The following is a 55,940-nucleotide window of genomic DNA, read 5'->3' as shown; positions in this document are numbered from 1 at the left end:
GGTCTCGCCGGGGAGAGCACGATATAAGCTGTAAAACCATTGCGCAGGGAAGGCCGGACTGCTTCCGCTGAACCTGTATGCTCGTGTGCGTTTTTTTGTTTGCTACTTTTGCACGCGGGACCGCGGGTGCAGCGCGCACCCGGTCTTCCCTGCGCCCTCTCTTTTGAGGGCGAACGAATTTAGCAAAACTCGGGCGAATGCCGTCGCGAGAATGCCGAAGTGCGTCAGTCTCTCACCACGTCGTCCCGGCCTTGCGCCGGGACCCATACGCCGTGTGTTCTCGTTTCGGCAGTGAAGTGGACGCCTTCTCCTACAACCGAGGCCAGGGGTTATGGGTCCCGGCGCAAGGCCGGGACGACGAAAACTGAAAGGCTGCGGCCACTGGATTGCTTCCGCCTTCGCTCCTTGAGCTACTGCGGACAAGTCGCTAACGCTCGCAATGACGCGCTTGAATGATTGGCTGTTTGAAATTTGAATAAGGAGATCCGTGCGAGCGCTACCCGCGCGTACTCAGCGCAACGCCGGCCACCGGCCGCCCCGAGAGCGGTGCATTGGCGGTTTGCCTGGCCAATTCGTTGATCAACCGGTCGGCGTCCGCCGCCATGTTATCCGGCGCCTGGACCACCAGCCGCTCCAGCGCCCAATGGTAGGACGAGATGCGCCGCTCCAGGCCTTGCTGCACCCATTGCACGATCAGGGAATTCTCCTGCATGCGGGCGGTGGCGTCGGCGCGCTCGCGCGGCGACAATTCGGACACATGCGCCAGGCTGGCGTTGCGTTTGCGATCGAGATCGAGCACGCGGCCCGCGGTGGAGAAGAACGGCTCGAACCGTGTGATGTCGTCGCGCACGTCGTCGATCAGTTGCGAGTAACGCGATGCATCCGAACGGTGCGGCTCATCGATCAGCATGCGCCCATAGGCGGAGCGATCGAAGGCCGGCGCGCCCTGTCGCCATGGCGAGGCCAGCGGCTTGTAATCGCCGAACACGCTCTTCCATGCGGGGCGCGAACGCGGCGGTTCGACCAGGGGATAAGCGAGATCGCGAAGCTGGCGCTCCTCGTCGGTCAACTGGAATTGCGACGGATGCAGGCCGACGCTTCCCGTCACCTCGGCTCCCATCCAGCGATGCATGTCGTCGTTGCGAAAATCCTCGCGGGTGCGGCCGAAATCGCCGCCGCTGCAACCGCCGAGCACAAGGCTCACGAGAACGAGCGCCAGCCCCGATGATGAAATCGAAACCCGCCGTCCTGTCCGGATCGGAAAACACGTCTCCGGCATTGTTGGATGTCCTGATATCAGCGGCGACGGCGGCGACGACCGGGGGCTGTTCCCTCTTCCGGTCCGCGACCGCCGCTGGTCTCGTCGGATTGGCGTTCGATGCGGACGACAGGAAGGATCACGACGGTGCCCATATTTTCGCGCGGACCGCCATCGATGGTTGAGCCCGGGCGGCGCAACGCCGCATCCGCCGGAAATTCAATGATGGTGCCCATTATCAAGCTCTCTCTGGTCGCCGCGCTAGCGTGGTTTGGCCGGCGATTGGCGGTCATTAAGAACAGGACGTGGTTAATGGCTTCTTAATTTGCTGTGGCACGCCGGCATCACATGGCGGGGCGTTGCACGAAAACCCGCGGAAAACAGCTGCAATGTTTCACGGATTGTTTTCCTTAACGCACCATTAAAGCAACCGGCCTAGGCTAATGCGAGCATCACTCAGTCGCGTACACAAGACATGACCGCACCTCCGCTTTTCCCGGGCTTCGACGGGTTGATGACGCTGTCCCGCAGGGAAGGCGTCGACATTCGCCCGACCTTGCTGAGGGTGTTGACCGATCTCTACGTTCAGGCCCGCTCGCATAGCGAGGAGGAGGCGCGGCAGTTCGTCGAGCTGACCTCGCGCCTGATCGATCAGGTCGATGACGCGACGCGCGCGGCGGTTCGGGCGCGGCTGGCGATCTATCCGGCGACGCCGCGCGAAATCCTCAATAAGCTCGGATTGAAACCGTCCAATCCCGATCTGCGCGTACCGGTCGCCGCCGCGATTCCAGTGCCACCGCCGGCTCCCGCTCCGCCGATCAAGGCGCCGACCGACGCCGAATTGCGGATGGCATCGAACCTGTCGATGCAACCGCAAGACGCCGCCGAGATCAGCGAGATGTTCTTCCGTGCCAGCGCCAGCGAACGCGCGCTGATCCTGCACAACCTTCCGGAGACGCCGCTGCGGGCTTCGGCGCGGATTCCCGGCGCACGCGCCAAGCGCGCGATCGAGACACTGGAGATGGCGGCATTCGCGGCCGACACCGAAAATTTCGAGCTCGAGCTCGGCGAAGCCTTGATATTGCCGTCGCGGGTTGCAGCGCAGGTGGTCGGCGATCCCGGCGGCGAAGCGCTGGCGTGCGCCATGCGCGCGCTCGATATGCCGAGCGCGGTATTCCAGCGCGTCCTGATGTTCCTCAATCCCGAATTCGGATCATCCGTGAACCACGTCTACCGGCTGTCGCGGCTGTACGACAGGCTGAGCGAACGATCCGCACTTATCATGCTGGCGGCATGGCGCGGCTCGACGATGGCGGTGACGAGGGCGAAGTATCGGCCCGCGCTTTACGATGACGAGCGCCACCGCGCCCGCTCGGCGGCCGCGCAAACCCGGCCCGCCGTGCAACCCGGCTCAGGCCTCATGCCACGAACCGGCTCGAAGAATTCGGGCGGCTAAAACTCGCCGATCACGACGTCACGCTTTGGCCAGATCGAGAAAATGCCGCCCGGCGCGGTCCTCGGTCTCGACGATCCAGGCGTCCGGGTCGAAACGCAGTTCCTTGACCAGCCGCTCCTCGACCGACGACTCGAGCTGCGGTTGCGGCGATGCCGGCACGAAGATGCGCTCGACCGGCCGGCTCTCATCGTAGACCGTCTGCGGCGCCGGGCTGTACAGCATGGCGTTGCCGTCGAGGGTTGCGACCTTGACGAACACCGCGCCGGCTTCCTCCGCGCCGCGCTTGCGCACGGCGCCGAATATCCCCTCGGTCTGGCAGCGGCGCAGATACGCGGCCACCCATATGGCAGATTTCAATCGCATGGCGCGGACGATAGGCCAGCGCCAAACTCGACGCCAGCGCGGAATGCCGAAAGCCTGCGTCGAATTGCCGGCGGCCGGTTACGCCGCCGCCGCCATGCCGCGGGGATTCAGGATGTATTCCTTGAGGACATTGTCGCTGGCGTCGACCTCGACCAGCGAGACGTCATAGCTCCAGAGATCGGCAAGATGCTGCAGCACACGCCTCGCATCGGCCTCGTTCAGCCGTTGCCCCTTCACCACCGTGTGACGCAACATCAGGCGGCGATCGCCGGCCAGATCGACATCGACGACCTCGATGTTGGGATCGATGAAGCCGACGTCATATTGCTTGGACAGCTCGCGGCGAATGCGACGGAAGCCGCGTTCGTCGTGGATGGCGTCGACCTTGATGCCTTCGGTGATCTCGGGGTTGTCATGCAGATGGAACATCCGCATGTGCCGCATCAGCCGCGGGCTGAGGAACTGGCTGATGAAGCTCTCGTCGCGGTAGTTGGCCCAGATATCCCGCAGCACGGCCATCGCGTCGCCTTTACCCGCAATCTCCGGAAACCACTCGCGGTCCTCGGCGTCCGGATCGGTGACGATGCGCTCGATGTCCTGCATCATCGCGAACCCAAGCGCATAGGGATTGAAACCCGAAAAGCGCCGATCGTCGAAGTCGGGCTGGAACACCACATTGGTGTGCGACGACAGGAATTCCAGAAAATTGCCGTCGGTGATCCGGCCCTGTTCGTGCAGGCGGTTCATGATGCGGTAATGCACGTAGGTCGCGGTGCCCTCGTTCATCACCTTGGTCTGGCTCTGCGGATAGAAATACTGCGCGATGTGGCGCACGATCCGCAGCAATTCGCGCTGCCAGGGTTTCAGGCGAGGTGCTGCCTTCTCCAGGAAGTACAGCAGGTTCTCCTGCGGCAGACCGAGCAATTTGCGCCGCATCTCCGTGTTCAGCGAGGCCTGGCTCTTGACCGGCCCGGTCGGAACCGTTCGCCACAGATCATTGAACGCGCTCTCTTCGTGCTGACGGCGCTCACCGGCACGCTTCTCCTCGACGCGCAGATCGAGCTTCTTCTTGCCGGGATAGCGATCGATGCCATGCGACATCAAGGCATGGGCCGCATCGAGCGTCTGCTCGACCGCGAGCCTGCCATGCCGTTCCTCGCATTGCGCGACATAGCCCTTGGCGAAATCCAGGTAGTCCAGAATGCCTTCGGCATCCGTCCACTGCTTGAACAGATAGTTGTTCTTGAAAAAATGATTGTGACCGAACGCGGCATGCGCGATCACCAGCGTCTGCATCGTCGCGGTATTTTCCTCCATCAGATAGGAAATACACGGCGAAGAGTTGATCACGATCTCATAGGCGAGCCCCATGAAGCCCTTGCGGTAGGATGCCTCCTGGTGGGCGAAATGCTTGCCGAACGACCAGTGCTTGTAGAACAAGGGCATGCCGACCGAGGAATAGGCGTCCAGCATCTGCTCGGCGGTGATGACCTCGATCTGGTTGGGATAGACATCGAGCCCCAGTTCGGATCGCGCAATCTCCTCGCAGGCGTCGTGGACACGCTGCAATGTCCGGAAGTCCCAATCCGCTCCCTCGAACAGCCGCTCGGTTGTTTCGCTCATGGCGCGGCCCTCTCCTGCTTTCCGCGGCGGTGAAACAGCTCATGAAACACCGGGAAGATTTCGCTGCGGTCGCTGACCTTGCGCATCGACAAGGGCGCGCCCTCGGCGCGCAAGCGCTGATACAGCGACCACAGCGACGAATCGGACAGATCGAAGGTGTGGCCACCGCTTTCGCCGACCTCGAGATAGGCAAAAAATTGACTGACCGGCAGGATCATCTCGGTCAGCAGCCGGGCCGCCACCTCGCCATCGGAACTGGAATTATCGCCGTCGGACGCCTGGGCCGCGTAGATGTTCCAGTCAGCCGGACGAAACCGCGACCTGACGATGTCGTGCATCGCCTGCAGCGCGCTCGATACCAGCGTGCCACCCGATGCCGGCCCGTGGAAGAAGGTATCTTCGTCCACCTCTTCGGCGCGGTCGGTATGACGAATGAAGACGATCTCGACGTGGCGGTAGCGCCGCTTCAGGAACACGTAGAGCAGCATATAGAATCTTTTGGCCAGATCCTTCATGTGCTCGGTCATCGAGCCCGACACATCCATCAGGCAGAACATCACGGCCTGCGCGACCGGTTTCGGCGTGGTCTCGAAGCGGCGGTAGCGGATATCGATCGGATCGATGAACGGGATCCGGCGAATCTTTGCCTTCAGCGCGTCGATCTCCGCCATCAACTCGGCGCGGCGGCCTTCATCGGCGTGGGCTGCTTCCTCCTCGAGCTCGGCAATCTGTTCCGGCCGCGGCCGGCGCAGCGCAACCCGCCGTGCCATTGCAAGGCGCACCGTGCGGCCAACCGAAATATTGGCTGGCGAGCCGGAGGTCGCGTAGCCGGCGCGACGAATCCCCTCGCCTTCCGCCTGGGCCAGCTTTCGCTTGGCAAGATCAGGCAACTCCAGATCATCGAGGAACAAATCGACGAACTCGTCGCGGCTCAACACGAACCGGAACGCATCCTCGCTGTCGCCCTCACCGGGATCGGAGGCTTTTCCGCGGCCTTCCCCCGACCGCGGCAGCATGTCGCCTTCGACGAACTTCTTGTTGCCCGGAAGCACCATGTCGCGGGTGCCGCCCTCGCGGCGAAAGCGCGGCTCATTCATGCCGTCGAGCGGAATGCTGATCTCGCCTCCTTCCAGGACATCCTTGATGTCGCGGTCCTGGGAGGACTTTTTGACGGCGCCCTGCACAAGTGCCTTGGCTCTGCGCAAGAAACGCTGGCGGTTCTCGAGACTCTTGCTGCCTGGATTCAGGCGCCGATCGACGATGTGCATGGCTGTTTTGTGTTTCCCGCCTCAACCGGCTTGTTTCACCCGCATGTACCATTCGACGAGTCGGCGAACCTGACGCTCGGTGTAGCCGCGCTCCACCATGCGCTCGACGAACTCGCCGTGCTTCTTCTCGGTCTCGCCGTCCTTTTTCGAGCCGAACGAGATGACCGGGAGCAGGTCTTCCACTTGAGAGAATATACGCTTTTCGATCACCTCGCGGATTTTTTCGTAGCTCGTCCACCCCGGATTCTTGCCGCCATTCTGCGCGCGCGAGCGCAAGGAGAATTTGACGACCTCGTTACGGAAATCCTTCGGGTTGGCGATTCCGGCCGGCTTCTCGATCTTGGTCAGTTCCTGGTTGAGAAGTTCGCGGTCGAGCAATTGCCCGGTGTCGGGATCCTTGAAATCCTGATCTTCGATCCAGGCGTCGGCATAATCGACGTAGCGATCGAACAGGTTCTGGCCGTAATCCGAATAGGATTCGAGATAGGCCTTCTGAATCTCGTGGCCAATGAATTCCGCATAGCGCGGCGCAAGCTCGGCCTTGATGAATTCGAGATAGCGTTTCTCGACTTCCTCCGGCAGCTGCTCCCGGCGGATCGACTGTTCGAGCGCGTACATCAGATGCACGGCATCCGCGCCGAGTTCCGATGTATCGTGGTTATAGGTCGCGGCCAGCACCTTGAAAGCAAAGCGGGTCGAAACGCCGTCCATGCCTTCATCGACGCCGGCGGCGTCCTTGTATTCCTGAACGCTGCGGGCCTTGGGATCGGATTCCTTCAGGCTTTCGCCGTCGTAGACTCGCATCTTGGCAAACACCGTCGAGTTCTCATGCTTGCGCAAGCGCGACATCACCGAGAAGCGCGCCAGCGTCTCCAGCGTGGCGGGCGCGCACGGCGCCGACGAAAGCTCCGATCCCGAAATCAGCTTCTCGTAGATCTTCTGCTCCTCGGTGACCCGCAGGCAGTAAGGCACCTTGATGACGCAGATGCGGTCGATGAAGGCCTCGTTGTTCTTGTTGGTCTTGAAGCTCTGCCACTCGGATTCGTTGGAGTGGGCGAGAATGACGCCGGTAAACGGGATGGCGCCGATGTTTTCCGTGCCGATATAGTTGCCTTCCTGCGTTGCCGTCAGCAGCGGATGCAGCATCTTGATCGGCGCCTTGAACATCTCGACGAATTCGAGCACGCCCTGGTTGGCGCGATTGAGGCCGCCCGAATAGCTATAGGCATCGGGATCGTTCTGCGCGAAGGTTTCCAGCTTGCGGATGTCGACCTTGCCGACCAGCGAGGAGATATCCTGATTGTTCTCGTCACCGGGTTCGGTTTTCGCAATCGCAATCTGTCGCAGGCGCGACGGCTGGATCTTGGCAACACGGAATTGCGAGATGTCGCCGCCGAACGCTTCGAGCCGCTTGTAGCACCACGGGCTCATCAGGCCGTTGAGGCGGCGGCGCGGGATGCCGTACTTCTCCTCGATCATCGGCCCCAGCGATTCCGGATCGAACAGGCTCAAGGGACTCTCGAACACCGGGCTGAGCTCGTCGCCGGCCTTCAACACATAGATTGGATGAACTTCCATCAGGGCCTTGAGCCGCTCTGCCAGCGAGGATTTGCCACCGCCGACCGGTCCGAGCAGATAGAGGATCTGCTTGCGCTCTTCGAGGCCCTGCGCCGCATGCCTGAAGAAGCCGACGATGCGTTCGATAGTTTCCTCCATGCCGTGGAAGCCGGCGAAGGCCGGATAGGAGCGCATGGTGCGGTTTAAAAAAATACGGCCAAGGCGTGGGTCCTTGGCCGTGTCAATCATCGTAGGTTCGCCGATCGCAGCCAACAACCGTTCGGCTGCATTGGCATATCTGAGCGGATCGCCTCGACACGATTCCAGATATTCAGCCATCGACATGTCGGTCTGACTTCGAGCCTCGAACGACCGAGCAAACGCGTTGAACAGAGAATCGTTGTACATGATCCCTCTCCACATATGGTTCGCTGCACTACTGGACGCTTCGCAAAGTCCTTCGCCAATCTTGGCGCGCTAGCTGCGATTCACGAATCAGCATCAGCACATACGTGATTGGACACCCGCGAGACTCTTTGGTGCAATGCACAACATAGGCAGCAGCGTGAGTCATAAACAGGCAATTGGTGAATTTTTGGGCGAATACTACCTCCGCCAGCGAAATCGTGATTGATTTCTGAAAGATGTGCCTGGGCCGCCACAGCCGTAAAATTGCGGAACCCGCCGCAAAATGCCGCGGATTACCACGTGACGCGCGCGTCGGACGGGAGCGCTTTAGTCGATCGAATGGCCGATCATCGCGGCGAGTTCGTGCACCATGCGATCCGACATCTGTCCGGTCGCAGGAATTTTACGATCGCGCTCGAACCTCGCGATCGCCGCCTGGGTGTCCGAACCGATGGTGCCGGTCGGTTTCAACTGGCCGTAGCCGTTTTCGGTGAGCGCGCGCTGCACCGCCGCCACGCGGCGCGAACCGCCCGGCGCAAGATTGTCGTTGTGCGATGGAAAAGGGATCGAAGCCGGCGGCCGCGGGATCGATGAAGTCGCGACAGGCGCGGCACTCGTGGCCTTGACCAGATTGGTCAAGGGATCGGCGGCCTTGGTATCCGAGGCTTTCGGCTCAACGGCCTTCGTATCCGAGGCCTTGATATCCGCAGCCTTGGATTCGACGGCGCGCGGCTCTGCTGGAGCCGCCTCCGCCTTTGTCGCCTCCGCCGGACGCGGGCGCGGCAATGGGCTGACAGACGATGGTGCAGGCGCCGGCAGTGTCACAACCGAACCGAACATCGGCGACGGATGGGGCCCCGACTGCAGGAACAGCGCGTTGGCGACGACGGCACCGATCGCGGCAACCGCCAGTGCGCCCGCAACCAGGTCTTTCGGACTGTGAAGCAGAATTCGCAGCACCAGCCCGCGCTCGGTGTCGGCTTCAACCACCATCGCTTTCGCGCCACGGCGGCGGCGCGGTGTGTCGTCATCATCGGCAATACGCTTAGGCACTTTTCTTCACCTGGGAGGGTTGATCCGGCTGTCCCGATCGCAAGCCCGGCGTGAGCGTCGCGATATTGCTCGACGGTTGCGCCGGCGGCGTGAACGCCAGTGGCAGCGCGACCGCGACAGTCGTTCCTTCACCGAGCTTGCTCTGCACGGACATCTCACCGGCATGCAGTCCGACCAGGCTTTTCACGATCGACAGCCCCAGACCGGTGCCTTCGTGGCGACGCTGATAGGTCTTGCCGGCCTGGAAGAACGGACTTCCGACCCGCGCGAGATCGTCGGTGGCGATGCCGACGCCGGTATCGCTGACGCGGAGCACCAGCCGCGATCCCTCGACGGCGGCGGAAACAGTCACTGTACCGCCGCGCTCGGTGAACTTGATGGCGTTGGACACCAGGTTCAGGAGGATCTGCTTGAACGCGCGTGGATCGCCGGTCATGTCGGGCAAATCCTGCGGCGCGCGGGTCACCAGTTCGATGCCATTTTCCCGCGCCTTCAGCGCCAGCAAATTGCAGCAATTGAGCAGCGCCGCGCGCGGCGTAAACGGCTCCGGCGAAATCTCGAAACTGCCGGATTCCATCTTGGACATGTCGAGGATGCCGTTGACCACCGACAGCAGATGCTGGCCCGAATCATTGATCAGCTGGGCATATTCCTTGCGGCGCGCCGCATCGAGCATCAGAGCGTCTTCCTGAACGATCATTTCGGAGAAGCCGATGATGGCATTGAGTGGCGTACGCAGTTCGTGGCTCATGGTGGCGAGGAACCGGCTCTTGGACGCATCGGCCTGCTCGGCCGCGGTGCGTGCCAGATCGAGCGCCTGTTCCTGCACCTTGCGATCGGTGACGTCGCGCATCACGGCCACAACCTCGGCTTCCGACGAAGCGGTGGTTACCGACCCCTGCCCGAGCGGACGGCAGCGCATTTCGACCCAGATGAAATCAACCGAGTTATTCGCCAGCCGCTCGCCGCCACGCGGCGTATCGCGCCTGACGCGAAATTCAACGCTGCGCTCCTCGTCGCCGCGCGCCGCGTCCGACAATGCGGTGAGATAGGCCGGCCGATCGGCGACGTGGACGCGGTCGAACAGGCCGTGCCCGACAAGCCGCGCCACCGGGGCCCCTAACATCGTCTCCGCCGCGGGCGAAATGAACTGTACCGCGCCATTGCGGCTGTGGCGCGAAATCACGTCGCTCATGTTTCGCGCCAGCAGCCGGTAGCGATCCTCTTCGACCGACAGCAGCGACACGCTGGTGCGCGCCAGCGATTCCGCGCTGAATGCCAGGCCCGCGGCATAAAGCGTTCCCGATGCGACGCCGAACGCCATGCATATGCCGCGCAACAGCGTGCTCGAATCCGGCGTCGGCAACATGTCGAACTGGCCGAGCAGGATCAACAGGCCGGCGCATGCCAGCGCCAGCACCGACGCGAACGTCACCACGCGGCGCGATGCCGACAATGCCGCCTCGAGCGGAATAACCACAAGCCAGATCGCAGCAAAGGATTCGATGCCGCCGGTGTTTGCGGCGACCGTCATCACGAGACCCGCCAGCGCCAGCGACGACAGCGCATAGGCGCCTTCGTAACGGCCGGTGCGCGACAGAAACCATGACAGCAGGATGGGAGCGATCAGCCACGCGAACGCCGCGACCTCGATGGCAGTGGGCGCCCCGCGGGTCGCAAGAAAGACCGGGAATGCCGCGAGCGCCGCCAGGCTTCCGAGCAGCCGCGGCGCGATGAAGGCGCGATGGCGCGCGCGCGTCAGCACGTCATAACGCGCCGACGGGTGCAGCAGCGCATCGAGACAATCGCGGATGATATTCAAAACTGTCACGGCTCTCGCGCTTCGGTTGCTCGTCGAACAGACGTTCCGGAACGCCCCCTTTATCGTTGCCCCACCGTGTCAGAGCGACATTAAGCGAACACTAAGGCGCTGCGGCCGGACGGCTGCGAAACGCCAAAGACCGCGGCTTTCCCGGGGTTTTTGCGTTTTCCCCGATGGCTCATTCGATCCGGATGGTGAACGACCGGTTTCCGCGCCGGCGGGCTTATGGTTTCGAAATGGTGGATGCGCCTTGCGCCTCGTTGCGGCCGGTGAAGGCCCGCATCAATCGAAAATTTACGCCGAATCAAATCAGTCGGATTTTTCGCGGTTTTTCGTCGAATTAATCTCAATGCAAACACTTGCGATTTATCGAGCGCTGTTAGTCAAGGAATCGATTGCGCGAGATCAAGCGCATCGAAAGAGTCGGCTAGGGTCGCGAGATGTTTTTTCTGCTCCGCATGGCGTTCTGGCTCGGGCTTGTGCTCGTGCTGCTGCCAAGAGAGAAGACCACTGAATCGGAAAAGCTGCCGCAGATCGGCGCGTCGGAAGCCGTGTCGGCCGCGACCGCCGCGGTGTCGGACATGAGTCAGTTCTGCAAGCGCCAGCCGGCCGCGTGCGAAGTCGGCGGTCAGGCCGCAACCGTGATCGGACAGCGCGCCACCGACGGCGCACGCAAGCTGTACCACGTCATCACCGACAAGAAGGCGCCGGATCACACCGGCTCGATCGGCACGATGGAGACTACCGATCCCGCGCTCGCAGATCAGGCCCCGCGCGACACCTTGACGCCGGACGATCTGACCGCGGAGTGGCAGACGCCGCCGACGCCGTGAGCGGAAACTGCTTTTTCGCGAAGCTAAATATCGCTTTCGATCGCCTGTGATCCTATATAGAGCGCTGACATTGAGCGCGGGACACGATGACGATCGACGAAATCAGAGATAATTTTGCGCTGCTGGACGACTGGGACGACCGCTATCGGTACGTCATCGAGCTCGGCCGCACGCTTCATCCGATGCCGGACGCCGAGCATTCCGCCGCCAACAAGGTGCAGGGCTGCGCCAGCCAGGTCTGGCTCTCCAAGCAGATCGATCGCGGCGGCGCCGGCAAGGCTGTGCTGAAATATCTCGGCGATAGCGACGCCCATATCGTGCGCGGGTTGATCGCGATCCTGTTGACGCTCTATTCCGGCCATACGCCGGAACAGATTCTGGCCACCGACGCGATCGCGGTGTTCAACGAATTCGGATTTCGCGAGCACCTGACGCCGCAGCGCTCCAATGGCCTGCGCGCCATGGTCGAGCGCATTCGCGCCGACGCGCGCGAGGCGCTTGCCGGCGCTTCCTGAGGCGGATCGTGGCGAAGCCACGCCTGTCCCAAGGAGCTTCGCGTTACTTCCGCCGCCGGCGCTGCTGGCCCAATCCCATTTTCTTCGCCAGTTGCGAGCGGGCCACCGCGTAGCTCGGCGCGACCATGGGGTAGTCGGCCGGCAGACCCCATTTGTCCCGGTATTGCTCCGGCGTCATGTTGTAGCGGGTGCGCAGATGGCGCTTCAGCGATTTGAACCGCTTGCCGTCCTCGAGGCACACCAGATAGTCCGGCGTCATCGACTTTTTCACGGACACCGCGGGCTTGGCCGGCTCCATCGGCGTTTCGACGCGGCCCGCCGAGACCCGCTGCAAGGCCGCGTGGATCTGGCTGATCAACGCCGGGATTTCGGAAGCCGGTGTCGGATTGTTGCTGAGATAGGCTGAGACGATAGTAGCGGTCAGGTCGATGAAGCTTTTGCCGGTGGCGTCGTTCATGGCCTGCACCTTTCGACGGTCTCATGCATGTGAATAGACCCGAATATCGAGCAGTATCCCGCTTGTCCAATACGCTCGCGGAATCGTCGACTACTTGCCGAATATGAGCGAATTGTTGCCAAGCTGACAAGAACAACGATGTTTTATTTTTGCCGGGCGGCTCCGTCCGAAGTATAGCCGCCGGCTCAGCCGCGCTGATCGAGATAGGCGCGCAGCTCGTCGATCGAGCCGAACCGCATCATGCCCTCGGGCATTTGCGCCTCGATCGAGCCGTCGGAATACAACGAATAAGCCATGCCATCGACGACCCCCGATTTGAGCATCGTTACCGCCGGTGGGTCCTCGTCTCGCACCGCCGGCGGCGGACGATCAGCGGGACGATCGGTGGGACGATCAGCGGCGGCGCCGGCACTTGCTTCCGCAACCGCTGGCGGCGTGCGGCCGCTGCGCCGAAGGGGCGCCTCGGGTGGCCGCGCGCGTTCCAGCGGCGGCCAGGCCTCTTCGAATGTCGCCGACGGCTCAGCGGCCTTGGCAGGCGCTGGCGCCTCGGCGCGCTCGCGTTCCTTTCGCGACGTCGAGGAAAACAGCAGATTGCGCTTCTGCTTGGCGGCGGGCGCGGCTTCCGCGATCGAGACCGGCAGTGCCGGTGGCGGATCGCCTCGGACGCGGTCCCGCGCCGCGGTCTGCTCGTGCCAGGGCGGTGGCGTGGCCGGCGCGGACGGGTGCTCCGCCGGTTCCACCTCAGCCGGGTGGGCCGCACCCGGCTGGTTGAACAGCAAGCCGTCATTTTCGGCCGCCTCGTCGTGCGGCGCGGGGCCTGCCTCAAGTTGCGGTAACACCATCCGCGGCGTCACCGCGGCGCCAAAAGCAAGCTCCTGTGCGATCGCCCTGAGCTCGCGAATCACCAGCCAGAGGCCAAGCATGATCGCGCCGGTGCAAGCCGTGATGACGCCGGCCAGAATCTCGGTGTTGCCGAAGCTGAATTCCTTGACCGGAATGCCGAAGGCTACTCCCAGCAATCCGGCCAGCAAAAAGCCGATCCCGGCGATCAAAAGCGCAATTAACATCGAACTCACCCCTACTGCGCCAGAATGCCGCGCAGCCGCCGACGACACGATACTGTCATATTGTTTGCACCGCCAACCGGCAATGAAGAGCGAAGTTCCTCCCCAAAACCAGCCTTTCACACCCAAGAAATACCATTCAGACCCTAATTTTCGTCCAACATACGGATCTCGACCAAGCGCTAAGGCCTTGAAATGCTGCGATGCATCAGGGCATTTACGCCACAATTCTCAATTACCCAGAAAGGGAACTGCGCTATATGGATGCCGGGGAATTGAGGCCCAAAAGCGCCAACGCTGGGCCACTGGGGACACCGGGTTACCGATAGCCATGTCATCAATCACGACGTCAACCATCGATACGCCCCAGCGGCGCTCGGTGGAACGAACCTGCGACGACCTTGCCATCGTGGTGCTTGCCGCGGTCGGCTTGATCGCGAGCTTGACGTTTCGCGACTACGGATTGGGCTGGGACGATTATACCCACGCCGAATACGCCGACCTGCTGCTGCGCATGTACGGCTCCGGCTTCAGGGATACCGGCGCGCTGTCGTTCGCCAACCTCTATATGTATGGCGGTGGCTTCGACATGGCGGCCGCCCTGCTGCATCGGGTGATCCCGCTCGAACTGTTCGAGACCCGCCGCCTGCTCGGCGCGGTGGTCGGCCTGATCGGACTTGCGGTGACGTGGCGGCTTGGCCGGCGTGTCGGCGGTCCGCTGGCGGGCCTCGCCGCGCTGCTGCTGCTGGCGCTTTGCCCAACCTATTACGGGCACATGTTCATGAACCCGAAGGATTCGCCGTTCGCCGTTGCGATGGTGATCCTGATGCTGGGCCTCGTGCGTCTCGCCGATGAATATCCCGCGCCCTCGCCCGCCACGATCCTGATTGTCGGCATCGGCGCCGGGCTGTCGCTCGGCTCGCGCGTGCTCGGCGGCCTCGGGCTTGTGTATGCGCTGATCGGTTTCGTGCCGCTGTTCGCCGCTGAGGTGCGCTCGCAGGGCGTGCGGGCCTCGATCCGGCGCTTCGGGCATGTGCTGTATTTGCTGCTGCCGAGCCTGCTGTTCGGCTACCTCATCATGGGCCTGATCTGGCCGTGGTCGGTGATGGAGCTGGCCAATCCTTTCCGGGCCATGACCTACTTCTCCAGCTTCTTCGAGAAGCCGTGGAAGGAAATGTTCGACGGCGCGCTGGTGTCGGTGCCCGACATGCCATGGTCGTATCTGCCGACCTTGTTCGCGCTGCAAATGCCCGAAGTGCTGCTTGCGCTGTTCATCGCCGGCGGCATCGGCGCCCTGATATCGCTGTCGCGCAGCGATGTGACGCCGCGGCGCAAGACCATCCTGCTGATGCTGACGACGGCGGCAACGCTGCCGGTGTTGATCGCGATCCTCAAGCGTCCCGCGCTGTACAACGGCATTCGCCATTTCATCTTCATGATTCCGCCGATGGCGGTGCTCGGCGGCGTCGCGTTCGCCTGGGGCATGAACTGGCTCGGCGAACATCGGCGCCACTGGCAGCCCGCGGCCGTAACCATCTTCGCGTTCGGCCTGATGCTGCCGCTCACCGAAATGATCCGGCTGCACCCCTATCAATACACCCACTTCAACCATATCGCGGGAACCGTTCGCGCCGCCGACGATCTCTACATGCTGGACTATTGGGGCCTGGCGCTGAAACAGGCCTCCGATGGCCTGCGCGATGAACTCAACGAGCGGCAGGAATCGCCGCCGCAGGGACGTAAATGGAAGGTCGCGGTGTGCGGGCCGCAACGTCCCGCCCAGGTCGCGCTCGGACCCGACTTCACGATCGGCTGGGACAGCCATGCCGCCGACTTCGCGATGACGATCGGCGAATTCTACTGCAAGGGCTTGCCGGCGCCCGTGATGGTGGAGATCAAGCGCGACGACGTGGTGTTCGCGCGCGTTTACGATATTCGCGGCAAGAGCATTTCCAGCCTGCTCGCGATTCCGGCGCCCTAGAGCCTTTTCCGTTCCGATGGAATCGGAACGGGGCTCTAGCGCCAACAGCCTGCTGACCATCCTTGATCCCGCAAAACATGACTGCCACGCGGCGGCCGAGACTTGCTGCGAAGCGGTCGCAGGACTAGGCTCGCAAGAGAACATCAACAGCCCATACGGAGCAGCGCTATGTCGCCAGCGGAAGCACGCCTGAAAGAAGTGCCATCGGAAATGACCCCGGCCGAATGGTCGCAGCGGGTCAACCTCGCCGCCTGCTACCGGCTGATCGCGCATTACGGCTGGGACGATCTGGTCGACACCCACATCTCCGCGCGGGTGCCGGGACCGGACCATCACTTCCTGATCAACCCCTACGGCCTGATGTTCGACGAGATCACCGCCTCCAGCCTGGTCAAGGTCGACCTCGACGGCAACCAGCTCACCGAGAGCCAGTACAGCATCAACCCCGCCGGCTTCACCATCCATTCGGCGATCCACGAAGTGCGCGAAGACGCCGGCTGCGTGCTGCATCTGCATACGCCCGACGGCACCGCGGTCGCGAGCTGCCAGGAGGGCTTGCTGCCGATGAATCAGACCGCGCAGCTCGTCACCTACGATCTGGCCTATCACGACTATGAAGGCATCGCGCTCGATCACGACGAACGCCCGCGGCTGCAAAAGGATCTCGGCACCCGGAACCACATGCTGTTGCGCAACCACGGCACACTGACCGTCGGTCGCTCGGTCGCATCCGCCTTCGAACGCATGTTCCATCTGGAGCGCGCCTGTACCATGCAGGTACGCACCCGCATGCTGGGGCCGACCGCCTATCCGGTCGAGCAGGCCGTGATCGACAAGAACACCGCCGTGCTGGCCAACCCCGACCGCCAGGAACTGCGCTCGACCACGCTGGTCTGGCCGGCTTTGCTGCGCAAGGTCGAACGCCTCGACCCCAACTACAAGAATTGAAACTTTCGTCATTCCGGTGTAGGTTGGCCTTCAACGACCTCTGCACTTCGAATCCAAACGCCGCCCAATTTCGGGCGGCGTTTTTGTTTGGGGGCCTCACAACCATCTCAGGTCTTTAACGTTAGCCCTCGGCCACACGCATCATTCAAAAAACACGAGATGATATCATCGTCGAGCAGAGACGATGCTTTACCGTCCAGGGCGACGTCCCGGAAACCATGACCGCGCAGGTAGAGCTGCATCTGCAAGATCGCGCGTTGACCACCAAGCGCAACGATCGAAGATAAATCGGCTTTGGCATCATCAGGCCGCCCCAGGCGGGACAGCACCATCGCCCGTTGGATCAGCATGTCGACGAATTGCCGGGAGCCGACGGGACTGGCCGTTACTTTCGTGCCAACCGGCCCGAGCATTGCGTTCAAATCCGAAAGGGCATCGTCGTATTCGCCGTCTCTGGCCCGCGCCGCTGCTCGAATCTGTCTGGCTTGGGTCCCATCTCGCGCCAAGATCGCCGCGTCGGCATCCCGCCCTGCCTCGGACGTTTGCCCGCGCGCCAGCCGCAACTCCGCCCGAGATAGCAGCGCCGTCGGGTTGTCGGGTTCGGCGGCTATTGCCCGTGTGAGATCTTGCTCTGCCTCGTCTAACCTACCGAGGCGAACCAGGATCGTTGAGCGAATCCAGAGCGCGTCAACGTCGTCTGGCTCGATCGAAACGGCCTTCGTGGCGTCTCGCAGCGCAAGATCATCTTGGCCGGCCAGTATGAATGCTCGCGTTGCAAGCGCATCCGGGTTGGACGGGTTGAGTGCTATGATCGATTCGACATCTCTCAGGGCGTCCGCTAGCTGGCCAGGTAACTTCAATCGCGCCCGCAAAAGAACAGCCGAGCTCGCCTCGGGCGCTTCCGCCACGGCCGCATCAAGCTCCTGGACGGCCTGCTTGGTGCGAAGCAGGCCAATGAGCCCGCGGGCGCGCTCCACACGAGCTTCAACCTTCTGTTTGACCGGAAGAGTGGAATCGACTTCAGGCGGATCGCACTCGCCTTGCGCGTAGCCTTTCGCGCAAGGCGTGCCACCGAAGCTCCGGATGGGTCCGGCGGTGCCAATCCTGTCAAAGGCTGCGGCGGGCCCAAGCAACCAACCCGCAAGCATCGCCGCGGCAAATCTCAGACAGACACGCGAGTTGACTGCGATCATCTCAGTTGCACCGTTTGTCGAGCATGCACGCGCGAAGCGCGTCCGTCAGTTCGGGGGTTAACGAATCAGGAGCGGCTGATCGCCAGTAGCCGAAGCTACGCAACGATCCTACGGTTTGGTCGCGTATGCGGGAATCGACGGTAACCGCCCGCGCAATGTCATCGACCGCCGCATCCGTTTCATCGAAGTCGCGATGCAATCTCGCGCTCATCAGCAATGCATAACCAAAGGACGGATCGAGGGATCCAGCCTGGTCAAACGCCAGCAGAGCGCCCCTCCGCTCATTCTTCCCAAGAAGGACCGATCCCTTTGCGTAATAAGCTTGTGCTGAGTGAGAGCCGAGCCGAATAGCTTCGTCCAAATTGCCCAATGCGTCATCTCCGCGGCCGGGCTGACCAGCCAGAAACGCACCCAAGACCAAGAGCGACAGATCGCATCGGCTGTAGTCGACCGCTGCTCTTACATCGGCTTCAGCAAGATCGCTCCTGCCCATGTCTTCATGAACTAGTGATCTGTTTTTCAAGGCGACGATATGGAAATCCAGCCTGTCACCGTACTCATCCAAATAGCCTTGCAGATTGATGTCTGCTGCCGGCATTGAAACAAGCGCATCGGCGTCTTTGAGCGCGTCTACGAAATCGCGGCGCCCAGCGTACTTCTTGCTTCTGAATAGAAGCGCGTAGGCATCTTTGGGGTCGACCTCCAAAGCCATCGTGTAGAAACGTTCGGCCTGCTCCCGCTGACCGAAATCGTCAAATAGGGAGCCCATGGACCGTAGCGCATGTCCGTTCTTGGGATTGAGGTCGAGGGCTTTCTGAAGAAATGAAACTCCCTCCTCCGTGTCGCCGGCGCGAAGGAAAATATTGGCACGCGAGACGAACAGCTCTTCATTCTCAGGCGTCAGCTTGATCGCGGCATCATAGTCTTCGCGGGCAAGGTCAAGCCGTTTTGTGTTGTGATATCCTTTTCCTCGAATAAAGAGCGCAAATCCGCGATCTTTCGCGCTAGCCGCCTCGTTGCCAATGATCGCCGAACAGGGTTCGATGACGGATTGAGGATCGCGGTGGACCTGATCAAGTGCGCACTGAGCGACGCCAGTTGCGCGTGCATTGGCGGAGGGGAGCGCTACGAGCATCAGGATCATCGCATGGCAAAGTCGACCGTTCATTGCTGCGTCTCACGGGTACGGTTGCGTTGTCACGTTCAAACTACCCAAAATCGATATTTTTAAAGCTAATCTGGTCGTTAAAATTTTAAGCGGCGTCCTTGCGGAACATACGCCTCCGCATTCTCGCGACCCGGAGTATGGCCCGTCATTGCGAGCGTTAGCGAAGCAATCCAGGACGCGAAGGAAGCTGGATTGCTTCGTCGCAAAAGCTCCTCGCAATGACGTTGCTTCACCCACCGCCGTCATACCCGCGAAGGCGGGTATCCAGTACGCCGCGAGTTTCCAGTTCCATCACGGGCGTCGCGGAATACTGGATGCCCGCCTTCGCGGGCATGACAATTGGATACACCTCCGCATTCTCGCGACAGCATTCGCCCGAGGTTTGCAAATCGTTTCGCCCCAAAAAGAAGAGGGCGCAGGGAAGACCGGGTGCGCGCTGCACCCGCGGTCTCATGTGCAAAGGTAGACAAAAAAACGCACATGAGCATACAGGTTCAGCGGAAGCAGTCCGGCCTTCCCTGCGCAATGGTTTTACAGCTTATTTCGTGCTCTCCCCGGTGAGACCAGGGCTTGCTTGTCACCGTCGCCCGCGTGATGCGAACATCCTCGCGAACTTGACACCTACCATCGGGGCGTCAGGACCACACGACTTTGCCGTCCGCTCAAACGCTGTTCGTCAATAGCGTCCTTGCGTCCACCGCATCCCGCACCAACGTCCGTGACGATCGCGAAACGCCCCTCTTCGAGGGCACGGGATAGCGATAGAAGTGAAGGTGATTTGCCTTCGAGATCAAGCTTGACCGCTGCGACACATTGGCACGACGGGCAAATCAGCAAAATGCTGTCAAGTTTTATTTGCAGGCTCGATGGATTCTTCCTGCCGTCGGCCATTGATGAGTAGCCCTTGCTGCAACCGAAACGTCATCCTGAGGAGCGCGTCTTCGCGCGTCTCGAAGAATGGTGTTCGGCGCTGTGCGCGCGGCCATCCTTCGAGGCGCGCAAGAAAGCGCGCGCACCTCAGGATGACGGTGGCATTCGTCGTATTGTCATGGCCGCTTCGTTACACGAAACCAAGCGCGCTGGGCCATGGTCGGCGTTCTAGCAATCGTCCCTTCACTCGCGCCTGGTGAACAATTCGCTCAGCGATGCCACGGTTGGAGGATGTGCCTCCGACCAGTCCTTGCTTTCCGCAAGATCAGTGTAATGTTCAGCCATCCGCACCAATCGATCGCGGATGTTCTGGTCGTTCTCGGACTCGGCTTGCCGCTTGAGCTCATTGGCCTGTTGGATCAAATCAGGGCGTCCTGTCATGTTCCTGTCCTCCATCGATGATTGAGCGCCGACAGGATAATGGGCAGCTCCGTCGTTCGGTTCCCGAACGACGCGTGCCAAATGTATGGAATATGCCTGACGTGATGCATACAACCCGGGCCACGGCCGGGAACAAACCACCATTGGCAAAGCGAGGCGGGTTGTTCTATGCCTTCTTCAGTAAGTCACTTCAGTCATTTTGCCGACCGCGAGGAAGAGCCGCGATGCGAGACGTTCACAGAATAGCGCTGGTCTTGCTGGTGCTCTGCGCTACGGCGGCGGCGAGCATGACGCGGGCTTCGGCTCAACAAGCGACATTCACGGACGCGGAACGAGCTGGACTTGGAGTGTGCCTGGCAAAATGCGCCGACGGCGACAAGGCCTGCAACAATCGATGTATCTCACAATCCCAGACCAAGGGACGCGCGTGGACCGATGATGTGCGCGTTTGCATCAGGGATTGCCGGAGCAAGGTTTCGGGGGGGCCCAGAGCGTCGGCCGACGACATCCTTAGCTGTCTCGCGGGCTGCCACCTCGATCGAATGATCCAATATTGATCGGATGATCCAATAGCGGCGACATCGTTGCCCGCTGTTACACCGGCGCCATTTTCGAGGTTGATTCATTCAACGAAATATTTCGGAAACACATTTCGCGTGCGCTTAACGTGCACGGAAACCCGTTCCTTGAACGGAACCCACCGCCTTGGATTCTGTTGGCTTTAGCCATCACAAAATCCAAGGAGGAAACGATGTACAAGCTCGCAGTTGCAATATTGCTGTTATCTGCACCGGCTTTTGCCCAAGACAATAAAGTCGAGATGCCGCCCACCAATATGAAAAACACAGTCATTCCGAAGTCAGGCGGCGAGCAGACACCGGCGACAACGCCGACGAAGGCCGGGGAAACCACCCCTCCCGATGCCACGGCAACACGGCCGACAAAGGACGGTCCGCAGCAAGCATCCACCCCCAACGCTGCCCCGCCGGCCACAGCCACTCAGACAACCGGCGAGGGCAACCAGAGTCCGGCCGTTAAAGCAATGAACGAGGACGGAAAGAAGAAGCTGGAAACCGAGGGCAAATAGCCCCTTTTTAGCAGAGCGGCCCGGCGGGGCCGCAAGTACCCGCCGGGCCTGACCACGACGACGCCGGAAGATGCGGATCCGGCTTTCCGGGGTGACGAACCGCCTTATCTGAAATTCGAGTTCTGCATTTGCGTGAAACCAATGCTGCCCTCGATGCTGATGTTCGGCGTCAATTGCAGGCCAGCGCCCACGCTGGCGGTCACCGCGGTCAGATCATTATTGCCCGTGAAATTCATACCGGGGAATGACGGGTTGGTTTTGAAGTTGGTGACGCCGAAACTCGCGGTCGTATAAAGACCGTCGAACATCCCGGCCCTGGGGTCGGACTTGTAGCTGCCGAACATCGACGTTCGCCACGCGGGGTCGCCCAAACCCGTGAACCAATCCTGCTGGGCAACCGCCAGACCGCCGAAATAGTTGCTGGAACTTGGCGCGTTGGATTCGACGAACAGGCCCACCGTTCCGGAGCCAAACTTGGTGGCGTAGGCCTGCTGGCTCACGCCGGTCGCCATCGGACCGAGACCGAAGCGCGAAGCCATAAAGGGATTGGCGAACGCCCATTGCGGGTCCAGCGCGTTGAAACCACTGGCCGCGGAAGCATTGGCCTGGGACCCAGTGGCTGGAGGACCGTTGACCTGCTGCATCGCCTGCGCATTCGCAGGCGTGATCGACCCGCTTGTCGCCAACACGAACATCACACAGGCGCCACTGATCGCGATCGACCGCGAGCTGGATCTCCACTGCATTACCGCTCCCATTTCGAAGCTTTCAAAAATTGAACCCGGCAAAGCGCAAGTCGGGCAACGCGCCTGCGCGGTGATTTTACCAAAGGGCGTCGCCCGGGTACAGCTTGATCCTGCCGGCTGTCCCGATCCAGGGGCGCTTCCCATAAATCTTCGTCCAGAGCCGCTTGGTTCCGATACCGATCGCTTTTGTGCAACCACGGCAGATGACCAGGGCACGGAGCGGCTACAGCTTACCGAGAGGGAGGTTGATCGCCTCTTCTACGCATTCCTCCAGACTGCGACGTGCGGTGTCGACCGTGAAGTGATCGCGATTCCATGGCGCGTAGGCTCGGCCGGCGACCGCGTTCCAGTCAGGCAGAGACAGCCCGGCGATGTCGCTCGATCTGGTCTCAATTCTGCGCCGATGCTCTTGCGCGTCACTGCAAACGATCTCGAGCCAAACCATTTCGGCATGCGCCGTTCGCGCCGCAATCTCCCAACCTTCCCGAGCCTCTTCACAATCGTTCACGCAGTCCGCGATCACGTCCAGGCCGAGTATCAGATTGTCCGCAGCGACAGCCTGGGCCGCTCGATAGGTCCAATCGAGGAGATTCTTTGGCGCGGTACCCGATGCCCAGATGGCCTGATCCATCGAGTCGACCCGCAGCCACATGGCGCCGGTGCGTCGAGCCAAATTGCGAGCGATGCTCGACTTGCCGACCCCCGGCAGACCAGCCAGCGCGATGAGTCTCGCCATTGCACATCCGAAATTATTCTGAACCGGGAGGTTAATTCAATCCGAGCGCGATGTCTGCAACGGGTCGTCCGCGGCCTACGCCCTGATACCGCTGGCCAGGATGGCGTCGGCGAGTTCGGCGGCGGGTCCACGCATCGCCCGGCCGGGGCCGAGCAGCACGAACTCGACAATTCCGAGATCCGGCAGATCGTGACCATCGGCGAGTTCGCTCAGCCCGGCCGGGATCAGGCCTTGCGAAACAACCGTGACGCCGAGCCCGGCCAGCGCCGCCGCGCGCAAGCCGCTCAAGCTGGCGCTGGTGCATGCGATGCGCCAGGGGCGGCCGCTGCGCTCCAGAGCGGCAAGCGCGATCTCGCGGGTGATGCTTGGCGGCGAATAAAGGATCAGCGGAACCGGCTGAGAGGAATCGAGCTGGCGCAGCGCGCCGGTCACCCAGGCCAATCGATCGCGCCAGACCAGGCGTCCGCGCTCCTCGCCCGGACGACGCTTGCCGCAGACGAGGTCAAGCTCTCCGCGCGCGAGCCTCTCGTTGAGTTCGGCGCTCATGCCGACGGTGAGCTCGAACTCGACCAACGGATGGGTGCGGACGAACTCCAGCAGCACTTCCGGCAGGCGCGACGCCACAAAATCCTCGGACGCGCCGAACCGCAGCCGGCCACGCATTTGCGAGCCCGCGAAGTAGCGCTTCGCCCGTTCGTTCACCGTCAGGATGCTGCGGGCGAATTCGATCATGGCTTCGCCGTCCGCGGTGGTTTGCACCGAGTGGGTGTCGCGGACGAACAGCCTGCGCCCGGTCTCCTGCTCCAGCTTGCGAACATGCTGGCTGACGGTCGATTGGCGCAGGCCGAGGCGCTCGGCAGCCTGGGTGAAGCTTCTGGTCTGGGCTATCGCCAGAAATGATTGAAGCAACGTGGGATCGAGCATGGGCCTGTTATCACAATATACGATTACAATAATATCAGTTTACGTACTTCACAATGACCAATTTTGATTGATATGACGAGGGCATCGCCAGCAAAAGAGGTCTCCATGGCTTGGCTCACCCCTGTTCGGTCCCGCATCGACCCGTTCCTCGCCGCCATCCTGGCGACCGTCGCCATCGCCTTCCTGATGCCGGCGCGCGGCGAAGCCGCATCAGCGGTCGGCTGGCTCACCGATATCGCCATTGCGCTGCTTTTTTTCATGCACGGCGCGCGGCTTTCGCCTCAAGCGGCGTTTCTCGGCGCGCGACATTGGCGACTGCATATGATGGTGTTCCTGAGCACCTTCGTGCTGTTTCCGCTGCTCGGCTTAGCCGCGCATTGGCTGGCGCCCGGCCTGCTGCCGGCGCCGCTGTGGGCCGGGCTGATCCTGCTCACCGCGCTGCCTTCGACGGTGCAGGCCTCAATCGCGTTCACCTCGGTGGCGGGCGGCAACGTCCCGGCGGCCTTGTGCAGCGCTTCGGCATCCAATCTTCTGGGCGTCTTCCTGACGCCTGTGATCGCAGGCCTGCTGCTCACCGGTCATGGCGCCGATCTTTCGGCGCGCTCGATCCTCACCCTCGCCTTGCAACTGCTGCTGCCGTTCGCGGCGGGGCAATTGTTGCGGCCATGGATCGGCGATCTCGTCACGCGCCATGCGCGCGCGCTCAAGGCCGTCGACTACGGCTCGATCCTGCTGATCGTCTATTCGGCCTTCAGCCACGGTGTCGTCAACGGCATCTGGCACCAGGTCGACGCGCTCCAGCTTGTCGTGCTGGCGCTGGTCGATGCCGTCTTGCTCGCAACCGTGATCGCGATCCTGACCTTCGCGAGCCGATGGCTGGGCTTTTCACGCGCCGACCAGATCACCATCGTGTTCTGCGGATCGAAGAAAAGCCTCGCCAGCGGCCTGCCGATCGCAACCGTGCTGTTCGCGGGCCATGTCGGGCTGGTGATCCTGCCGGTGATGGTGTTCCACCAGATACAGCTGATGGTCTGCGCGTCGCTGGCCCGGCGTTACGCGGCGCGCTCAACCGCTGTGGCCGAACATCAAGCAGGTCTTGTGGCAACACCAGTCTGAGTGAGCGCCGTAGGGCGGGTTAGCGGAGCGTAACCCGCCGCGGCGAGGAAGACGGCGGATTACGCTCCGCTAATCCGCCCTACGCTCCACTGCCTTCCCGCTATTTCGGCACCTCGGCCAATGCGGCGAGAATTCGCGCCCAGGAACGAATGCCCTTGTGAAAGCTCTTGAGGTCGTATTTTTCGTTCGGCGAATGGATGTTGTCGTCGTCGAGGCCGAAGCCGACCAGCAGGGTGTCGAGACCGAGCGTGCGCTTGAAATCGGCCACGATCGGAATCGATGCGCCGGAGCCGATCAAGAGCGCCTCCTTGCCCCACTCCTCGGTGAGCGCGCGCTTGGCCGCCGCCAGCGGCTTCATGTTCCAGTCGAGCGCAATCGCAGGGCCAGAGGAATGATCGCCGAACTCGACGCGGCAATCCTTCGGCAGCAGCGAGGTGACGTAGTCGCGAAACAACTTGCGGATCCTCAGCGGGTCCTGTCCCTCGACCAGCCGGAACGAAACCTTGGCGGAGGCTTCCGCCGGAATCACGGTCTTGGAGCCCTCGCCGGTATAGCCGCCGATGATGCCGTTGACGTCGCAGGTCGGGCGCGAGGAGATCTGCTCGATCAAGAGGCGGCCCTTCTCGCCGGCCGGAATCGACAGCCCGATCGGCTTGAGGAAACTGTCCGGCGTGAGGTTGAGCTTCGACCACTGCGCCAGGATCTCCGGTGGCAGATCCTTCACCCCCTCATAGAAGCCGGGGATGGTGATGCGGCCGTCGTCGTCGAACAGGCCGCCGAGGATGCGGGTCAAAACCCGGATCGGATTTTGCGCGCCGCCGCCATAGATGCCGGAATGCAGGTCGCGGTTGGCGGCCTTGATCCAGACTTCTTCGTACAAAAGGCCGCGCAGCGCGGTGGTGATCGCCGGCGTGTTCGGATCCCACATGCCGGTGTCGCACACCATCGCGTAGTCCGCTTTGAACTCGTGCTTGTTCGCTTCCAGGAACGGTACGAAGTTTTTCGAACCGACTTCCTCTTCGCCCTCGATCACGATGGTCAGATTGATCGGCAGCGAGCCGGTGACCTGCTTCCAGGCCCGGCAGGCCTCAATGAAGGTCATCAACTGGCCCTTGTCGTCCTGCGCGCCGCGCGCCACGATGATCTTGCGGCCGTCGGCATGGTCGGTCACGACAGGCTCGAACGGCGGACGATGCCAGAGATTGAGCGGATCGACCGGCTGCACGTCATAATGGCCATAGAACAGCGCGTGCGGCCGTCCGGAATCTTTTGCGCCGCCATCGGCCTTGGCGACGATGGCGGGATGCCCCGCGGTCGGCCGCACTTCAGTGGCAAAGCCAAGCGTCGCGATGTCCTTGGCGAGATGATCGGCCGCCGCCTTGCAATCGCCGGCATTGGCCGGATCCGCGGAAATCGACTTGATCCGCAACAGCGCAAACAGCCGTTGCAGGCTGCTGTCGAAATCCGCATCGATGCGGTCGAGGACCGGTTGGAGCTGCGCGGTGCTGGACATGTCCGATCTTCCCTCGTCTTGGCTTAGATCCGTTGGCTACGCTTTGCGATCAGGTTGTAACCCGTCCGATGCCCCGGACAAAGCGCCGGGCCCGGCATTGGCGAGCTTGGTATCTGGAAGTTTGGTATCGGTAAGCTCGGCATCGGTAAGGGGATGCAGGATGTGCCAGACCAGCCCGGCGGATATCACGACGGTCGCCGCCAGATTGTTGCCATAGGCTTGCAGGTCGTTCGGATACATCGGAAGCGACAGGCTCATCAGCACGCCGGCGGCCGCCAGCGCGCCCCATGTCCAGGCTCGCACCGCGGGCCGTGGATCGTAGACGGCGCGGTGGATCAGGATGGTCATCGGAAAGATCAGCCACATGAAATAATACTGCCGAGCCAATGGCGAGGCCACCGTCATCAGGCAGAACAGGATGCCGAGTTCTTCGGCGTCCGAACGTGGCGTGCGCCGCGCGCGGGGCGGCATCACCGCGATGTAGCCGAGCCCGATCAACAGCGACACCACGGCGACGATCAGGTTCGCGGTCTTGAAATCGAGATCGAGCAGATTCATGTAATGCGGCGGCTTCGACGGATCGTCCTGGTCATAATTGACCGGGCGCGTCAGCCGGTGCGTCACTGCGATGATGGATTGATTGACCCAGGACCAGTTCTGCTCGTCGCGCTGCCCGAACCCCTTTTCGGAACTGGTCCCGACCATGCCCTGATACCAGGTCTTCAATTCCGCGATGTTGTGCTGGAAGCCGCGCACCGGCGCCGGAACCACGAACAGGAATACCCCGACGAAGATCGCCATGCTCGCGGCGGCGGCCCACTGCCGCCGCCACAACAGATAGGGCAACACCGCGACCGGAAAAACCTTGATCGCGGTTGCCAGCGCAAACATGCTGCCGGCCATCCAGCGCCGCTCGTGCTGCAACAGCCAGAATCCGTACAACATCATCGCCAGCAGCATCAAATTGGGCTGGCCGAGGTCGAACATGTCGAACACAAAGGAGACCGTCGCAAAGCCGGGCAGCGCATAAAGCCACGGACCGGGTGTCCGTCCCGACCCCGTCATCGCGTTGGACAACTGCCCGGTCATCCACCACGCCGCGGCATTGACCAGCGACAGGCAGGCATAAAGCGGCAGCTTGCCGAAATAGCTCGGTATCGCCAGCAGCACCGCCGGCAGCGGCGGGTAGATGAATTCAAAATAGGAGTTGGGGTCGCTGGGATAGAGGTTCTTGCCCTGCAGCACCTGTTGTCCGGCCCAGAACCACAGCGGGTAGTCCTTGGTCTTGCCGCTGCCCCAGATTTCCGGGCCGAGCACGTCGGCGGTCAGCGCGATGCAGGCCACCAGAAAAAGAATATCGAGCGGCGCTCGCAACGACGGATATCTCAGCACGCGCGTCTTTCGATCAAATCACAGGAAACAGACCATACCGCCCGAAAGCGGCGATAGGGAGTCTATCGTCGCAGCAGGCCGCCCAGCGCGCCCCGCACCAAGGCGCGGCCGACCGAACCTCCGATCGAGCCGCCCACCGATTTGCCGAGATCGGCCACCACCCCGCCGACCACCTTGTCGGTGACAGAGCGCGTGACGTTGCGCGCGATCAATTGGCCGGTCGACAATCGGCCCCGCCGCGCATTGGTGCCGAAAATCGTGCCGACGATCGCGCCCAGATGTCCGAGAATCCCGATGTCCCCGCCGCCGCCCTCGGCCGGCGCCACATTGCCGGCCAGGCGCTTTTGAATGATCTCGTAGGCGGATTCGGCATCGATCGCGGTGTCGTATTTGCCCTTCACGGGGCTCGAATCCATGATCGCCTTGCGTTCTTCCGGCGTGATCGGCCCGATCCGCGCCGAGGGCGGCCGGACCATGATCCGCTCGACCATTTCGGGCGTGCCGTTGGCGTCCAGGAACGACACCAGCGCTTCACCCTTGCCCAATTCCATGATGATTTGGGCGGTGTTGAGCTTTGGATTGGGCCGGAAGGTCTGCGCCGCGGCCGCCACCGCCTTCTGGTCGCGCGGCGTAAACGCCCGCAACGCATGCTGCACGCGGTTGCCCAATTGGCCAAGCACGGTGTCCGGCACGTCGACCGGGTTCTGCGTCACGAAGTAAACGCCGACGCCCTTGGAGCGGATCAGCCGTACCACCTGCTCGATCTTGTCCATCAGCGCCTTCGGCGCATCGTTGAACAAGAGATGCGCCTCGTCGAAGAAGAACACCAGCTTCGGCTTCGGCGGGTCGCCGACTTCGGGAAGCTCTTCAAATAGTTCGGACAGCATCCACAGCAGGAACGTGGCGTAGAGCCGCGGGCTCTGCATCAATTTGTCCGCCACCAGGATGTTAACCATGCCGCGGCCGTCGCGGTCGGTGCGCATGAAATCCTTCAGCGCCAGCGCCGGTTCGCCGAAGAACTTCGCGCCGCCCTGGTTTTCCAGTACCAGCAATTGCCTTTGAATGGTTCCAACGGTGGCCTTGGTGACATTGCCGAAGCCTTGCGCGGCCTTGCGGATCGACGCCAGCGGATCGTCGTGACCGTCGGCGGACTTCTTGGCGCTGTCGGGCACGATCGCATCGAGCAGCGCCCGCAGATCCTTCATATCGATCAGTGCGAGACCATTGTCGTCAGCGACCCGGAAGGCGACGTTGAGAACGCCCTCCTGCACGTCATTGAGATCGAGCATCCGCGCCAGCAGCAACGGCCCCATCTCGGTGATCGTCGCGCGTACCGGATGGCCCTGCTCGCCGAACACATCCCAAAATACCGTCGAGAACTGATCGGGCTGGAAGGTCAGGCCCATATCGCCGGCGCGCTTGACCAGAAAATCCTTCGCCACACCGACTTCGGAGATACCCGAAAGGTCTCCCTTGATATCGGCCGCGAAAACTGGAACACCGGCGCGCGCGAACCCCTCCGCCATGACCTGTAGCGAAACAGTCTTGCCGGTTCCGGTCGCGCCGGTGACGAGACCATGGCGGTTTCCAACCGCCAGCGTCAGCCAGGCCGGCTGATCGCCCTTGCCGATGAAAATCTTCTCGCCGGTATCGGCAATCTTGTTGTCGGCCGTCTTGTTATCGGAGGGAACCATTGCATCGCCTCTTGGTGCGCATCGCGGGCTGGGAGCGCACCCAGCATGGTTATACTGCATCTTGGAACTAATTTGAAACCGTTCAACTGACTTCACGTATCTTCGTCCCGGCGCTTTCCGTCTCACGGCTTTGCGCGAGCACGAAGGCTGAAGCGATCTTGCTGCGACAAAGTGCCGTGCAGACCGCTCTGACCACCTTGCCAATCTCGCCGATCTTGCATTGCTGCAACACTCATCCCGCCATGTCGGATGAATCTCGTCTTCGCATGCGCTGATCGCTTGTAATTCGTGCGGCAGAAGATCAAGATAAAATCACAAGCAAGGAACCGGCAGGCAACCGGTTGGGACGGGGCAAATGGACGAGCTGATAGGACGACTGGCCGCGCAAGCCGGAATACAGAACGCTGTCGCGGAAAAAACCATCGGCATCATCCTGGGTTTCCTTCGCAGCGAGGGCCCTTCCGACAAAGTCCAGGCCTTGATCGACAACATCCCGGGCGCGGAAGCCGCGATCGCCTCCTCCGGCAACAGCGGCGGTCTCGGCCGCTTGATGGGTGGTGGCCTGATGGCACTCGGCGCCAGACTGATGGCGCTTGGTCTGGGCATGGCCGAGATTCAGACCATCGCGCGTGAACTTTTCAGGTTTGGCCGCGACAAAATTGGGGCGGATCAGATGGGCGAGATCGTCGCGGGGACACCGGGCCTAAGCCAGTTCGCCTGACAGCGCGGTTCGGTTAAGCACTTTTTTCATATCGAGTATCATGACATATCCAATCTCCGAGATTGAAGGCCTCACCGCCTTCACCGCATCGAAATTGAAAGCGCTTGGCATTCGTACCACCGATGGGCTGCTCGAGGTGACCCGCACCGTCAAGGGGCGCAAGGCGCTCGCAGGCAAGACCGGGATCAGCGAGCAGCAATTGCTCGAATGGGCGAACATCTCCGACTACATGCGGATTCCCGGCATGGGCAAGGCCAAGGTCGGACTGGTGCGCGCGGCCGGCGTCACCACGGTTCGGGAGCTGGCGCTGCGCAATCCGGCGCGGCTGGCGCAGAACATGAAGGACGTGAATACCAAGCGAAAGCTCGTCCGGGTTCTGCCCTCCGAGAAGTCGGTCGAGCAACTGATCGCGCAGGCCCGCAAGCTGCCGCCCAAAATTACCTATTAGCAGGTTACTTCTTGCACAGGATCGGCCTGTATTTCAGGCTGATCGGATGCAGGTTGGCCGGACGCCGGCTCGCATCTTGACTCCCATGCGGGGACCGCGCAAAGCCACCGGCATGATGGCGACCACAACCCGACCGACCCTTGCGCCGGCGGCCACCTCGGCCGGTCATCCGGTGTTGCGGGCGCTGTTGTCCCGGCCATACCCCGCCGTGATGGGTGTATTGAACGTGACGCCGGATTCGTTTTCCGACGGCGGCAAGTTCATCGCGCCCGAACATGCGCTGACGCAGGCGCGGCGGATGATCGCCGAGGGCGCCGACATCATCGACATCGGCGCGGAATCCACCCGGCCCTACGGCTCGCAACCGGTCTCGGCCGATGAAGAGCTGGAGCGCCTCCAGCCGATATTGGCCGAGGTGGCGGCATTCGGGATTGCGGTCTCGATCGACAGTATGAAAGCACCGGTGGTCGGCTGGGCGCTGGATCAAGGGGCTGCGATCGCCAACGACGTCTGGGGTCTGCAACGCGACCCCGACATGGCGGGCCTAGTGGCAGAGCGCAAGGCGCCCGTCATCATCATGCATAACCGCGATGAGGCCGACGCCGGCATCGACATCATGAAGGATATCGCGAACTTCTTTGCGCGGTCGCTGGCGATCGCGGCGAAGGCCGGGATTTCGCCCGACAATATCGTGCTCGATCCCGGCATCGGCTTTGGCAAGACCCAGGAGCAAAGCATCACGGTATTGGCGCGGCTCCATGAGCTTGCCGTCTTCAACCTGCCGCTGCTGATCGGCGCATCCCGCAAGCGCTTCATCGATTCCATTACGCCGTCGGCGCCGGACCGCCGTCTCGGCGGCTCGATCGCGGCGCATCTGATCGCGGCCAACAGCGGCGCGCGGATCATCCGGACCCATGATGTCGCGGAAACGGTTCAGGCGCTGCGGGTGACGGCCGCGATCGGGGACAAGCGATGAGCGATACGATCTTCATCACCGGCGTCGTGATCCACGCCCGCCATGGCGTCATGGAACACGAGACCGCGGTCGGGCAGCGCTTTGTCATCGATCTCGAACTGTCGGCCGATCTGGCGGAATCCTCACGGACCGATCGCCTCGCCGACACGGTCTCCTATTCCAACGTGGTCGCGACCGCGACGGCGGCTTTCAAGGACGTCAATTACAAGCTGCTGGAGCGCGCCGCCGGCGCGGTCGCCGACGCCATCCTGGCGACGTTTGCCCGCATCACCGCCGTCAAGGTCACCGTCCACAAGCCGCACGCCCCGATCGCCGCGATTTTCGACGATGTCGGCGTGGTGCTGACGCGGACGCGGCATCCACCTTCGCACGGCTGACACACCGATGGTCGACGCATTGATGGTCGAAGCACTGCATGGCTGACGTCCTGATCGCGCTTGGCGGCAATGTCGGCGATGTCCGCGCGACCTTTCAAAAGGCGATCGCCAATATCTGCGGCATGGCGCAGGCAGCGCTGCTGGCGCGCTCGTCGGATTATACCACTCCGCCCTGGGGCGAACTGGATCAGGCGCGCTTCATCAACGCCTGCATCGAGATCGAGACCAGCCTCGATCCGCACGCGCTGCTGTTCACGCTGCACAAGATCGAGAAGAAATTCGGCCGCGACCGCGGCAACGAGACGCGCTGGGGCCCGCGCACCCTCGATCTCGACCTGATCGCCTATGACGATGTGTCGATCGACCAGCCGGAACTGGCATTGCCGCATCCCCGGCTGTTCGAGCGCGCCTTCGTGCTGGTGCCGCTGCTGGAAATCGTTCCCGATCGCCGGATCGCGGGCCGCGATCTGAGGGCGGCGCTGGCGGAGCTATCGACCGACGGTATCGAGCGCTTGCCGGCGCCCCCGGATTAACCACAAACAACCGTTTGGCTTGGCCGCTTCGACGTGGCAATTTCCGATCTAATTGAGAAGAACAGCCCCTCGGGAGTACCCTGCCGAATGACCACCGACGACCTACGGCTGGCTGCGGATTTCGCACCCGCGAGCTATGACGACTGGCGCAAGCTGGTCGATGGCGTGCTGAAGGGCGCGCCGTTCGAAAAACTGGTCGGCAAGACCTCGGACGGGCTGAAGATCGAGCCGATCTACCGCCGCGTCGGCAACGCGGCCCCGATCGCCGGCCGCGCGGCGGCCGCACCCTGGCAGATCATGCAGCGGATCGATCATCCCGACGCCGCGCAAGCCAACGCGCAGGCGTTGCACGATCTCGAGAACGGCGCCACCGGGCTCGAATTCGAATTTGCCGGCGGAGCCGGCGCGCGCGGTTTCGGCCTCGCCGATGCGAGGCCGGAAACGCTGGCGCGCGCTTTTGACGGTATTTTCCTGGACGCCGGGATTGCGATCGCGCTGAACCCGGTGGTTGGCCGCGACAATGCCGGCGAGACCTTCGCCGATCTGGTCGAAGCCAGGGGCCTCGATCCCGCCAAGGTCGACGTCCGCATCAATTATCAGGCGTTGACGACCATGGCGGTGCGTGGCGCCGCGCCGGCGCCGTGGCATGAGATGGAGAAGCCGTTCGCCAAAGTGGTCCGCGGCCTGATCGGACGCGGTTTCAAGGGACCGTTTGTACTGGCGGATGGCCGCGCGGTGCACGATGCCGGCGGATCGGAAGCGCAGGAACTGGCCTTCACGCTGGCGATCGCGATCGCCTATCTGCGGATGCTGGAGGCCGGCGGCATCGACCTCGACGCCGCGCGTTCCGCGATCTCGTTCCGGCTTGCCGCCGACGCCGATCAATTCCTGACCATGGCGAAATTCCGCGCGCTGCGGCCGTTGTGGGCCCGGGTCGAACAGGCTTGCGGGCTGGCGCCGAAGCCGATCTTCGTCGCCGCCGAAACGGCGTGGCGCATGCTGACCCAGCGCGACGCCTATGTGAACATGCTGCGCGCGACCATCGCGACATTTGCGGCGGGCCTTGGCGGCGCCAATGCCATCACGGTATTGCCGCATACGCTGGCGCTGGGACTACCCGATCCATTCGCGCGGCGGGTGGCGCGCAACACTCAACTGGTGCTGCTGGAGGAATCCAATCTCGCCAAAGTAGCCGACCCCGCCGCCGGCTCCGGCGGCATCGAAACCCTGACCCGAGAACTCTGCGAAAGCGCGTGGGCACTGTTCCAGGAGATCGAGAAGGCCGGCGGGGTGTTCGCAAGCCTTGAGCAGAACCTGATCCAACGCAAGGTCGCGGCAACGCGGGCCGCGCGCGAGAGCGACATCGCCCGCCGCAAGGTGGTGCTGACCGGCGCCAGCGAATTTCCCAATCTGCACGAAGCCCCTATCGCGGTGCTCGATGTGAAGCCGGCCGCAGCCGAAGCCCAGGCTGAATCCCATGGCGCGGCTGCGATCAAATTCGACGCGCTGGCGCCGATGCGGCTCGCAGCGCCATTCGAGCGGCTGCGCGACAGATCCGATGAAATCCAAAAAGCGCGCGGCGCGCGGCCGAAGGTGTTTCTCGCCAATCTCGGCACCGCCGCCGACTTCACCGCCCGCGCGGCCTTTGCCAAAAGCTTCTTCGAGACCGGCGGCATCGAGGCGGTGGATTTTATAGGTGAGGCGTCCCTTCCTTCACCTCTCCCTATGGGAGAGGTGAAGGAATTCGCGGCGCTCGCAGCGGCCTTCAAGGCGTCCGGCGCGGAACAGGCGTGTCTTTGTTCATCCGACAAGATGTATGCCGGTCACGCCGTCGCGGCCGCAACGGCCCTTCAAGCCGCCGGCGCCAAACATATCTATCTGGCGGGCCGGCCCGGCGAGCAGGAAGCGACGCTGCGCGGCGCCGGGGTGGCCGATTTCATCTTCGCCGGCGGCGACGCGCTGGCGATGCTCGACGAAGCCTGGCGGCGGATGGAGTGAGCATGAACACGGCGAGCAAAACTGACCTGACCGGCGGCTGCCAATGCGGCGCCATCCGCTTTGCGCTCTCGGCCGCACCGGTGCGGATCAGCATCTGTCACTGCCGGATGTGCCAGAAGGCATCCGGCGCGCCGTTCGCCTCGCTTGCCGACATCGAACATGCCGATTTTGCCTGGACCCGTGGCCAACCCGCGGCGTTCAGATCCTCGTCGATCGCCGAGCGCGATTTCTGTGCCGCTTGCGGCACCCCCCTGAGTTTCCGCCGCATCGATGGTCCCCGGATCGAGATCATGACCGGCGCGTTCGACCGCCCCGACCGGTTGGTGCCGACGCGGCAATATGGAACCGAATCCCGGCTCGGCTGGGTGGTCGGCCTCGCCAATCTGCCGAGCCAGACCACGCTACAAAATTACGGCCCGGACAAACTCGCCGGCATCGTCAGCCACCAGCATCCGGACCGTGATTGAGGATGGCACCATCGACTGGCGGACATCATGGGCAACAACATGGCCGATCGGGACGAACTTGCTCAACTCGAAGCGGAGCGCGATCGGTTGCTTTCGATGATCGGCTTTCAAAACGGCCCGTTCTATCAAATCCCGCTAAACTTTCGCATGCTGGCGTGGTTTGTCGTGGTTGCGATCATTTTTGTCGCCGCGGCGTTGAACGTGGCAGGGATTCTTGCCGGTCAAATTTCCGTTTCGGGCCTCGTTTTCTCGGTAGTGGGCTTGGCGCTGTTGGCGTACATTCTGGTGCGGAGGAATACGGTGTTCGATAGCCCTTTCTTCGCAGGTGAAATCCTTGTCACGTCCGGGGATGGCATCGTCGCGACCCCGCCGGGGGAGCGTGAGGCTCATCAGCGTCTTGCGGAATGCGAGGCACGCATTGTGAAATTGAAGGAAGGCCGTCCGTGAGCAGGATTCCCAATTTTTCAGAGATCGCGTTCGAAAAAGCCGCGCCCGCCTCGCCGGTCGGCGGCGCCGAACCATGGCTGACGCCCGAAGGTATTCTCGTAAAACCCGGCTACAGCGAAGCCGATCTTGGCGGCATCGACTTCCTCGAGACCTGGCCCGGCATCGCGCCTTTTCTGCGCGGCCCCTACCCGACGATGTATGTCAACCAGCCCTGGACCGTCCGACAATATGCCGGGTTCTCCACGGCGGAGGATTCCAACGCATTCTATCGCCGCAACCTCGCCGCCGGCCAGAAGGGCCTTTCGGTCGCGTTCGATCTCGCCACCCACCGCGGCTACGACAGCGATCATCCACGCGTCACCGGCGATGTCGGCATGGCCGGCGTCGCGATCGATTCGATCTACGACATGCGCACGCTGTTCTCGGGGATTCCGCTCGACCAGATGAGCGTGTCGATGACCATGAACGGCGCGGTGCTGCCGATCTTGGCGCTGTTCGTGGCGGCTGCCGAAGAACAGGGCGTGCCGCCGGAAAAGCTATCAGGGACCATTCAGAATGACATTCTGAAAGAGTTCATGGTGCGCAACACCTACATCTATCCGCCGACGCCCTCGATGCGGATCATCTCCGATATCTTTGCGTATACCTCCCAGAAGATGCCGAAATACAATTCCATTTCGATCTCCGGCTATCACATGCAGGAAGCCGGCGCGACGCAGGACCTCGAGCTCGCCTATACGCTGGCCGACGGCGTCGAATATCTGCGCGCCGGGCTCGCCGCCGGCCTCGATGTCGACCGCTTCGCGCCGCGATTGTCGTTCTTCTGGGCGACCGGCATGAATTTTTTCATGGAAGTCGCGAAGATGCGCGCGGCGCGGCTATTGTGGGCCAAACTGTTAAAACCGTTCAACCCGAAAGACCCGCGCTCGCTCAGCCTGCGCACGCATTGCCAGACCTCGGGCTGGTCGCTGACCGCGCAGGACGTCTACAACAATGTGATGCGGACCACGATCGAAGCGATGGCGGCCACGCAAGGCCATACCCAATCGCTGCACACCAACGCGCTCGACGAGGCGCTGGCGCTGCCGACCGATTTTTCGGCGCGCATCGCCCGCAACACCCAATTGTTCCTGCAACAGGAAACCGGCACCACCCGCATCATCGATCCCTGGGGTGGCTCGCATTATGTCGAGCGCCTGACCCATGATCTCGCCGCGAAAGCCTGGGGCCACATCCAGGAAGTCGAGGAACTCGGCGGCATGGCCAAGGCGATCGAGGCCGGCGTACCAAAACTGCGGATCGAGGAAGCTTCCGCCAAGACGCAAGCGCGGATCGACGCCGGCAAGCAGGCGGTGATCGGCGTCAACAAATACAAGCCGGTCGATGAAGCCCCGATCGATGTGCTCAAGGTGGAGAACTCCACAGTGCGGCGGTTGCAGATCGACAAGCTGAAGCGGTTGCGATCCGAACGCAGCCAGAAGCAGGTCGACGAGGCGCTGGCGGCGCTGACGCGCAGCGCCGGCGAAGGCAATGGCAATCTGCTGGCGCTGGCGATCGACGCCGCGCGCGCCAAGGCCACCGTCGGTGAGATTTCCGATGCGATGGAAAAAGTGTTCGGGCGGCACCGTGCCGAAATCAAATCCATCACCGGCGTCTACAAGCGGGAGGCATCCACCATGTCCAACCGGGTCGAAAAGGTGCAGGCGCTGATCGATACCTTCGAGGAAGCCGAAGGCCGCCGGCCGCGCATTCTCGTGGCAAAAATCGGCCAGGACGGCCACGACCGCGGCCAGAAGGTGATCGCGTCCGCCTTCGCCGATGTCGGTTTCGACGTCGATATCGGGCCGCTGTTTGCCACCGCCGATGAAGCGGCGCGGCAGGCCGTCGAGAACGACGTGCATATTCTCGGGCTGTCGTCGCTGGCGGCCGCGCATCTTACCGCGGTGCCGGAACTGAAAGCCGCGCTGAAGAAACAGGGCCGCGAAGACATCATGATCATCATCGGCGGCGTGGTGCCCCCGCAAGATTACGACGCGCTGTACAAGGCCGGCGCCGAAGCGATCTTCCCGCCAGGCACCGTGATTGCGGACGCCGCCGAGGAGCTGATCCACAAGCTCAATGCAAGGCTGGGCCATAGCGAGGCGGCGGAGTAGCTGCGCATTCTCCACAATCGTGCTAGTGTCGGTTCATGAATAATGCTGTCGACATCAAGCTGGACACAATCATCGCCAAGCTGCGGGAGATGGCCCCTGCGATAAAGGCGCAAGGGGTTACGCGGCTTGCTGTTTTCGGATCACGTGCCCGTGGCGATGCGAGACCTGACAGCGACCTCGACATCCTCCTTGATACGACCTCACGCGGAGAGAAGCCGCCTTTCGATATCTTCAAGGTTCAGCATTTGATCGAAGACGCGACGGGGGTTTCCACCCAGATTTCGATGCAAAAAATGCTCAAGCCGCGCATGGCAGAGCGAATCGCCGATGATCTGATCGAGGTCTTCTAGATGCCGCCCAACGTCGAAGACCGGCTCAAGGACATCCTGGAAGCGATCACAGAGATCGAGGATGTGATGCGCGGCGTAAGTTTTGAGCAATTCGCATCGGACAGACGGATTCGACTGCTTGCGGAACGTTTGCTGGAAATTGCCTGCGAGGCTTCCCGAACAATACCCGAAAGACTCAAGCAAGACGCGCCCGATATCGGATGGCGAAATATGATCGACTTCGGAAATCTGCTGCGGCATGCCTATCATTCGACAGACCCGCAAGTCGTTTGGGACATTATCCAGAAGCACCTGCCGCCGCTGAAGTCGTTTGTCCAACACCGGATAGGGTTGGCCAGGAAATAAATTTTGAACGCGCATCATTCTCAAACTTGCGATCACTCAATGGTCCGAACTCTACTTACCTGCCTGACGATCGTTCTCGCTGGCGTCGCGCTTGTCGTTCCTGCCTTCGCCGCCGATCCCAAACCTGACGCCGCCATCAAGAACAAAAACGTCGAAGCCAGCGTCTTCCTCGACGACAAGATCAAGGCTGATCCAGTGCTGTCGGCGGATTGTCTCGCCGAGGGCAAGAAGTGGATCGACAAGAATGCCGCCGAAGCCGCGGCCTCGCGCAAGGAAGACCCGCAGGCGTTCCGCGACGGCGCGTGGACCATGGAGCGGAAATACGAGACGCGCTCGGTCGTCGATGGTCAGTATATCAGCCTCGTCAGGTCGGAATACACCGACACTGGCGGCGCTCATCCCAACAGGGATGTCGATACCATCCTGTGGGATGCGACCGCCAGGAAACGCATCAGCATCCGACCGTTCTTCACCGAGACCGTGGACAACGGCCCGACCATGAAGGCCCTGGTCAAGGCCGTGATCGCCTCGCTCAATGTCGAAAAAAAGAAGCGCGACACCACGGAGACCGCGACCGCCGAGTGGTACCAGGGTCTCGAACCGAAATTGCTCAAGATCGGCGCGGTGACGCTGGCGCCCTCGACCGTATCAGGCAAAAGCTCCGGCCTGACCTTCCATTATCCACCCTTCGCGGTCGGCCCCTTTGTCGAAGGCGAGTATGTCGCGTTCGTACCGTGGGAGATTTTGAAACCGTATTTGACCCCGGAGGGCACGGCGATCTTCGCAGGCGCCCGGCCCAAGGGCGACGATGACGACGAGCAATGACCGAACGCGCTCCGCTCGATATCGCTAAGCTGACAAAGGAGCTGCGCGCCGGAAGCCGCGCGGCGCTGGCGCGCGCGATCACGCTGATCGAGAGCCGGCGCAGCGATCATCAGGCCGTGGCGCGCGAGCTGGTGCAGGCGCTGCTGCCCGACACCGGCACGGCGATCCGGGTCGGCATTACCGGTTCGCCGGGGGTCGGAAAATCCACCACCATCGATCGCCTAGGGATGTTCCTGATCGAGCGCCGCCACAAGGTCGCGGTACTCGCGGTGGATCCCTCCTCGGCCCGCACCGGCGGCTCGATCCTCGGCGACAAGACGCGGATGGCCCGGCTGTCCGCCTCCGACGACGCCTTTATCCGGCCCTCGCCTGCATCAGGCACGCTCGGCGGCGTCGCGGCCAAAACCCGCGAGGCGATGCTGCTGTGCGAGGCCGCCGGCTTCGACGTGGTGCTGGTGGAGACCGTCGGCATCGGACAGTCCGAGACCGCGGTGTGCGACATGACTGATTTTTTCCTGGCGCTGATGCTGCCGGGCGCCGGCGACGAATTGCAGGGCATCAAGAAAGGCCTGGTCGAACTCGCCGACATGATCGCGGTCAACAAGGCCGACGGCGACAACATCAAGCGCGCCAATCTCGCGGCCGGCGAATATCGCGGCGCGCTGCATATCCTCACCCCCCGCTCCGAGCACTGGCATCCGCCGGTCGTGACCTATTCGGCGCTGACCGGTGCCGGCATCGGCGAACTCTGGCAGAATATCCTCGATCATCGCACCGCGATGAATGCGTCAGGCGATTTCGCCGAGCGGCGGCGGCAGCAGCAGGTGAAATGGATGTGGTCGATGCTGGAGCAGCGGATGATGGCGCGGCTGCGCGCCGACCCGGCGATCCGCGCCAAGGTGAAGAAGACCGAAATCGACGTCGCCGACGGCCGCATCACGCCGGCGCTGGCGGCGGAGCAGATCGCGGAGATGCTTAAGTAATACGCCGTCATGGCCGGGCATAGCCGTACGAAGGACGGCGTCGCTACCGCTCGCCTATGCCCGGCCATCCACGTCTTGACTGCGAGAAAAACGTGGATGCCCGGCACAAGGCCGGGCATGACGAACTCTAATACGGTGTGCTCACATTATGACGACGAACACCCCCCGCATCCTCATCACCGGCTTCGAGCCGTTTCCCGGTGCGCCGTATAATCCGACGCAGCCGCTGGTGAAGCGGTTGATGCGGCTGCGCCGTCCCGCATTGGCCGATGTCGCGCTGTCGAGCCATATCTTTCCGGTGACCTACAGCGCGGTCGACCGCGAGCTGCCCGAATTGCTGAGGCAGCATCGGCCACAGGCGCTTCTGATGTTCGGGCTCGCGGCGCGCACAGCCTGGGTCCGGGTCGAGACCCGCGCCCGCAACGCCGTCACCATGCTGTGGCCCGATGCCGATCATGCGCGGATACGCAAGGGATCGATCGCGGGCGGCGCCGATGCCGCAATGTTCGGTCCGCACACGGCGAAACTTTTGCGCGCCGCGCTCAACACAAGCATCGACGCGCGAACCTCGCGCAATGCCGGCAGCTATCTCTGCAATTATCTGAGCTGGCGCGCGATCGAGGCGACCTGCCGCGATGGCGGTCCTCGGCTTGCCGCGTTCATCCACGTGCCCCAACTGGCGCGCGAAGGCGCTTCGCCCATCGCAGGGCGGATCACGCTCGACGAACTGGTCGACGCCGGCGAAGCCATGCTGATGGAGATGGTAAAGCTGACGCGCGCGGCGACTTTGGCGTAGCCGTCGATTAACCCTACCTCCAACAATCCCGCTGTTCCGCCCTCGCCTTCACCATGCCCGGCCGTATTTTTGCGTTACTGCAAAGCTGCGAACACGGGAACAGCCACACCATGAACCTCAATCGCCGCCATCTGATCGGCGCCTCGATGACCGGCGCGGCCGGTGCGCTGGCGATGGCGCCGGACGCGGCGCGCGCGGCGCCGCTGACGTCGACGCTCGGGCGCGATGCCACGCAATATGGCGTGCGGCCCGGCAGCCCCGAGGACCAGACGCGAGTCCTGCAGCGTGCCATCGATGAAGCCGCGCGCGCGCAAGCCCCATTGGCGCTGCCGCCGGGGGTCTATCGTACCGGCCTGCTGCGGCTTTCGAGCGGCACCCAACTGGTCGGCATCCGCGGCGCAACGCGGCTGGTTTTCAATGGCGGCGCATCGCTGCTGCAAAGCGAAGGCGCCGACCATATTGGCATCAGCAATATTACGCTCGACGGCGGCGGCATTGCGTTGCCGGCGCGGCGCGGCCTGGTTCATGGCCTCGGCGGACGCGACATTCGCATCATCGATTGCGAGATCGCGGGCAGCGGCGGCGCCGGCATCTGGCTCGAGCAGGTCTCGGGCGACATCAGCGGCAACATCATCACCGCGACCGCCTCCACCGCGATCGTCTCGTTCGATGCGCGGGGCCTGCTGGTGTCGCGCAACACCATCCAGGGCACCAACGACAACGGCATCGAAATCCTGCGCACCGCGATCGGCGATGACGGCACGCTGGTCGTGGACAACCGCATCGAGGACATCAAGGCCGGCCCCGGCGGCTCCGGGCAATACGGCAACGCGATCAACGCGTTTCGCGCCGGCAATGTCATCGTGCGCGGCAATCGCATCCGCAACTGCGACTATTCCGCGGTGCGCGGCAATTCGGCGTCCAACATCCAGATATCAGGCAACAGCGTCAGCGACGTCCGCGAAGTGGCGCTGTATTCCGAATTTGCGTTCGAGGGCGCGGTGATCGCCAACAACATTGTCGATGGCGCAGCGTTCGGCGTTTCGGTCTGCAACTTCAACGAAGGCGGACGCATCGCGGTCGTGCAAGGCAACATCATCCGCAATTTGCGGCCGAAGCGCCCGATCGGCACCGCGCCCGATGACGACGCCGGCGTCGGCATCTATGTCGAGGCCGACAGCTCGGTCACCGGCAATGTGATCGAGAATGCGCCGTCGTTCGGCATCATGGCCGGCTGGGGCAATTATCTGCGCGACATCGTCATCTCGGGCAATGTGATCCGCAAGGCCTTTGTCGGCGTCGGCGTATCGGTGACGCCGGGTGCCGGCACCGTGCTGGTCAACGCCAACATGATCTCCGAAACCCCGCGCGGCGCGGTGGTCGGGCTCGATCACGCCCGCCCCGTGACCGCCGATCTCGCCGCCGACGGCGCGCAACGCCTCGCCCAAGTGGTGATCGCGAACAATGCGGTGCGGAGTTAGCGACGGCCCTACAGCGCGTTGCGCAGCAGGGGATAGCGTTGCTGGACGGCCGCGATGATGTCGAGGGTCAGTTCTGACGCGCTGTCCAACGCCGGCTCCGGGGTCGCCGCGGCGACCTGGTCCGGCTCGATGGGCGGCGCATCGATCGGCGCCATCGTGGCCACCGGCCGCGGCGCCTCGTCCGGGAATGACGCCGGCTGCAGCGAAAACGCACCGATGCGGCGCGGTTGCGCCTCGCGCGGCAGCGGCGTGCGGGCGCGGCTGGGCGCGAAAAAGTCGAGTACAAATTCTTCGCGGGACGCCTCGCGGCTCAACAGATCGCGCCAGGTTTCGACCGCGGCTTTGGCCTCCTGGATGTTTTCGAGAAAGGCCCGCTCCGAGTGAAAGCGGCGCCAGCGTCCAGTTTCGAACAGCTCGGTGAGGTATTCCAGCCGCTGCTCAGCAAGGTTGCACCAGCGCGCAACGACGTCGCGGCCATGCGCCACGTCTTGTCGATATGTCATAAAAGCCAGCCCGCAAGGAGAAAAACGGACGCGGACGCAACGGCACTAATTATTGGGACTATTCACGCCAACGATTCGCACCCACGAATCACCCGCGAATCATTTGGGCGTGACGGGGATATTCTGTGGAAAACTTTTCCATTGTCCAGCAAGCAAGTCTATTACGCGCCGCTTGCCGTCAAAAATCCGGAAAAATACCGGTTATCCTGCTTATTCACAGTCAAGCGCCGCGCCGGCATGGCCGAGCTGCGAACCTCGCCGAGGCCAAAGCAAGCCCACGCCCACGACCGGCACAACGAATCATCCGTGCAAAAATAGCGAAACGTCCCGCAGAAACGAAAGACCCGTCCGGGGGGACAACCGGACGGGTCAAGCCATATGGGCGCTGGGGTGGATGGGCGCTCGCGCCGAATATAGCCTCGTTGGGGAGGGATTTCCGCTCCCACAATGATAAGTCGCGGGGCCCTGCGAAACGTTCAAAGCGCCGGTGGCTTTTTTGACTTTCGGGCGGGATTTTTGGACCGCAAAATTACTGCGCGGCGCGATGATCCGCGGCACCGGCGGCCGGCTTGTCCGACGCCATATTCTCGGATGCCAGATCCTTGGAAGCAACGGCGGCGGCCGGCGCGGTCAACGCTCGGGTCGTCGCGGGAACGTCCTGTTGATCCAGCGCTTTTTGCTGATCCGGGTTTTGCTGCGGCTGCGACATTGTGCCGAGCGCCGGGGGTGCCGAAGCCGCCGCGACCGGCACGGCCGGTGTGGTAATTGCAGCCATCACCGTCGCATAGGCGTCGGCCTCGCCCGCACCGAACAAATCGTCGCGGCCGGGCGTGCCGAGATCGCGGGCGGTCTTCATCAGGATCGCGCGGATATCGCCCGGCTTCAGCGCGGGGTTGCGCTCCAGCGCCAGCGCCGCGATGCCGCTGACATAGGCGGCGGAGAACGAAGTGCCTGATGTCATCTGGTATTTGTCGTCCGGCGCCGGCAGGAAGATATCGACGCCGGGCGCCGCGACCGCGACGTAGCCGCCGCGGTTCGATGCCGAAAACAGCCGGTCCTGGTCGTCGGTAGCGCTGACCGCGATCACGTTTTCGTTGGCGGCCGGATACAGCGGCGGCGATTTCGCGCCGGCATTGCCGGCGGCCGCCACCATCACAATACCCTTGGCGGCAACCGCGGCGATGCCGCGCTCGATCAACGCATCCTTCGGGCCGGCAAAGCTCATATTGATGATCTGCGCGCCGTGCGATGCCGCGTAATCGAGGCCCTTGAGAATGACGAAGGAGCTGCTCTCCGCGCCGCTCTGCGCCACGCCGAAGGCGCGGATTGCGAGGATCTTCGCCGCCGGCGCACTGCCCATCAGCCGCGCATGGGCCACGATCGCACCCGCGATGCCGGTGCCATGGACGTGCGGACCTTCCTTGCTGCCAAGCGCGTCGAACGAGGCCGCGATGGCGCCGGCGAGTTCGGGATGCCTGACGTCGATGCCGGAATCGATCACGGCGACGATGACGTTGGCGCCGTGGGCCAGCGTATGCGCCTCGGGCAATCGAAGCTTTGCCAGCGCATATTGCGCGGGATCGCCCTCGGTCACAGCCTTCTGTTCTTGCTTCTGTTGTTGCAGCACATACCGGAAATTCGGCTGCGCTGAGCGGACGCCGGCCTCGGTCGCAAGTTCACTGCGCGCGGTCTCGACCGGACGGCGGTCGGTGACGCGGAACAGGCCGATGGTGCCGCCGATCAATGGAAAATTCTGCGATTCCAGCCGCACCAGGCCGTGACGCCGCGCCAGCTCGTCGGCCTGCGCGTCCGACAGCGCGCCGTCGATCTCGGCGACGATTTCGGATGCGATGATGCGCCGGTCGAGCGCCGCCTGTGCGATGGCGCGGCGCGGGCCGCGGACGTTGTTCTTGACCGCGGCATTACCACCGCCATCGCCGACGGCGCTTTGCTGATAGCCGCAGGCGGCATCGCCGCCGAGGTCGTCGCAGAGCGGATAAAGATTGGGCGACGTGTGCAGATAGGGCAATGTCGAGCGCACCCCGATATGCGGCACCGACCTGATGCTCGAAATCCTTGTTGTCGAAACCCTTGGACCGACATTGGACGTCGAGATGGTGGGCCCGGATCTGCCGATATTCGTCGCCGCCGCCCGGCCGACGCCGGCGGGATTAACGCGGCCGCCGATATTCGGATTGATCCGCGAGATCCGAGGTCCGATGTTCAAGTTCGGCGAGCGCATGATGCTTTGCGCATGAACCGCCGCGCCGCCTGCCCCCGCCAGCATCGCGGCGACGCCGGCCGTCAATGCCAGCGCGGCGCCGAACGCCCTGATCCGCCATTTGAAACGATGGTGCGCCATTAGACCTTGGGGTTGCCTCGACAAAAGGCGCCGGCTCGCGCAGCGTTACGGCGCTGCGACCGCGAGATTGACGATCTTCTCGCTCTTCAGCCGGTTCATCAACGCTGCAATTTCATCCTTCGACATCGCCCGGGCGCCGAACTGCAGCCGGAACATGCCGCCGCGGGCCTCGATGATCGCGGCCTGATAGCTGTCGAGCAGCGCGGTGATGTCGGCGACGCGGGCGTCCGGCGCGAACCGTACCAGCACGCGCGGCGCCTCCGGCCCCAATGACCGGGTGATCGGCTCGTCCATGCTGAGCGATGCCGTCTGGAACGACGCCGGTTGCTGGTTCTTCACCAGCACCGCGCCGATCACGCCGGCTTGCAGCAACAGCGCCAGCGCCCCCAAACTGGCCGACCAGGCCAGCGTCCGCGGCGACAGGCTAGCGAAAAAACCTGAAATCCGCGCGGAGATATTGCGCGACATCGACGGCGTGCGCTCAGGCTCGGCGTCGATCGCCGCGAACAACTTCGCCATCGCGCGCGCCGACGGCGCACCGAGGCTTTCGTTGAGGCCGATGGTTTCGGTGTATTCTTCGCGGATCACGGCGTATTGCTTCGCCAGTGCGGGATCGCGCGCCAGCGCTTCCTCGACCCGCTTGGCATCGCGCGCGTTCAGCGTGCCGGCGGCGAGCCATGGCAGCAGCACTTCGATTTCACTGGGCTCTTGCTCCAGTATTTTCTTCATTGCCATCATGGCCAGCCTCGCTCCACGCCGGCTGCCTTGAGCAGCTCGGCAAGTTTCTTGCGCGCATAAAACAAACGCGTCTTCACGGTATTCTCCGGAATTCCGACGATTTCAGCCACCTCTTCCACGGATTTCTCGTGGTAGTAGACGAGATCGACAATCTCCCGGTGTTCTGGCGAAAGTGCGCCAAGGCACTTGCGCAACGCTTGACTGGTATCCTTCTTCTGCGCCGTCACTTCAGGATCGTCGGAGCCATCCTCGATCGCGTTGGCGGCCTCGTCGTCCAGTTCAACGTCCTTGCGGCGGCGGAGCGCGGAGAGAGCCTTGAACCGCGTAATCGCCAACAGCCAGGTAGAAACGGCGGATCGGCCTTCGAACTTGCCGGCCTGGCGCCAAACATCAAGGAAGACCTCGCTGATGAGATCTTCGGCAACCTGTTCGTCCCGTACAAGTCGAATTCCGAAGCGGAAAACCCGGACATGGTGCCTTCCGTAAAGCACCTGCATGGCGAGGCGGTCGCCTTGAGCGATCCGTGCGATCAGGACTTCATCCGAAGCCGCCTGTGTCGCGCTCAATGGCCGTCTCGCAAGGTTGGTCGGGCTGGGCTGTCGGGTGGTTCGATGGAAAAGGCAAGATTCTTCAGATTATCGCGACAGCGGACCTGCATCTGTGAGGTACCGCACAAAAGGCCCAAAAAAAGCTGCCGCCGAACGCCAACAGCCAGCCGGAGTCGGAAACTTGGTATCATAATACAGCAACGCTTTCTTCAATCCGACACAACGGGCCGACCTTACCAAGGCACCTTATCAAGGCTTGGCGCGTAACACAGCCTCTGCAAACGGCCATCCACCCCAAACCGCCGATGGCGGCGTCCAACGGTCCGCACCAGAATACCCCGATCCGGTAATATTCCATTGTGAAACAAGGGAAATTACGAGGCCGCGCGGCTCGCATTTCGACCCCAAAAGATACCAAACCTAAAGGCTTTACCACTTAGATTTTTTGCCAGTTCCATCAATGGCAAGGTCCATGGGCACCGCTGCGTCCGCGTTCCCCAATCCAATCGCGGCTGAACTGGAGGGCGTAAGTCTCCGGTCGGCGAAGCTGTTGCGCCGGGCCCGGCAGCGCCGGCACACTTTGGCGATCCAAGTCGTCAGCTACGTGCTCGGCGCAGCCGCCCTGCTGGTCTATGCCTTTGCCGGCACCATCTCCCTGTTCATCCCGACCACCTTCTTTTTGTGCGGCACCACCGTGATCGGGGTGTTCGCGGTGCTTTCGGAAACGAATGTCAACGACCGTTTCGAGGATCATTTCCTCACGGTGTTCCAGGTCGGCGCCCATGTCGTGATCCAGCTCGCCTTTCTGATCGCCGCGCCTCAGATCGGCTACGCGTTTCTCAACGTGCTGTTTATCATCTTCGCCGTCGCCTCGCTGCGAATGACCTCTTTTCAGGCGCTGGTGGCCTGGACGCTGACCGCCGCGGGCGTCGCACCGATCTTCCTCTTGACCCGCATTCCGCTCGGCATGCCGGTCGCAACGCCGACCGAACGCTTTGCCGCGCTGCTCTGCTTCGTCCTGACGATCGGACAATGCGCCTTCGTCGGGCTTTACGGCGAGTCGTTGCGCAAGAAGCTGTATCGCAGCGGCGTCAAGCTCAAGGAAGCCTACCGGCGCATCGAGGAGCTTGCCGAACTCGACGAACTGACCGGTTCATATAACCGCCGCTGCATCATGCGGATGCTGGGCGAAGAGATTACCCGCGCCCGCCGCATCGAAACGCGCTGCTCGATCGCGCTGATCGATCTCGACTGGTTCAAGCGCATCAACGATGCCCATGGCCACCCGACCGGCGACGAAGTGCTGCGCACGTTCGCCATCACCATGTTCGCAAACATCCGCACCATCGACAGGTTCGGCCGCTATGGCGGCGAGGAATTCCTGCTGGTGCTGCCCGATACGCCCGCCGACGGTGCCGCACAGATTCTCGAGCGGCTGCGCGAGATCGTCGCCGATCTCGACTGGAGCGCATTTTCGCCCGGCATGCGCGTGACGATTTCCGCTGGCGTCACCACGCTGCAACCAAGCGAGACGCCGGATACATTTCTCGCGCGCGCCGACCGCGCGCTTTACTCAGCCAAGGCACGGGGACGCAACCAGATCGCTTGTGCCTGATCGAATTATTTCCGTTCCGGGGACGGAGAAACCGTCGCCGGTGTTTATTTCCGAATACTCCAGGACAGAGTCATGAGTTCGAAAACCGCTGTATCTCCCGAAAATCTGCTCGACGAATTGCAAGCTACGCTGGCGCACGGCACCGTCGCCCGCCGCGTCGAAACGCTGCGCCGGGTGACCGACCTCTTCATCAATGGGGCGGTGGATTATTCCGACCAACAGGTCGAGCTGTTCGACGACGTGTTCCAGTGCCTGATCCAGCATATCGAGACCTCGGCCAAGGCCCTGCTCTCCCAGCGCCTCGCGCCGATCGACAGCGCGCCACCGCAGACCATCCGGGCGCTGGCGTTCGACGATCTGATCGAAGTCGCCGCCCCCGTGCTGTCGCTGTCGGAGCGGCTCGACGATGAGGCCCTGATCGAGACCGCGCGCACCAAGAGCCAGGCGCATTTGATGGCGATTTCGACGCGTAGGGTGCTGAGCGGCGCGGTGACCGACATATTGGTGATGCGCGGCGACGACGACGTGGTCCAGAGCACCGTCAACAATCCCGGCGCGGAGTTTTCCGAGCGCGGCTTCACCCGGCTGGTCAACCGCGCCGAAGGCGACGAGGATCTTGCGACCTGCGTCGGCCTGCGTCCGAACATTCCAAGGCATCTCTATCTCAAATTGCTGGCCAAGGCATCGGCGACGGTGCGGGCGCGACTCGAGACCGCCAATCCGCAGCAGGCCAAGGAGGTGCCGACCGCCGTGCGCGAAGCCACGCGGCGCGCCCGCTCGGCGGCCTCCGCCCTCACCAGGGACACCGCCATCGCCCATGCGCTGGTCAAGTCGCTCTACGAGGACGGCCGGCTCGATGAGCACCAGGTCGAGGCGTTCGCCGAGGCCGGCAAATTCGATGAAGCCAACGCCGCGATCGCAGCGCTCGCCAACGTGTCGGTGTCGATCGCGGAGAACATGATGATCGAAACCCGCTCCGAGGGCGTCATGATCCTGGCGAAAGTCGCGGGCATGTCGTGGTCGGTCGTCAAATCGATCATCAACATGCGTGACGATCTGTCCGGCGGCGAACCGACCGATCTCGGCGCCTGCAAGGACACCTACGAGCGGCTGCGGCCCTCGACCGCGCAACAGGTGCTGCGCTTCCACCGCATGCAACAGACCTCGGTGGCGTAGGCCGCAGGGCAGACGGACCCGCCGAACGTTTTAAGCGGCGAGCTTCTCAGGCTGATGCGGCTGCATAGAGTTCAGCCCTCACTTGCCTTATTTTTTAGCGCCGCACCGCTTGTCAATAAAACTGTCACGGCGTAACGTGATCGCGTCAGTTAAGGTAATGCGGGAGAGATCGAGATGCCCTCGGGCATCGCGGCGCCGACGGAGCAACCGCCCCGGAAACTCTCAGGCATCAAGAACCGTGTTACCTGGACAATCTGGAGAGAGGCGCTTGAGATAGAGCGCCCACCGAAGGGGAAATTCGGTCGCTTCGGCGATCGGATGAAACTCTCAGGTACCGAGACAGATGGGGCTGTGGAACCGAACGTCGTTCGGTTCTTTCGCAGCTCTATCCAAGGGACCTGACTATCATGAAACATATCGCTGTTATCGGCGCCGGCATCACCGGCGTAACGACTGCCTATGCGCTGCTCGACCGTGGTTATGCGGTGACGGTTTTCGACCAGCATCGCTATGCCGGCATGGAGACTTCGTTTGCCAATGGCGGCCAGCTTTCGGCCAGTAACGCCGAGGTCTGGAATAAGCTTTCCACCGTGCTTCAAGGCCTGAAGTGGATGGTACGGCGTGACGCGCCGCTGCTGATGAATCCCACGCCGAGCTGGCACAAATATTCGTGGATGGCGGAGTTCATCGCCAACATCGCCAACTACGAAAACAACACGATAGAGACCGTCAAACTCGCGATCGAGGCACGCAAGCACATGTTTGCGATGGCCGAACGCGAAAACATTCAATTCGATCTCGAGAAGCGCGGCATCCTGCATTTCTATCGCGACCAGGCCGGCTTCGATAAGGCAATGAAGGTCAATGGCCTCCTCAACAAAGGCGGCCTCGACAGGCGACCGGTTACACCAGAGGAAATTCGCCAGATCGAGCCGACGCTGAAGGGCAGCTACCATGGCGGCTTCTTCACGCCGTCCGACTCGACCGGTGACATCCATAAATTCACGCGTGGCCTCGCCGATGCCTGCCGGCGACGTGGCGCCAAATTCTATTACGATGCCGTGGTCGAAGAGATCAGGGCGTCGGGCGCCGGTTATGAAATCCGCTGGCTTCCCGTCACGCGCGACGATGGCGGCGCCGATGTCGGGAAATGGGAGCCGGTTGGCGTCGATGCGGTGGTCATTTGTGCGGGAACGGCCAGCCGTCGTTTTGCCACGTCATTCGGCGATCGGCTCAATATCTATCCGGTCAAGGGCTATTCCATCACGGTTCAGCTTCACACGCCCGAAAGCCAGGACGCGGCGCCGACGGTGAGCATCCTCGACGACGCCACCAAGATCGTGACCAGCCGGCTTGGACGTGATCGCTTTCGTGTGGCGGGGACGGCGGAATTCAACGGCTTCAACCTCGACATCCGCCACGACCGGATCAAGCCATTGATCGACTGGACCCGCGAGCAATTTCCGAACGTGGCCACCGACCGCGTGGTTGCCTGGAGCGGATTGCGTCCGATGATGCCCGGCATGCTGCCGAAGGTCGGTCCGAGCAAGCGTCCCGGCATTTTCTATAACACCGGTCACGGCCACCTCGGCTGGACCTTGTCGGCTGCGACCGCCCAGTTGGCGGCCGACGCCGTGCAAACGGCCTTTCCGACCGAAATCCGACGGGCTGCTTGACACGCTCCGACGCTGACGGCGAGCCGGCGAAAGCCGCTCGCCGGTCAGTCAGCAAATGCAAAAAACCGAAAGGAGATTGTCATGACTGACCAGATTCTTAAGACCGTTCATACGATCGAGCCCGAACTGATCGCCATCCGGCACGACCTGCATGCGCATCCTGAAACCGGCTTCGAAGAACATCGCACCTCGGCGATCGTCGCCGCAAAGCTGCGCGGCTGGGGGCTCGACGTAACTGACAGCGTCGGACGCACCGGTGTGGTGGCGACGCTGAAAGGCAAGCGGCCCGGCAACCGTTCGATCGGCCTGCGCGCCGACATGGACGCGCTCAATATCGCGGAAACGACCGGACTGCCCTACGCATCCACCGTATCGGGCAAGATGCATGCGTGCGGACACGATGGTCACACCGCGATGCTGCTGGGCGCGGCCTATACGCTGGCGCAACACCGGGATTTCGCGGGCACCGTCCACTTCATCTTCCAACCCGCCGAGGAGGGCCTCGGCGGCGGGCTGGCGATGCTCGGGGACGGTCTGCTCGAGCGCTTCCCGGCCGAAAGGCTTTACGGGATGCACAACTGGCCGGGCATGCAGGTCGGACGGTTTGGCACCGCGACCGGTCCGTTCATGGCGGCCGGTGATACCTGGACCGTGACCTTGCGCGGCAGTGGCGGCCATGGCGGCGCCGCAGCCCATCTCGCGACCGACGTGACCGTGGCGCAGGCCCAGTTCGTGATGGCGGCGCAGACGATCGTCAGCCGCAATGTGCCCGCACTTCAGCCGGCGGTGATCAGCGTCGGCTATCTTGGCGGCGGCGCCTGGGGTTCGCCGAACGTCATTCCGTCGGAGGTCGTCATTCGCGGCACCGCCCGTTGCTTCGACGAAAAGGTACGCGGGCTGCTGGAGCGGCGCCTGGGCGAAGTGGCAACCACCATTGCCGCGGTCCATGGCTGCACGGCCGAACTGCACTACGAACGCATCTTTGCGCCCCTGGTCAACGATGCCGACTGCACAGCGACCGCGATCGCCGTCGCCAATTCGATTGTCGGGGCCGAGAGCGTCGATACCTCGGTATCGCCGGTAACCGGCTCGGAAGACTTCGCCTTCATGCTGCAGCAGCGGCCCGGTAACTACATATTCCTCGGCAACGGCGTCGCGGCGGACGGTTCTTTCGCACCGGTTCATACCCCGAAATATGACTTCAATGATAAAGCGCTGCCGCTCGGCGTGCGCTACTTCGTGGCCCTCGCACAGCGAGAACTGGCGGCGTAACCGCTCGCGATAACTGCCGTGCCTTCGACAATTGCCATTGTCGGAGGCGTAGCATTCCTGGCTGGTAGCTGATCGCAGGCGTTGCCTTAGAAGCGCAGCACCTTTGATCCCACCAACGCGCCGATCGCGGCGACCAGTGCGGTGGCGATGCTGTACCAGGTCATGACGAACAACGGCGAATCGTCGGTGCAGTGCGACGCGTAGAGCGTCGCCGCCAACCCCGCCGACAACATTCCGGCAACCGCACCGGCGACCGCCGGGCGCGTCGGTGCGCCATGACGCAAGCCATAGAGCGCGCCCGCCAGCAGCGGCAGCGATATCAGCGGAATGGCGGTCATGCAGGCCCGGGAATTGTTGCCGACCAGTCGCGTCATCATCGGCAGCCGTTGCGGCATCATCATCTCGCCGCCGATCCCGGCCGCGAGAATTCCGGCGGGCACCAACAGCAGCAGCGCCCAGCCGCGCAGCAAGGCTTCCGGCCGCGACAAATGCAGGCTCAGCACGACGGCCGAAATCGCCAGCGCCAGGGTCACGGCGAATTTCAGGTCGAAGAACGGATTATGCATCGCGGTCATCACGTCAGGGCGCACCCCCAATGTCGCGACGAACATCAGCACCGAAACCGGGGCTGCTGCGACCAACGCCAGCGCCAGCACGAAACCGACCGGCCGCGCCGGTTCGGTGTTATCGGCGGCAAGCGTTCGAATGAGTTGGTCGGTTTCCATTATGATTGCTCCCGCAATTTGGCGGTGAGGCTTGTCAGCCCCCGATGCAGCGCGACACGGACCGCGCCCTCACTCATCGCGAATTTCGCCGCGGTGTCCTTGATCGAGGCGCTATCGACGGCAATCGACTGCAGAACCTCGCGTTGCCGGGCCGGCAGCGACCGCAACTGGGCTGCGACCTCGCTTGCCGGCGCGGTTTCGGCGGCGGGCTCGCCCGGAATGGTCTCGGCAAAATCGTCGATGTTGACGAAGATCCTGCGGCCACGGCGGCGCAGCGCATCGATCAGCTTGTTGCGGGCGATCGCAAACAGCCATGGGGCGAACGGCGCGTTCGCGTCCCAGGTATGCCGTTTCAGATGCACTGCCAACAAAATGTCCTGCACGATATCCTCGGATTGATCGACCGGTTGCCCGGCCCGCGCCAGACCGCGGCGCGCCGCCGCCCTCAACACCGGCGTGACGGCCTTGAGCAGACGATGATACGCAGCATTGTCACCTGAAATGGCCAGCCGCATCAGGCCGGTCCATTCGTCCTCACGTTCGCGCACTTGCGCTCCCACACTGCAATTCGGTCGATCTTTCAATTTGTTACGTCCGCGCGCGTCTATCACGAATTCGTGATATCAGTTTTGCGGGCTCTCCTGAGATCGCAGGCTCGCCGCCTGGAATCGCGACAACGAATTCCGCGACCGGAGGCTCATAACACCGATCGGTCCGGCTGGCATCCGCCACCGCATGCGCGAGGATTTTGCCGGCAAGGCAGGCTTGCCGAATCTCCAGGGCGGGAAACGTCGTTGCCCCGTTTTCGCCGGACTCGCCCGAAGATTCCCTTTTTTTGCCCCGGTGCGGACATGCCGCAGGGTCTCATTTCGCCACGGGGCCGGCAAACGGGGAGATTGCCAACATGACCATCAAAGCGAGCGGACGCTCGGCGTTGATACTCGCAGCAGGGCTCTGGATCGGTTTCGGGATCGGTTTCGGGAGGCCGGCGCTGGCCGCGACGGCCGATACCGGCGCAAATGCCGCCGCTACGCCCGACAATTCCGCCAAGCATGGTTCGCACCACAAGAAGGAGGCGCACAGCAAATCCGACAAGGCGGCGGACAAATCCGCCCCGGACACCAAAGCTGCCGGCGCCGCAGCCAGCGATGGCGGTGACAGTGCGCCAGCGGTCCCGTCAGCCCAAATGCCGCCGACGATCGCCAATGCCAACGCGCAACTGACGCCGACCGATTCGCCGGCCGACAGCGCCAGGGCGATGTCCGAGCGCGTCACCAACATCCTGCAGGGCATACCTGACGATACCGCGGGCGCAGCGCCCGCAGCCGGAACCCCTGTCGTCGCGGCCGACCAGCTCAACGACGTCGACCGCGCCTTGCACGAAACGACACCGCCCGCGACGCCGGTGGCACTGGCCTCGGCCGACGCGCCGGTGCCCGCAAGCCCCCCCGCCGCGGTCGCGGCCAACACCAGCGACAACTCGACCTGGGACGAGACCTCGCTGATCGGGAAGATCTTCATCGGCTTCGGCGCGCTGCTGACGATGGCCTCCGCCGCGCGGATGTTCATGGCCTGATCGCTGTTTGCGGAGTGGGTGCGACCGCACTCACTTGCGCAATATCCGGCTCAATGCCTGCACGTTCGGCGAACCCGCTTTGATGCATCCCACTTGAAGCCGATCCCGGCAGCGGGCACATTGCCCCCGCGCACATCAACAGCGGGATCCACCATGGGCACGTTCGAACACATCCTTGTCGAAAGCAAAGGCGCGGTCGGCATCATCACGCTGAACCGTCCGAAAATGCTCAACGCGCTGTCGTTCGGCGTGTTCAGGGAAATCGCGGCCGCGGTCGACGATCTCGAGGCCGACGACAACATCGGCTGCATCCTGCTGACCGGCAGCGAAAAGGCCTTCGCCGCCGGCGCCGACATCAAGGAAATGCAGCCCAAGACCTTCATCGACATGTTCTCCAGCGATTTCACCGCGATCGGCGGCGACCGTGTCGCCCGATGCCGCAAGCCGACCATCGCCGCGGTCAGCGGCTACGCGCTCGGCGGCGGCTGCGAATTGGCGATGATGTGCGACATCATCATCGCCGCGGACACCGCCAAATTCGGCCAGCCGGAAATCACGCTCGGCACCATTCCGGGCATCGGCGGCACCCAGCGGCTGACCCGCGCGATCGGCAAATCCAAGGCGATGGATCTGTGCCTGACCGGCCGGATGATGGATGCCGCCGAAGCGGAGCGTTCAGGTCTGGTCAGCCGCGTGGTGGCCGCAGACAAATTGATGGAAGAGGCCTTGGCCGCGGCGGAGAAGATCGCCGGCATGTCGCATCCGGCCGCCGCGATGGCCAAGGAAGCCATCAACCGCGCCTTCGAGACCCCGCTGTCGGAAGGCATGAACGTCGAGCGCAATCTGTTTCACTCGACCTTCGCGCTGGAAGACCGCTCCGAGGGCATGGCCGCGTTCATCGAGAAGCGCAAGCCGGTGAACAAGAACAGGTAGGTGGGAGCGTCTCCACCTCGTCCAGACGAACAAACTATCGTCGTCCCGGCGAACGCCGGGACCCATACGCCGTGTCGCTTCGTTTCAAGAAAACCGTTGGACAATTCGCTGACGAACATAAACGCCAGGGGTTATGGGTCCCGGCCTTCGCCGGGACGACGAAAAGAAATTATCTCACCCGGCTCCGCGCCAACGCCGCGCTGACCAAGGCGCGATAGCCGCGTTCCGCCCACGTCGCTGACTTGTCGAGGCCTAGCCTTGCCAAACATTCCGCGTCGGCCGCATCGGGCGAGCTGACAAAACCCTGCCACAACAATCCGGCCAGCCGACGCGGCGCGCGTTGGGCGTCTTGCAGGATTTGCAGGGCCGGAATCAGCCGTATCTCGACATCGGTAAAATCGCTGCCGAACGGGAATGACGGCAGCAGATC

General features: G+C 62.7%; 54 protein-coding genes, 1 pseudogene and 2 riboswitches. Of the genes and pseudogenes, 29 read left to right on the top strand and 26 right to left on the bottom strand.

The features are described 5' to 3' along the window. Positions 1-496: 496 nt before the first annotated feature. Positions 497-1,279, bottom strand: coding sequence for a hypothetical protein (locus tag GSQ88_RS21470; protein ID WP_159009751.1), 783 nt, complete (start codon positions 1,277-1,279; stop codon positions 497-499). 17 nt (positions 1,280-1,296) lie between these two features. Further along, positions 1,297-1,494 (bottom strand): hypothetical protein, encoded by a 198-nt coding sequence (locus GSQ88_RS21465; RefSeq protein WP_159009750.1) that lies wholly within the window; start codon positions 1,492-1,494, stop codon positions 1,297-1,299. Positions 1,495-1,733: 239 nt separating this feature from the next. On the opposite strand from GSQ88_RS21465, the gene GSQ88_RS21460 reads away from it, so the two are divergent. Continuing rightward, positions 1,734-2,714: a DUF2336 domain-containing protein gene (locus tag GSQ88_RS21460; protein ID WP_174248075.1), complete on the top strand. Its 981-nt coding sequence runs from the start codon at positions 1,734-1,736 to the stop codon at positions 2,712-2,714. An 18-nt stretch (positions 2,715-2,732) separates the two neighbouring features. Here the strand turns inward: GSQ88_RS21460 and GSQ88_RS21455 are convergent, their stop codons facing one another. The 6 genes from GSQ88_RS21455 to GSQ88_RS21430 all read right to left on the bottom strand — a co-directional run bounded on the left by GSQ88_RS21455 (position 2,733) and on the right by GSQ88_RS21430 (position 10,817). Next, on the bottom strand, positions 2,733-3,077 hold the full coding sequence (locus GSQ88_RS21455; RefSeq protein ID WP_159009749.1) for a DUF1491 family protein: 345 nt from the start codon (positions 3,075-3,077) through the stop codon (positions 2,733-2,735). Between the two features lie 78 nt (positions 3,078-3,155). Next, positions 3,156-4,700 carry a SpoVR family protein gene (locus GSQ88_RS21450; protein WP_159009748.1) on the bottom strand — a complete coding sequence of 515 codons (1,545 nt, stop codon included), beginning with the start codon at positions 4,698-4,700 and terminating at the stop codon, positions 3,156-3,158. Next, the gene (locus GSQ88_RS21445) at positions 4,697-5,968 is read right to left on the bottom strand and encodes a YeaH/YhbH family protein (protein WP_159009747.1); all 1,272 of its coding nucleotides are present in this window, start codon (positions 5,966-5,968) and stop codon (positions 4,697-4,699) included. Before GSQ88_RS21445 ends, GSQ88_RS21450 begins: the two co-directional genes overlap by 4 nt. A 21-nt stretch (positions 5,969-5,989) precedes the next feature. Further along, entirely contained in the window at positions 5,990-7,933 is a 1,944-nt protein-coding gene (locus GSQ88_RS21440; RefSeq protein WP_159009746.1) for a PrkA family serine protein kinase, read from the bottom strand. A gap of 327 nt (positions 7,934-8,260) precedes the next feature. Continuing rightward, the gene (locus GSQ88_RS21435; RefSeq protein ID WP_159009745.1) at positions 8,261-8,986 is read right to left on the bottom strand and encodes a peptidoglycan-binding domain-containing protein; all 726 of its coding nucleotides are present in this window, start codon (positions 8,984-8,986) and stop codon (positions 8,261-8,263) included. Continuing rightward, complete coding sequence (locus tag GSQ88_RS21430; protein ID WP_159009744.1) at positions 8,979-10,817, bottom strand: PAS domain-containing sensor histidine kinase; 1,839 nt, start codon at positions 10,815-10,817, stop codon at positions 8,979-8,981. Before GSQ88_RS21430 ends, GSQ88_RS21435 begins: the two co-directional genes overlap by 8 nt. A 431-nt stretch (positions 10,818-11,248) precedes the next feature. Between GSQ88_RS21430 and GSQ88_RS21425 the strand changes: the two genes are divergently transcribed. Next, positions 11,249-11,641 (top strand): DUF5330 domain-containing protein, encoded by a 393-nt coding sequence (locus tag GSQ88_RS21425; protein WP_159009743.1) that lies wholly within the window; start codon positions 11,249-11,251, stop codon positions 11,639-11,641. Positions 11,642-11,727: 86 nt separating this feature from the next. Then, positions 11,728-12,156: a SufE family protein gene (locus GSQ88_RS21420; protein WP_159009742.1), complete on the top strand. Its 429-nt coding sequence runs from the start codon at positions 11,728-11,730 to the stop codon at positions 12,154-12,156. A gap of 43 nt (positions 12,157-12,199) precedes the next feature. Here GSQ88_RS21420 and GSQ88_RS21415 read toward each other — a convergent pair whose 3' ends face one another. Both GSQ88_RS21415 and GSQ88_RS21410 read right to left on the bottom strand, forming a co-directional pair. Continuing rightward, positions 12,200-12,613, bottom strand: coding sequence for a Ros/MucR family transcriptional regulator (locus GSQ88_RS21415; RefSeq protein WP_159009741.1), 414 nt, complete (start codon positions 12,611-12,613; stop codon positions 12,200-12,202). Positions 12,614-12,798: 185 nt separating this feature from the next. Continuing rightward, positions 12,799-13,680, bottom strand: a complete 882-nt coding sequence (locus tag GSQ88_RS21410) for a DUF308 domain-containing protein (RefSeq protein WP_159009740.1) — start codon at positions 13,678-13,680, stop codon at positions 12,799-12,801. 328 nt (positions 13,681-14,008) lie between these two features. Here GSQ88_RS21410 and GSQ88_RS21405 point away from each other — a divergent pair, with 328 nt between their 5' ends. Together GSQ88_RS21405 and GSQ88_RS21400 are read left to right on the top strand one after the other, a co-directional pair. Next, complete coding sequence (locus tag GSQ88_RS21405; RefSeq protein WP_159009739.1) at positions 14,009-15,658, top strand: glycosyltransferase family 39 protein; 1,650 nt, start codon at positions 14,009-14,011, stop codon at positions 15,656-15,658. Between the two features lie 168 nt (positions 15,659-15,826). After that, positions 15,827-16,606, top strand: coding sequence for a class II aldolase/adducin family protein (locus tag GSQ88_RS21400; protein ID WP_159009738.1), 780 nt, complete (start codon positions 15,827-15,829; stop codon positions 16,604-16,606). Between the two features lie 107 nt (positions 16,607-16,713). Here the strand turns inward: GSQ88_RS21400 and GSQ88_RS21395 are convergent, their stop codons facing one another. Further along, positions 16,714-17,799: a tetratricopeptide repeat protein gene (locus GSQ88_RS21395; protein WP_159009737.1), complete on the bottom strand. Its 1,086-nt coding sequence runs from the start codon at positions 17,797-17,799 to the stop codon at positions 16,714-16,716. Position 17,800: 1 nt separating this feature from the next. Further along, the gene (locus tag GSQ88_RS21390; protein WP_246784900.1) at positions 17,801-18,967 is read right to left on the bottom strand and encodes a tetratricopeptide repeat protein; all 1,167 of its coding nucleotides are present in this window, start codon (positions 18,965-18,967) and stop codon (positions 17,801-17,803) included. A 904-nt stretch (positions 18,968-19,871) separates the two neighbouring features. On the opposite strand from GSQ88_RS21390, the gene GSQ88_RS21385 reads away from it, so the two are divergent. Continuing rightward, on the top strand, positions 19,872-20,069 hold the full coding sequence (locus GSQ88_RS21385; protein ID WP_159009736.1) for a hypothetical protein: 198 nt from the start codon (positions 19,872-19,874) through the stop codon (positions 20,067-20,069). Between the two features lie 11 nt (positions 20,070-20,080). On the opposite strand, the gene GSQ88_RS21380 is transcribed toward GSQ88_RS21385, so the two are convergent. Next, positions 20,081-20,278: a hypothetical protein gene (locus tag GSQ88_RS21380; protein WP_159009735.1), complete on the bottom strand. Its 198-nt coding sequence runs from the start codon at positions 20,276-20,278 to the stop codon at positions 20,081-20,083. A gap of 751 nt (positions 20,279-21,029) precedes the next feature. Between GSQ88_RS21380 and GSQ88_RS21375 the strand changes: the two genes are divergently transcribed. Continuing rightward, a complete protein-coding gene (locus GSQ88_RS21375) occupies positions 21,030-21,365 on the top strand; it encodes a hypothetical protein (RefSeq protein WP_159009734.1) in 336 nt (111 codons plus the stop codon). A 104-nt stretch (positions 21,366-21,469) separates the two neighbouring features. Here GSQ88_RS21375 and GSQ88_RS21370 read toward each other — a convergent pair whose 3' ends face one another. The 3 genes from GSQ88_RS21370 to GSQ88_RS21360 form a co-directional block, all read right to left on the bottom strand. Beyond that, the gene (locus tag GSQ88_RS21370) at positions 21,470-22,309 is read right to left on the bottom strand and encodes a hypothetical protein (RefSeq protein ID WP_159009733.1); all 840 of its coding nucleotides are present in this window, start codon (positions 22,307-22,309) and stop codon (positions 21,470-21,472) included. 25 nt (positions 22,310-22,334) lie between these two features. Then, positions 22,335-22,847, bottom strand: a complete 513-nt coding sequence (locus GSQ88_RS21365) for a P-loop nucleotide/nucleoside kinase family protein (protein WP_159009732.1) — start codon at positions 22,845-22,847, stop codon at positions 22,335-22,337. 75 nt (positions 22,848-22,922) lie between these two features. After that, positions 22,923-23,771, bottom strand: coding sequence for a LysR substrate-binding domain-containing protein (locus GSQ88_RS21360; RefSeq protein WP_159009731.1), 849 nt, complete (start codon positions 23,769-23,771; stop codon positions 22,923-22,925). A 105-nt stretch (positions 23,772-23,876) separates the two neighbouring features. Here GSQ88_RS21360 and GSQ88_RS21355 point away from each other — a divergent pair, with 105 nt between their 5' ends. Further along, a complete protein-coding gene (locus GSQ88_RS21355) occupies positions 23,877-24,887 on the top strand; it encodes a bile acid:sodium symporter family protein (RefSeq protein ID WP_159009730.1) in 1,011 nt (336 codons plus the stop codon). Between the two features lie 100 nt (positions 24,888-24,987). Here GSQ88_RS21355 and GSQ88_RS21350 read toward each other — a convergent pair whose 3' ends face one another. The 3 genes from GSQ88_RS21350 to GSQ88_RS21340 all read right to left on the bottom strand — a co-directional run bounded on the left by GSQ88_RS21350 (position 24,988) and on the right by GSQ88_RS21340 (position 29,486). Continuing rightward, a complete protein-coding gene (locus GSQ88_RS21350; RefSeq protein ID WP_159009729.1) occupies positions 24,988-26,400 on the bottom strand; it encodes a M20/M25/M40 family metallo-hydrolase in 1,413 nt (470 codons plus the stop codon). Between the two features lie 36 nt (positions 26,401-26,436). Further along, on the bottom strand, positions 26,437-27,792 hold the full coding sequence (locus tag GSQ88_RS21345) for a glycosyltransferase family 87 protein (protein ID WP_246784899.1): 1,356 nt from the start codon (positions 27,790-27,792) through the stop codon (positions 26,437-26,439). 62 nt (positions 27,793-27,854) lie between these two features. Next, complete coding sequence (locus tag GSQ88_RS21340) at positions 27,855-29,486, bottom strand: helicase HerA-like domain-containing protein (RefSeq protein WP_159009728.1); 1,632 nt, start codon at positions 29,484-29,486, stop codon at positions 27,855-27,857. A 355-nt stretch (positions 29,487-29,841) separates the two neighbouring features. On the opposite strand from GSQ88_RS21340, the gene GSQ88_RS21335 reads away from it, so the two are divergent. From GSQ88_RS21335 to GSQ88_RS21265, 15 genes are all read left to right on the top strand, one after another. Beyond that, the gene (locus GSQ88_RS21335; protein ID WP_159009727.1) at positions 29,842-30,207 is read left to right on the top strand and encodes a DUF2267 domain-containing protein; all 366 of its coding nucleotides are present in this window, start codon (positions 29,842-29,844) and stop codon (positions 30,205-30,207) included. Between the two features lie 40 nt (positions 30,208-30,247). After that, a complete protein-coding gene (locus GSQ88_RS21330) occupies positions 30,248-30,655 on the top strand; it encodes a DUF4332 domain-containing protein (protein WP_159009726.1) in 408 nt (135 codons plus the stop codon). A gap of 112 nt (positions 30,656-30,767) precedes the next feature. Then, positions 30,768-31,631 (top strand): dihydropteroate synthase, encoded by an 864-nt coding sequence (gene folP / locus GSQ88_RS21325; protein WP_159009725.1) that lies wholly within the window; start codon positions 30,768-30,770, stop codon positions 31,629-31,631. After that, positions 31,628-32,008, top strand: a complete 381-nt coding sequence (gene folB, locus GSQ88_RS21320) for a dihydroneopterin aldolase (protein ID WP_159009724.1) — start codon at positions 31,628-31,630, stop codon at positions 32,006-32,008. The genes folP and folB overlap by 4 nt, the downstream gene beginning before the upstream one ends. Positions 32,009-32,046: 38 nt before the next feature. After that, the gene (folK, locus tag GSQ88_RS21315) at positions 32,047-32,541 is read left to right on the top strand and encodes a 2-amino-4-hydroxy-6-hydroxymethyldihydropteridine diphosphokinase (RefSeq protein WP_159009723.1); all 495 of its coding nucleotides are present in this window, start codon (positions 32,047-32,049) and stop codon (positions 32,539-32,541) included. 87 nt (positions 32,542-32,628) lie between these two features. Then, positions 32,629-34,539, top strand: coding sequence for a methylmalonyl-CoA mutase subunit beta (locus GSQ88_RS21310; protein WP_159009722.1), 1,911 nt, complete (start codon positions 32,629-32,631; stop codon positions 34,537-34,539). Positions 34,540-34,541: 2 nt separating this feature from the next. Continuing rightward, positions 34,542-35,006, top strand: coding sequence for a GFA family protein (locus GSQ88_RS21305; RefSeq protein WP_159009721.1), 465 nt, complete (start codon positions 34,542-34,544; stop codon positions 35,004-35,006). Positions 35,007-35,033: 27 nt separating this feature from the next. Continuing rightward, positions 35,034-35,453: a hypothetical protein gene (locus GSQ88_RS21300; RefSeq protein ID WP_159009720.1), complete on the top strand. Its 420-nt coding sequence runs from the start codon at positions 35,034-35,036 to the stop codon at positions 35,451-35,453. Continuing rightward, a complete protein-coding gene (gene scpA / locus GSQ88_RS21295; RefSeq protein WP_159009719.1) occupies positions 35,450-37,606 on the top strand; it encodes a methylmalonyl-CoA mutase in 2,157 nt (718 codons plus the stop codon). Before GSQ88_RS21300 ends, scpA begins: the two co-directional genes overlap by 4 nt. 35 nt (positions 37,607-37,641) lie before the next feature. Further along, the gene (locus GSQ88_RS21290) at positions 37,642-37,956 is read left to right on the top strand and encodes a nucleotidyltransferase family protein (RefSeq protein WP_159009718.1); all 315 of its coding nucleotides are present in this window, start codon (positions 37,642-37,644) and stop codon (positions 37,954-37,956) included. Then, positions 37,957-38,301, top strand: coding sequence for a HepT-like ribonuclease domain-containing protein (locus GSQ88_RS21285; RefSeq protein ID WP_159009717.1), 345 nt, complete (start codon positions 37,957-37,959; stop codon positions 38,299-38,301). A gap of 39 nt (positions 38,302-38,340) precedes the next feature. Continuing rightward, on the top strand, positions 38,341-39,126 hold the full coding sequence (locus tag GSQ88_RS21280; protein WP_159009716.1) for a DUF3298 and DUF4163 domain-containing protein: 786 nt from the start codon (positions 38,341-38,343) through the stop codon (positions 39,124-39,126). Further along, on the top strand, positions 39,123-40,109 hold the full coding sequence (gene meaB, locus GSQ88_RS21275; RefSeq protein WP_159009715.1) for a methylmalonyl Co-A mutase-associated GTPase MeaB: 987 nt from the start codon (positions 39,123-39,125) through the stop codon (positions 40,107-40,109). The genes GSQ88_RS21280 and meaB overlap by 4 nt, the downstream gene beginning before the upstream one ends. A gap of 148 nt (positions 40,110-40,257) precedes the next feature. Further along, positions 40,258-40,905: a pyroglutamyl-peptidase I gene (locus GSQ88_RS21270; RefSeq protein ID WP_159009714.1), complete on the top strand. Its 648-nt coding sequence runs from the start codon at positions 40,258-40,260 to the stop codon at positions 40,903-40,905. 110 nt (positions 40,906-41,015) lie between these two features. Further along, on the top strand, positions 41,016-42,386 hold the full coding sequence (locus GSQ88_RS21265) for a TIGR03808 family TAT-translocated repetitive protein (protein WP_159009713.1): 1,371 nt from the start codon (positions 41,016-41,018) through the stop codon (positions 42,384-42,386). A gap of 8 nt (positions 42,387-42,394) precedes the next feature. On the opposite strand, the gene GSQ88_RS21260 is transcribed toward GSQ88_RS21265, so the two are convergent. The 4 genes from GSQ88_RS21260 to GSQ88_RS21245 all read right to left on the bottom strand — a co-directional run bounded on the left by GSQ88_RS21260 (position 42,395) and on the right by GSQ88_RS21245 (position 46,555). Further along, on the bottom strand, positions 42,395-42,889 hold the full coding sequence (locus GSQ88_RS21260; protein ID WP_159009712.1) for a TIGR03809 family protein: 495 nt from the start codon (positions 42,887-42,889) through the stop codon (positions 42,395-42,397). A gap of 529 nt (positions 42,890-43,418) precedes the next feature. Next, positions 43,419-45,251 carry a S8 family serine peptidase gene (locus GSQ88_RS21255; RefSeq protein ID WP_502706756.1) on the bottom strand — a complete coding sequence of 611 codons (1,833 nt, stop codon included), beginning with the start codon at positions 45,249-45,251 and terminating at the stop codon, positions 43,419-43,421. Positions 45,252-45,296: 45 nt separating this feature from the next. Beyond that, positions 45,297-45,989, bottom strand: coding sequence for a hypothetical protein (locus GSQ88_RS21250; RefSeq protein ID WP_159009711.1), 693 nt, complete (start codon positions 45,987-45,989; stop codon positions 45,297-45,299). Then, complete coding sequence (locus tag GSQ88_RS21245) at positions 45,986-46,555, bottom strand: sigma-70 family RNA polymerase sigma factor (protein WP_159009710.1); 570 nt, start codon at positions 46,553-46,555, stop codon at positions 45,986-45,988. The genes GSQ88_RS21250 and GSQ88_RS21245 overlap by 4 nt, the downstream gene beginning before the upstream one ends. Before the next feature lie 454 nt (positions 46,556-47,009). On the opposite strand from GSQ88_RS21245, the gene GSQ88_RS21240 reads away from it, so the two are divergent. The 4 genes from GSQ88_RS21240 to GSQ88_RS21225 all read left to right on the top strand — a co-directional run bounded on the left by GSQ88_RS21240 (position 47,010) and on the right by GSQ88_RS21225 (position 52,276). Next, on the top strand, positions 47,010-48,152 hold the full coding sequence (locus GSQ88_RS21240; protein WP_159009709.1) for a GGDEF domain-containing protein: 1,143 nt from the start codon (positions 47,010-47,012) through the stop codon (positions 48,150-48,152). Between the two features lie 72 nt (positions 48,153-48,224). Beyond that, positions 48,225-49,328, top strand: a complete 1,104-nt coding sequence (locus tag GSQ88_RS21235) for a DUF2336 domain-containing protein (protein WP_159009708.1) — start codon at positions 48,225-48,227, stop codon at positions 49,326-49,328. A gap of 150 nt (positions 49,329-49,478) precedes the next feature. Then, positions 49,479-49,577, top strand: a riboswitch (glycine riboswitch). A 1-nt stretch (position 49,578) separates the two neighbouring features. Beyond that, positions 49,579-49,675: riboswitch (glycine riboswitch) on the top strand. A gap of 60 nt (positions 49,676-49,735) precedes the next feature. After that, positions 49,736-51,004 (top strand): D-amino acid dehydrogenase, encoded by a 1,269-nt coding sequence (locus GSQ88_RS21230; protein ID WP_159009707.1) that lies wholly within the window; start codon positions 49,736-49,738, stop codon positions 51,002-51,004. Between the two features lie 81 nt (positions 51,005-51,085). After that, entirely contained in the window at positions 51,086-52,276 is a 1,191-nt protein-coding gene (locus GSQ88_RS21225) for a M20 aminoacylase family protein (RefSeq protein ID WP_159009706.1), read from the top strand. An 86-nt stretch (positions 52,277-52,362) separates the two neighbouring features. Here GSQ88_RS21225 and GSQ88_RS21220 read toward each other — a convergent pair whose 3' ends face one another. Both GSQ88_RS21220 and GSQ88_RS21215 read right to left on the bottom strand, forming a co-directional pair. After that, positions 52,363-53,001, bottom strand: coding sequence for an NrsF family protein (locus tag GSQ88_RS21220; RefSeq protein ID WP_159009705.1), 639 nt, complete (start codon positions 52,999-53,001; stop codon positions 52,363-52,365). Further along, positions 53,001-53,549: a sigma-70 family RNA polymerase sigma factor gene (locus GSQ88_RS21215; protein WP_159009704.1), complete on the bottom strand. Its 549-nt coding sequence runs from the start codon at positions 53,547-53,549 to the stop codon at positions 53,001-53,003. Before GSQ88_RS21215 ends, GSQ88_RS21220 begins: the two co-directional genes overlap by 1 nt. A gap of 356 nt (positions 53,550-53,905) precedes the next feature. On the opposite strand from GSQ88_RS21215, the gene GSQ88_RS21210 reads away from it, so the two are divergent. Together GSQ88_RS21210 and GSQ88_RS21205 are read left to right on the top strand one after the other, a co-directional pair. Beyond that, positions 53,906-54,577: a hypothetical protein gene (locus GSQ88_RS21210; RefSeq protein WP_159009703.1), complete on the top strand. Its 672-nt coding sequence runs from the start codon at positions 53,906-53,908 to the stop codon at positions 54,575-54,577. Between the two features lie 153 nt (positions 54,578-54,730). Next, on the top strand, positions 54,731-55,510 hold the full coding sequence (locus GSQ88_RS21205; RefSeq protein WP_159009702.1) for an enoyl-CoA hydratase: 780 nt from the start codon (positions 54,731-54,733) through the stop codon (positions 55,508-55,510). A 169-nt stretch (positions 55,511-55,679) separates the two neighbouring features. On the opposite strand, the pseudogene GSQ88_RS21200 reads toward GSQ88_RS21205, so the two are convergent. After that, positions 55,680-55,940 (bottom strand): annotated as a pseudogene (locus GSQ88_RS21200) (acetyl-CoA hydrolase/transferase C-terminal domain-containing protein); the annotation flags it as partial.

Origin of the sequence: Bradyrhizobium sp. S69, from assembly GCF_009766005.1 — a bacterium.
In the GTDB taxonomy this organism is placed as follows: Bacteria; Pseudomonadota; Alphaproteobacteria; order Rhizobiales; family Xanthobacteraceae; genus Bradyrhizobium.
The sequence above is the reverse complement of the archived record's forward strand: the minus strand, read 5'-3'. Positions and strand labels throughout refer to the sequence as shown.

Bases quoted from the DNA above. Each gene is read 5' to 3' on its own strand.
- GSQ88_RS21470 (WP_159009751.1), bottom strand. From the start codon at position 1,279: ATGCCGGAGACGTGTTTTCCGATCCGGACAGGACGGCGGGTTTCGATT.
- GSQ88_RS21465 (WP_159009750.1), bottom strand. From the start codon at position 1,494: ATGGGCACCATCATTGAATTTCCGGCGGATGCGGCGTTGCGCCGCCCG.
- GSQ88_RS21460 (WP_174248075.1), top strand. From the start codon at position 1,734: ATGACCGCACCTCCGCTTTTCCCGGGCTTCGACGGGTTGATGACGCTG.
- GSQ88_RS21455 (WP_159009749.1), bottom strand. From the start codon at position 3,077: ATGCGATTGAAATCTGCCATATGGGTGGCCGCGTATCTGCGCCGCTGC.
- GSQ88_RS21450 (WP_159009748.1), bottom strand. From the start codon at position 4,700: ATGAGCGAAACAACCGAGCGGCTGTTCGAGGGAGCGGATTGGGACTTC.
- GSQ88_RS21445 (WP_159009747.1), bottom strand. From the start codon at position 5,968: ATGCACATCGTCGATCGGCGCCTGAATCCAGGCAGCAAGAGTCTCGAG.
- GSQ88_RS21440 (WP_159009746.1), bottom strand. From the start codon at position 7,933: ATGTACAACGATTCTCTGTTCAACGCGTTTGCTCGGTCGTTCGAGGCT.
- GSQ88_RS21425 (WP_159009743.1), top strand. From the start codon at position 11,249: ATGTTTTTTCTGCTCCGCATGGCGTTCTGGCTCGGGCTTGTGCTCGTG.
- GSQ88_RS21420 (WP_159009742.1), top strand. From the start codon at position 11,728: ATGACGATCGACGAAATCAGAGATAATTTTGCGCTGCTGGACGACTGG.
- GSQ88_RS21415 (WP_159009741.1), bottom strand. From the start codon at position 12,613: ATGAACGACGCCACCGGCAAAAGCTTCATCGACCTGACCGCTACTATC.
- GSQ88_RS21410 (WP_159009740.1), bottom strand. From the start codon at position 13,680: ATGTTAATTGCGCTTTTGATCGCCGGGATCGGCTTTTTGCTGGCCGGA.
- GSQ88_RS21405 (WP_159009739.1), top strand. From the start codon at position 14,009: ATGTCATCAATCACGACGTCAACCATCGATACGCCCCAGCGGCGCTCG.
- GSQ88_RS21400 (WP_159009738.1), top strand. From the start codon at position 15,827: ATGTCGCCAGCGGAAGCACGCCTGAAAGAAGTGCCATCGGAAATGACC.
- GSQ88_RS21395 (WP_159009737.1), bottom strand. From the start codon at position 17,799: ATGATCGCAGTCAACTCGCGTGTCTGTCTGAGATTTGCCGCGGCGATG.
- GSQ88_RS21390 (WP_246784900.1), bottom strand. From the start codon at position 18,967: ATGAACGGTCGACTTTGCCATGCGATGATCCTGATGCTCGTAGCGCTC.
- GSQ88_RS21380 (WP_159009735.1), bottom strand. From the start codon at position 20,278: ATGACAGGACGCCCTGATTTGATCCAACAGGCCAATGAGCTCAAGCGG.
- GSQ88_RS21375 (WP_159009734.1), top strand. From the start codon at position 21,030: ATGTACAAGCTCGCAGTTGCAATATTGCTGTTATCTGCACCGGCTTTT.
- GSQ88_RS21365 (WP_159009732.1), bottom strand. From the start codon at position 22,847: ATGGCGAGACTCATCGCGCTGGCTGGTCTGCCGGGGGTCGGCAAGTCG.
- GSQ88_RS21360 (WP_159009731.1), bottom strand. From the start codon at position 23,771: ATGCTCGATCCCACGTTGCTTCAATCATTTCTGGCGATAGCCCAGACC.
- GSQ88_RS21355 (WP_159009730.1), top strand. From the start codon at position 23,877: ATGGCTTGGCTCACCCCTGTTCGGTCCCGCATCGACCCGTTCCTCGCC.
- GSQ88_RS21350 (WP_159009729.1), bottom strand. From the start codon at position 26,400: ATGTCCAGCACCGCGCAGCTCCAACCGGTCCTCGACCGCATCGATGCG.
- GSQ88_RS21340 (WP_159009728.1), bottom strand. From the start codon at position 29,486: ATGGTTCCCTCCGATAACAAGACGGCCGACAACAAGATTGCCGATACC.
- GSQ88_RS21335 (WP_159009727.1), top strand. From the start codon at position 29,842: ATGGACGAGCTGATAGGACGACTGGCCGCGCAAGCCGGAATACAGAAC.
- GSQ88_RS21330 (WP_159009726.1), top strand. From the start codon at position 30,248: ATGACATATCCAATCTCCGAGATTGAAGGCCTCACCGCCTTCACCGCA.
- folP (WP_159009725.1), top strand. From the start codon at position 30,768: ATGATGGCGACCACAACCCGACCGACCCTTGCGCCGGCGGCCACCTCG.
- folB (WP_159009724.1), top strand. From the start codon at position 31,628: ATGAGCGATACGATCTTCATCACCGGCGTCGTGATCCACGCCCGCCAT.
- folK (WP_159009723.1), top strand. From the start codon at position 32,047: ATGGCTGACGTCCTGATCGCGCTTGGCGGCAATGTCGGCGATGTCCGC.
- GSQ88_RS21310 (WP_159009722.1), top strand. From the start codon at position 32,629: ATGACCACCGACGACCTACGGCTGGCTGCGGATTTCGCACCCGCGAGC.
- GSQ88_RS21305 (WP_159009721.1), top strand. From the start codon at position 34,542: ATGAACACGGCGAGCAAAACTGACCTGACCGGCGGCTGCCAATGCGGC.
- GSQ88_RS21300 (WP_159009720.1), top strand. From the start codon at position 35,034: ATGGGCAACAACATGGCCGATCGGGACGAACTTGCTCAACTCGAAGCG.
- GSQ88_RS21290 (WP_159009718.1), top strand. From the start codon at position 37,642: ATGAATAATGCTGTCGACATCAAGCTGGACACAATCATCGCCAAGCTG.
- GSQ88_RS21285 (WP_159009717.1), top strand. From the start codon at position 37,957: ATGCCGCCCAACGTCGAAGACCGGCTCAAGGACATCCTGGAAGCGATC.
- GSQ88_RS21280 (WP_159009716.1), top strand. From the start codon at position 38,341: ATGGTCCGAACTCTACTTACCTGCCTGACGATCGTTCTCGCTGGCGTC.
- meaB (WP_159009715.1), top strand. From the start codon at position 39,123: ATGACCGAACGCGCTCCGCTCGATATCGCTAAGCTGACAAAGGAGCTG.
- GSQ88_RS21270 (WP_159009714.1), top strand. From the start codon at position 40,258: ATGACGACGAACACCCCCCGCATCCTCATCACCGGCTTCGAGCCGTTT.
- GSQ88_RS21265 (WP_159009713.1), top strand. From the start codon at position 41,016: ATGAACCTCAATCGCCGCCATCTGATCGGCGCCTCGATGACCGGCGCG.
- GSQ88_RS21260 (WP_159009712.1), bottom strand. From the start codon at position 42,889: ATGACATATCGACAAGACGTGGCGCATGGCCGCGACGTCGTTGCGCGC.
- GSQ88_RS21255 (WP_502706756.1), bottom strand. From the start codon at position 45,251: ATGGCGCACCATCGTTTCAAATGGCGGATCAGGGCGTTCGGCGCCGCG.
- GSQ88_RS21250 (WP_159009711.1), bottom strand. From the start codon at position 45,989: ATGATGGCAATGAAGAAAATACTGGAGCAAGAGCCCAGTGAAATCGAA.
- GSQ88_RS21240 (WP_159009709.1), top strand. From the start codon at position 47,010: ATGGGCACCGCTGCGTCCGCGTTCCCCAATCCAATCGCGGCTGAACTG.
- GSQ88_RS21235 (WP_159009708.1), top strand. From the start codon at position 48,225: ATGAGTTCGAAAACCGCTGTATCTCCCGAAAATCTGCTCGACGAATTG.
- GSQ88_RS21230 (WP_159009707.1), top strand. From the start codon at position 49,736: ATGAAACATATCGCTGTTATCGGCGCCGGCATCACCGGCGTAACGACT.
- GSQ88_RS21225 (WP_159009706.1), top strand. From the start codon at position 51,086: ATGACTGACCAGATTCTTAAGACCGTTCATACGATCGAGCCCGAACTG.
- GSQ88_RS21220 (WP_159009705.1), bottom strand. From the start codon at position 53,001: ATGGAAACCGACCAACTCATTCGAACGCTTGCCGCCGATAACACCGAA.
- GSQ88_RS21210 (WP_159009703.1), top strand. From the start codon at position 53,906: ATGACCATCAAAGCGAGCGGACGCTCGGCGTTGATACTCGCAGCAGGG.
- GSQ88_RS21205 (WP_159009702.1), top strand. From the start codon at position 54,731: ATGGGCACGTTCGAACACATCCTTGTCGAAAGCAAAGGCGCGGTCGGC.